Annotated in this window: 42 protein-coding genes and 1 pseudogene (1 of these 43 only partly in view); 28 read left to right on the forward strand and 15 right to left on the reverse strand. The window is 69.0% G+C overall.

What is annotated here, in order from left to right; all coding sequences use genetic code 11:
- Positions 1 to 469, forward strand: partial view of an exonuclease domain-containing protein gene (locus DL990_RS04140; RefSeq protein WP_125797902.1) — the 3' end only. 1,097 nt of this gene lie to the left of the window's left edge; 469 of the gene's 1,566 nt are visible here — the last part of the coding sequence; its start codon lies off the left edge, out of view; the stop codon is at positions 467 to 469.
- 5 nt (positions 470 to 474) lie between these two features.
- Here DL990_RS04140 and DL990_RS04145 read toward each other — a convergent pair whose 3' ends face one another.
- The 3 genes from DL990_RS04145 to DL990_RS04155 form a co-directional block, all read right to left on the reverse strand.
- A complete protein-coding gene (locus tag DL990_RS04145) occupies positions 475 to 1,602 on the reverse strand; it encodes a hypothetical protein (protein WP_125797903.1) in 1,128 nt (375 codons plus the stop codon).
- Between the two features lie 9 nt (positions 1,603 to 1,611).
- Entirely contained in the window at positions 1,612 to 4,134 is a 2,523-nt protein-coding gene (locus tag DL990_RS04150; protein WP_125797904.1) for a M14 family zinc carboxypeptidase, read from the reverse strand.
- Between the two features lie 68 nt (positions 4,135 to 4,202).
- Positions 4,203 to 4,520 carry a nucleotide pyrophosphohydrolase gene (locus DL990_RS04155; protein WP_125797905.1) on the reverse strand — a complete coding sequence of 106 codons (318 nt, stop codon included), beginning with the start codon at positions 4,518 to 4,520 and terminating at the stop codon, positions 4,203 to 4,205.
- A gap of 151 nt (positions 4,521 to 4,671) precedes the next feature.
- Between DL990_RS04155 and DL990_RS04160 the strand changes: the two genes are divergently transcribed.
- The 5 genes from DL990_RS04160 to DL990_RS04180 all read left to right on the forward strand — a co-directional run bounded on the left by DL990_RS04160 (position 4,672) and on the right by DL990_RS04180 (position 9,393).
- Entirely contained in the window at positions 4,672 to 5,565 is an 894-nt protein-coding gene (locus DL990_RS04160; protein WP_125797906.1) for a nitrate- and nitrite sensing domain-containing protein, read from the forward strand.
- Positions 5,562 to 6,875 (forward strand): hypothetical protein, encoded by a 1,314-nt coding sequence (locus tag DL990_RS04165; protein ID WP_125797907.1) that lies wholly within the window; start codon positions 5,562 to 5,564, stop codon positions 6,873 to 6,875. The genes DL990_RS04160 and DL990_RS04165 overlap by 4 nt, the downstream gene beginning before the upstream one ends.
- A gap of 189 nt (positions 6,876 to 7,064) precedes the next feature.
- Positions 7,065 to 8,621, forward strand: a complete 1,557-nt coding sequence (locus DL990_RS04170; protein WP_125797908.1) for a DUF1841 family protein — start codon at positions 7,065 to 7,067, stop codon at positions 8,619 to 8,621.
- A 59-nt stretch (positions 8,622 to 8,680) separates the two neighbouring features.
- On the forward strand, positions 8,681 to 8,980 hold the full coding sequence (locus DL990_RS04175; RefSeq protein ID WP_233598645.1) for a type II toxin-antitoxin system Phd/YefM family antitoxin: 300 nt from the start codon (positions 8,681 to 8,683) through the stop codon (positions 8,978 to 8,980).
- Complete coding sequence (locus DL990_RS04180) at positions 8,977 to 9,393, forward strand: type II toxin-antitoxin system VapC family toxin (RefSeq protein ID WP_125797909.1); 417 nt, start codon at positions 8,977 to 8,979, stop codon at positions 9,391 to 9,393. The genes DL990_RS04175 and DL990_RS04180 overlap by 4 nt, the downstream gene beginning before the upstream one ends.
- Positions 9,394 to 9,411: 18 nt before the next feature.
- Here DL990_RS04180 and DL990_RS41425 read toward each other — a convergent pair whose 3' ends face one another.
- The 3 genes from DL990_RS41425 to DL990_RS04190 all read right to left on the reverse strand — a co-directional run bounded on the left by DL990_RS41425 (position 9,412) and on the right by DL990_RS04190 (position 12,020).
- Complete coding sequence (locus tag DL990_RS41425; RefSeq protein WP_199746198.1) at positions 9,412 to 9,582, reverse strand: hypothetical protein; 171 nt, start codon at positions 9,580 to 9,582, stop codon at positions 9,412 to 9,414.
- Positions 9,583 to 10,288: 706 nt separating this feature from the next.
- Positions 10,289 to 11,221 (reverse strand): type I pantothenate kinase, encoded by a 933-nt coding sequence (gene coaA / locus DL990_RS04185; RefSeq protein ID WP_125780494.1) that lies wholly within the window; start codon positions 11,219 to 11,221, stop codon positions 10,289 to 10,291.
- A 157-nt stretch (positions 11,222 to 11,378) separates the two neighbouring features.
- Positions 11,379 to 12,020 carry a macro domain-containing protein gene (locus DL990_RS04190; protein ID WP_125797910.1) on the reverse strand — a complete coding sequence of 214 codons (642 nt, stop codon included), beginning with the start codon at positions 12,018 to 12,020 and terminating at the stop codon, positions 11,379 to 11,381.
- 97 nt (positions 12,021 to 12,117) lie between these two features.
- Here DL990_RS04190 and pheA point away from each other — a divergent pair, with 97 nt between their 5' ends.
- The 3 genes from pheA (at position 12,118) to DL990_RS04205 (ending at position 14,448) form a co-directional block, all read left to right on the forward strand.
- Positions 12,118 to 13,026, forward strand: a complete 909-nt coding sequence (pheA, locus tag DL990_RS04195) for a prephenate dehydratase (RefSeq protein ID WP_125780498.1) — start codon at positions 12,118 to 12,120, stop codon at positions 13,024 to 13,026.
- Entirely contained in the window at positions 13,023 to 13,643 is a 621-nt protein-coding gene (locus DL990_RS04200) for a histidine phosphatase family protein (RefSeq protein ID WP_125780500.1), read from the forward strand. Before pheA ends, DL990_RS04200 begins: the two co-directional genes overlap by 4 nt.
- 154 nt (positions 13,644 to 13,797) lie before the next feature.
- The gene (locus DL990_RS04205) at positions 13,798 to 14,448 is read left to right on the forward strand and encodes a DUF4232 domain-containing protein (RefSeq protein ID WP_125797911.1); all 651 of its coding nucleotides are present in this window, start codon (positions 13,798 to 13,800) and stop codon (positions 14,446 to 14,448) included.
- Between the two features lie 96 nt (positions 14,449 to 14,544).
- Here the strand turns inward: DL990_RS04205 and DL990_RS04210 are convergent, their stop codons facing one another.
- From DL990_RS04210 to DL990_RS04225, 4 genes are all read right to left on the reverse strand, one after another.
- The gene (locus DL990_RS04210) at positions 14,545 to 14,982 is read right to left on the reverse strand and encodes a hypothetical protein (protein WP_125780504.1); all 438 of its coding nucleotides are present in this window, start codon (positions 14,980 to 14,982) and stop codon (positions 14,545 to 14,547) included.
- A gap of 60 nt (positions 14,983 to 15,042) precedes the next feature.
- On the reverse strand, positions 15,043 to 16,302 hold the full coding sequence (locus DL990_RS04215) for an MFS transporter (RefSeq protein ID WP_125797912.1): 1,260 nt from the start codon (positions 16,300 to 16,302) through the stop codon (positions 15,043 to 15,045).
- A gap of 214 nt (positions 16,303 to 16,516) precedes the next feature.
- Positions 16,517 to 16,867: a metallopeptidase family protein gene (locus DL990_RS04220; protein ID WP_007030570.1), complete on the reverse strand. Its 351-nt coding sequence runs from the start codon at positions 16,865 to 16,867 to the stop codon at positions 16,517 to 16,519.
- A gap of 4 nt (positions 16,868 to 16,871) precedes the next feature.
- Entirely contained in the window at positions 16,872 to 17,876 is a 1,005-nt protein-coding gene (locus tag DL990_RS04225) for a septum formation family protein (protein WP_125780508.1), read from the reverse strand.
- A gap of 94 nt (positions 17,877 to 17,970) precedes the next feature.
- Between DL990_RS04225 and DL990_RS04230 the strand changes: the two genes are divergently transcribed.
- The 4 genes from DL990_RS04230 to DL990_RS04245 are packed head-to-tail and all read left to right on the forward strand — an operon-like array spanning position 17,971 to position 21,208.
- Complete coding sequence (locus DL990_RS04230; protein ID WP_233620382.1) at positions 17,971 to 18,579, forward strand: hypothetical protein; 609 nt, start codon at positions 17,971 to 17,973, stop codon at positions 18,577 to 18,579.
- Positions 18,580 to 19,746 carry a glutathionylspermidine synthase family protein gene (locus tag DL990_RS04235; RefSeq protein WP_125780510.1) on the forward strand — a complete coding sequence of 389 codons (1,167 nt, stop codon included), beginning with the start codon at positions 18,580 to 18,582 and terminating at the stop codon, positions 19,744 to 19,746. It begins immediately after the preceding gene.
- A 48-nt stretch (positions 19,747 to 19,794) separates the two neighbouring features.
- Positions 19,795 to 20,247, forward strand: coding sequence for a DUF350 domain-containing protein (locus tag DL990_RS04240; RefSeq protein ID WP_101611747.1), 453 nt, complete (start codon positions 19,795 to 19,797; stop codon positions 20,245 to 20,247).
- 55 nt (positions 20,248 to 20,302) lie between these two features.
- Positions 20,303 to 21,208 carry a haloalkane dehalogenase gene (locus tag DL990_RS04245; RefSeq protein WP_125780512.1) on the forward strand — a complete coding sequence of 302 codons (906 nt, stop codon included), beginning with the start codon at positions 20,303 to 20,305 and terminating at the stop codon, positions 21,206 to 21,208.
- Between the two features lie 124 nt (positions 21,209 to 21,332).
- On the opposite strand, the gene DL990_RS04250 is transcribed toward DL990_RS04245, so the two are convergent.
- Entirely contained in the window at positions 21,333 to 22,616 is a 1,284-nt protein-coding gene (locus DL990_RS04250; protein WP_125780514.1) for an aspartate aminotransferase family protein, read from the reverse strand.
- A 133-nt stretch (positions 22,617 to 22,749) separates the two neighbouring features.
- Between DL990_RS04250 and serS the strand changes: the two genes are divergently transcribed.
- From serS to DL990_RS04265, 3 genes are read left to right on the forward strand one after another with little or no spacing between them, the layout of a single operon-like run.
- A complete protein-coding gene (gene serS, locus DL990_RS04255; RefSeq protein ID WP_125780516.1) occupies positions 22,750 to 24,018 on the forward strand; it encodes a serine--tRNA ligase in 1,269 nt (422 codons plus the stop codon).
- 2 nt (positions 24,019 to 24,020) lie between these two features.
- Positions 24,021 to 25,031: a DUF3558 family protein gene (locus DL990_RS04260; RefSeq protein WP_125797913.1), complete on the forward strand. Its 1,011-nt coding sequence runs from the start codon at positions 24,021 to 24,023 to the stop codon at positions 25,029 to 25,031.
- 47 nt (positions 25,032 to 25,078) lie between these two features.
- Entirely contained in the window at positions 25,079 to 26,083 is a 1,005-nt protein-coding gene (locus tag DL990_RS04265; protein WP_125780520.1) for a DUF3558 family protein, read from the forward strand.
- Between the two features lie 204 nt (positions 26,084 to 26,287).
- On the opposite strand, the gene lhgO is transcribed toward DL990_RS04265, so the two are convergent.
- Positions 26,288 to 27,472 carry an L-2-hydroxyglutarate oxidase gene (gene lhgO / locus DL990_RS04270; RefSeq protein WP_125797914.1) on the reverse strand — a complete coding sequence of 395 codons (1,185 nt, stop codon included), beginning with the start codon at positions 27,470 to 27,472 and terminating at the stop codon, positions 26,288 to 26,290.
- An 80-nt stretch (positions 27,473 to 27,552) separates the two neighbouring features.
- Between lhgO and DL990_RS04275 the strand changes: the two genes are divergently transcribed.
- Both DL990_RS04275 and DL990_RS04280 read left to right on the forward strand, forming a co-directional pair.
- A complete protein-coding gene (locus tag DL990_RS04275) occupies positions 27,553 to 28,149 on the forward strand; it encodes a TetR/AcrR family transcriptional regulator (RefSeq protein WP_125797915.1) in 597 nt (198 codons plus the stop codon).
- Positions 28,146 to 28,634 (forward strand): nuclear transport factor 2 family protein, encoded by a 489-nt coding sequence (locus DL990_RS04280; protein WP_125797916.1) that lies wholly within the window; start codon positions 28,146 to 28,148, stop codon positions 28,632 to 28,634. Before DL990_RS04275 ends, DL990_RS04280 begins: the two co-directional genes overlap by 4 nt.
- 61 nt (positions 28,635 to 28,695) lie before the next feature.
- On the opposite strand, the gene DL990_RS04285 is transcribed toward DL990_RS04280, so the two are convergent.
- Together DL990_RS04285 and DL990_RS04290 are read right to left on the reverse strand one after the other, a co-directional pair.
- On the reverse strand, positions 28,696 to 30,243 hold the full coding sequence (locus DL990_RS04285; protein ID WP_125780528.1) for an MFS transporter: 1,548 nt from the start codon (positions 30,241 to 30,243) through the stop codon (positions 28,696 to 28,698).
- Positions 30,244 to 30,251: 8 nt separating this feature from the next.
- A complete protein-coding gene (locus tag DL990_RS04290) occupies positions 30,252 to 31,349 on the reverse strand; it encodes a C45 family peptidase (protein WP_125780530.1) in 1,098 nt (365 codons plus the stop codon).
- A 164-nt stretch (positions 31,350 to 31,513) separates the two neighbouring features.
- On the opposite strand from DL990_RS04290, the gene DL990_RS04295 reads away from it, so the two are divergent.
- Positions 31,514 to 31,732: a hypothetical protein gene (locus DL990_RS04295; RefSeq protein ID WP_125780532.1), complete on the forward strand. Its 219-nt coding sequence runs from the start codon at positions 31,514 to 31,516 to the stop codon at positions 31,730 to 31,732.
- Positions 31,729 to 32,397, forward strand: a complete 669-nt coding sequence (locus DL990_RS04300) for a hypothetical protein (protein WP_125797917.1) — start codon at positions 31,729 to 31,731, stop codon at positions 32,395 to 32,397. The genes DL990_RS04295 and DL990_RS04300 overlap by 4 nt, the downstream gene beginning before the upstream one ends.
- Here the strand turns inward: DL990_RS04300 and DL990_RS04305 are convergent.
- Positions 32,394 to 35,516, reverse strand: a complete 3,123-nt coding sequence (locus DL990_RS04305) for a BTAD domain-containing putative transcriptional regulator (protein WP_125797918.1) — start codon at positions 35,514 to 35,516, stop codon at positions 32,394 to 32,396. The two genes, DL990_RS04300 and DL990_RS04305, sit on opposite strands and share 4 nt — an antisense overlap.
- A 104-nt stretch (positions 35,517 to 35,620) precedes the next feature.
- On the opposite strand from DL990_RS04305, the gene DL990_RS04310 reads away from it, so the two are divergent.
- The 8 genes and pseudogenes from DL990_RS04310 to DL990_RS04345 all read left to right on the forward strand — a co-directional run.
- A complete protein-coding gene (locus DL990_RS04310) occupies positions 35,621 to 36,751 on the forward strand; it encodes a DegT/DnrJ/EryC1/StrS aminotransferase family protein (RefSeq protein WP_125797919.1) in 1,131 nt (376 codons plus the stop codon).
- A 7-nt stretch (positions 36,752 to 36,758) separates the two neighbouring features.
- Entirely contained in the window at positions 36,759 to 37,691 is a 933-nt protein-coding gene (locus DL990_RS04315; RefSeq protein WP_125797920.1) for an NAD-dependent epimerase/dehydratase family protein, read from the forward strand.
- Positions 37,692 to 37,725: 34 nt separating this feature from the next.
- Complete coding sequence (locus DL990_RS04320; protein ID WP_233620383.1) at positions 37,726 to 38,952, forward strand: glycosyltransferase family 4 protein; 1,227 nt, start codon at positions 37,726 to 37,728, stop codon at positions 38,950 to 38,952.
- Positions 38,939 to 39,565, forward strand: coding sequence for a DapH/DapD/GlmU-related protein (locus DL990_RS04325; RefSeq protein ID WP_076164038.1), 627 nt, complete (start codon positions 38,939 to 38,941; stop codon positions 39,563 to 39,565). The genes DL990_RS04320 and DL990_RS04325 overlap by 14 nt, the downstream gene beginning before the upstream one ends.
- Positions 39,566 to 39,655: 90 nt before the next feature.
- A complete protein-coding gene (locus DL990_RS04330) occupies positions 39,656 to 39,976 on the forward strand; it encodes a Uma2 family endonuclease (RefSeq protein WP_233598647.1) in 321 nt (106 codons plus the stop codon).
- A 129-nt stretch (positions 39,977 to 40,105) separates the two neighbouring features.
- Complete coding sequence (locus DL990_RS04335; RefSeq protein ID WP_125797921.1) at positions 40,106 to 40,669, forward strand: copper resistance CopC family protein; 564 nt, start codon at positions 40,106 to 40,108, stop codon at positions 40,667 to 40,669.
- A gap of 71 nt (positions 40,670 to 40,740) precedes the next feature.
- A complete protein-coding gene (locus DL990_RS04340) occupies positions 40,741 to 41,250 on the forward strand; it encodes a SigE family RNA polymerase sigma factor (RefSeq protein ID WP_125780546.1) in 510 nt (169 codons plus the stop codon).
- Positions 41,247 to 41,622 (forward strand): annotated as a pseudogene (locus DL990_RS04345) (hypothetical protein); the annotation flags it as partial. The gene DL990_RS04340 and the pseudogene DL990_RS04345, both read left to right, overlap by 4 nt.

Consider the following 41,622-nt stretch of genomic DNA (forward strand, 5'->3'; position numbering starts at 1 on the left):
CCTCGTTCATGACGCGACGATTCCGCCTGACGAGCCTCGGCTGAAGCGCGCGACCGAGCTGGGTGCGGAGGTACTCGATCTCGTGGCCGGTTCGGTCGTGCTTGGCTTCGCGGAAGCCGTGGAAACACCTCCGCCTGCAATCGCGGTCATGCCATCAGCAGCTTCACCGAGCGGAAAGAGCCGGCCGGCTGTGATGCCCTCGCAGCCGGGTCCCATGCTCTCGCCTCGTTCGGGTCGGCAGGCGCCGCTACGAGGGCAATCGACAGGTGTTCTCGTGTTGGGCCGTCTCATGATGGCCTTGGGTCTGCTCGTGATGTTCATCGTCGTGGTGGCCATGTTCGGCGGCTCGCCGTTGGGGGCGGGAATTCTCGGTGCGTCGATCGGCCTCGCCTTTTTGCTCGGCGGCTGGTTGGTCGCGGAGGAGGGGCAAGATCCTCGCGTTCGAAAGCCCGTCGCCAACAGCTCCTAGCCACGTTACTTCGTCACGTCGGCGACCATCGCTTCCACCAGCGTGGACGGCAGACCGGCCCGCTCGCCCAGCCAGCGCGCCCACGTCGGCAGCAGCGCTTGCGCGGCGGGGCGGACCGGGTCGTCCGACCAGTCGCTGATCAGTGCGCGGATGTGGCCGAGCCGGTCCGGCGACACGGCGAACCACGTGGCGGGAACGATCCCCTCCATCCATTCGGCGGCCAGCTCTTCCACCACCAGGTCGTCGGGCTCGTTGCCGAAGGTCTCGAGGTGCCAGGCGTTGAAGGGGACGGTCATCACCGTCGGGTCGACGCCGGAGTAGTAGGACCGGATCGGCGGCAAGCGCATACCGCGGTTCTTCCACGCGGTGTCGAGGGCCAGGAACCGGCGCTCGGCGCGGTACCAATTGTCGAGGACCGAGCGGGACTCGTCACCCATGATGTCCAGCGAGCGGCTGGCGAGACCTTCCAGACGGCCCGGATCCGTGATCGGCTCGGGCACCGCCGCCCCGCCGACACGGTTCCGCCATGCTTCGGTCGCCTGGTCGAGGGAGTCGTGGACGCCACCACCACTGAGGCGGGGGATCCACGACGTGTCGACTTCGAACACGTAGACCGTTGGGGTCGCGTCACCTGGGTAGGAGAAGGTCGCGAACACGCCGAGGCGCGTTCCGTAGACATCCTGGAGTTCCCAGACGTCGCCGGTCGCCTTGATCTTCGCGGCCAGCCGAGGCCATTCGGGCAGGACTTCCGACCGCAACGCCTTCCGCAGCCTGCTCACGCTCGCGCGCACGAACGACTCGAAGCCCGGCGGGGAGATCGCGCTCATCCCCTGCAGCAGCAGCCAAAGCTCCTGGCGCGGCTCCGCGTTCGCCGCCGCGAGCACGACGGCTTCGAAGAACAGATCGAAGTCCAGGCCGTGGTTCTCGCCCCGCAGCGCCCGGTCCAGCTCGGCTCCGAGCAGCGAGGCCGTCGCCTCCTCGAGTTCGCGCGGGTTTTGCGCCTTCAGGAGACCGCCCGCCTCGTCGAGGACGGTCTCGATCGACTCGTCCATCCAACGTGGCAGGGCCGCCGGCTCCACGACCTGCGGCTTCTTGTAGTTCTTCTTCGGCTTCCGGCCACGGGATACGGGCATACCCGCACGTTACTTCGCGGCGGCCCAGTAAATCGCCTTGGCCACCTGCGAGTACAAGCCCTTCGGGTGATCGCGGAACAGCGGCTCGGTGCCGAACAGCACCGCCCGCCCGCCGAGCCCCGAGGTCCCGGACACGACCGCGGCCTGTCCCGCCGCATGCAGCGGCCCGCCCGTCCCGTCGTCCTTCGTCCGCCAATGCCCCGCGACCAGCGGATTCCCGCTCGCGTAGCGCTGCTCGACACTGACCGAGGAGCCGAGATCGGTGAACCAGAACGGCCCGTAGACGAACGAGTCCGGCAGTGCGCCGCCGCCGACCGGGCCGGTCCCGTTGACGACCGAGACGACGCCGTTCCCGTCTTCCCAGCCCTCCACCGGACGCGCTTCGAGAAGTCCCACGTCGGTGTTGAAACGGGCGCCCGTGGCGCCGCGGGTGACCACGCCGCCGCGGGAGAGGAAGGCGCGTAAGGCGTCTTTCGCGGCCGGGTCGAGGTCGGTGTACCGCAGTCCCGAAGAGACGAACAGCAGGTCCACCTTGGACCAGTCGAAGCCGGCGTTGAGCACCGACGCCGACACCGGCCGCACGTCGAAGCCCATGTCACGCAGTGCTTTCAACTCGTCCGCTCCGACGGCGGCGGCGATCGTCTTGCGGGTCAACGGCGTCGCCGTCCCGCGTGCCTCGGTGAACCGGACGCCGTAGCGGTCCGCCACCTCGGCGGCGGCCGGGCGCGCCGACGCGGGGACGACGATCGTGCCGTCGTCGGTGCGGCCGAGGGCGAGGCCTCGGTTCAGCAGGTCGTTGACGGCGCTGACGTCCTTGCCGTCGACGAGCTTCAGCGCGAGGTCACGGCCGGGTGCGGCGTCGATGCCGCCGGTCGGCGACGCCGCGACGACGTCGTGCGCCCGGACGTCGAGCCTGCCCTGCTTCACGATGTCGACCGACGCGCCCCACAGCAGGCGATGGCTCCAGCCGGAGATGTCGTACATGACCGGCACCTTCGCCGAGATGTCGCTGCCCTGCTCCAGCATCACGTTCGCCAGGCCGCGTTTCGGCTGGTGCATGTCGACCAGGTACGAACCGGCCGGATACCGGCGCCCGGCCAGCGAGAACGGGCGATCCGCCTGCCGCACGCGGATGTCGTTGGCCACCAGATGGTCGACGAGACGGGAAGCGGCGACGCCCGAACGCTGGTCCGCGCCGGTGGGGATGACGTACGCGCGCGGGAACTCCGTGCGGTAGCGGTCTTCCTGCCCGAAACCAGGCACGAACCCGTCGGGGATCTCACGCTGCGCTTCGCCGGCCTCGCCGCGGCGGAACATCTCGATCTGGTTCGCGATCAGCTCACCGCGATTGCGGTCGACGTAGTCCAGTGTGCTGCCGATCGTGGCCTCGACGACCTCGGTGTTGATCACCGCGCGCCGCTGGAGTTCCGCCACCGGCTGCGCTTCGTAGTCCGCGTTGTTGACCCGCATCGGGATCTCGATCGTGAAGGACACCGCGCCGTGGTACATCGCGTACTGGGCCGTGTAGATCGGCGCCCAGCCGTCCCAGCTGCCGGGTTCGTAATCACGGAACGGGATCTCGGGCTTCGCCGTCTCCGGCCGTCCGAGTGCCTTGACCGCCTTCTCCATGCCGAGGCCGTTGGCGTAGCCGTGCTTGATGTAGAGGTCGAAGTCGTAGTTCTGGCCGTGCGGCGGGGTGGTCGGCTCGATGAGCGTGTTCTCGACGTAGCCGTGTTCGTCCAGCATCATCAGCGGCTGCTTGCCGATGGCGATCCCGCGCATGGCCCGCACCTCGGGCTGCGACGCGGTGACGAAGTCGCGGTTGGGGTCGAAGCCCTGCGACGTCTGCCGTGTGCCGGCGACGCGGCCGTCCGGATTGGCCGTGACGTTGAAGTAGAAGCGGTTCCGCTTCAGCAGTTCGGCGGTCTTGGGATCGTTCGACGTCGCCAGCTTCTCGATGACGCGGAGCGCGCCGTCGGTGCCTTCCCATTCGTTGCCGTGGATGTTGTTGTTGATCCACACCGGCGCCTTGTAGCCGTGGCGCAGGAACGGGTCGCGCGCGGCGCGGGCCGGGTCGTTCTCGATCAGCGAGCGCCACGCGTCCTGCCGCCGCGTCTCACCCGGATGCTCCGGCGCGGTGAGCGTCACCAGGTAGAGGTCGCGGCCGAGACCGGACTGCCCGGCGATCTCGACCGAGATCCGATCGCTGCGCGCCTGCAACGCGTTCAGCTTCGGCGCGATCGCGTGATACGGCGCGAGCCCGAGCTTGATCGACTTGTCGGCCGTGTTCTCCGGGTACACGCGCAGCTTGGTCTTGCGCGGATAACCGGAACGGTCGCCCGCGACGTTCTCGCCCGCCGCGGCCCGCGCGGCACTCATCGGCGGGTCGGTCGCGGCGACGTCGTTGCGTTCCGGCCCGTTGCCGGGATCCCGGTGCGGCGACGTCGGCGGTGGCGCCGCGTACGACGGCGCGGCGACCGCGCTCAGGGACAGCATCAGGGCCAGGACCACGGTGCGAGCCGAACGCGACAAGGGCCACCTCCAGGGACGTCGGCTCAGTCTTTCCGCGGATCGAACGCCCCACAAGCTCCGAAAGGCGTCTAATCGGGCGCCGGGAAGCGGATTTCGTTCCGGTCGATCTTGGCGTTGGCCGCTTCGATCAGGTCCACCCCGAGGCTGTTCGCCAGCTGGAGGAGGTACAGCGTGACGTCGGCGATCTCGTCGACGACGTTGTGTGCCAGTTCAGGGTCGGCGCGCCACTCCGCGGATTCCTCCGGGGTGAGCCACTGGAACAGCGATGTCAGCTCGCCGACTTCGCCGGACAGGGCCATGACCAGGTTCTTCGGCGTGTGGAAAGGTTCCCAGGCGCGTGCCGCGGCGAAGTCGCGGAGGCGCTGGTCGAGGTCGTCGAGAGTCACATGCCGTGCCTACCAGATCGTCACGGTGCGCTAACGGCCGTATGGCGGACGAGCGTTGACGTGCAAAGTGCAAATTGCATAACGTCGCTCGGCGTCGGGAGACCGATCCGGAAGGAAAGTCTTGACGTATCAGCGAAGCCTTCGGTCTCGCATGCTCTCCATCGCCTTCGTGCCGAGCGCGGCCTTGGTGCTCGTCGCGTTGTTCATCGGCGGATTCCTTGTTCAGCAAGCAATTCAGGACCGCGACGACGCCGAAACCGGAGCGGTCACCATGGCCGAGGCGAGCCGGGGGATCGCCTCGCTGCAGCGGGAGCGGTCGGTCGCGTTGCAGGTGCCGGGCACCCGTTCCGCCACCTACACCGCGTACGCCGATCGCATCGACACCTCGCTTTCCTCCCTGCGCGAGATCGCACGGGCCGCTCCCGACGCCGAGGTCGGCTATCAGCAGACGATCGCCGTCGAACTGCTCACCGCCGTCGAAGGACTGGACCGCAGCGATTCCCTCGCGGTCGCCGGAATCGACGACGAAGGGAGGCACGACTACGCCGCGGCCGTCGGTGCCTACCGGTCAAGGCTCGACGCGGTCGCCGGAAAGATGACGGAAAGTAGCCGCCGGACTTACCGTGATCTCGTCGCGAGCGAGGACTGGGGCCGGTTCGGCGCGGTCGAGACCGCGTTGAGCGCGGCCACGCCGCCGCCCGTCGGCCAGGATGCCTGGCGCGCCTCGGCCGGCGTCGTCGGCCGGACCCTCGGCGACCTCACCGCGCGGCAGATCGAGCATTCGGCGCAGCTCGCGATCGACGGCGGACGCCGCGTGCTGGGTGGCGCCCTCGCCGCCGCCTCGGCGATTTCGCTGCTCGCGGGGGTGGTGATGGCGATCGCCATGCAGCTCGCCTGCCGTCTCCCGATCCCGATCATCCGCTGCCCTTCGCGGCTCGAAGCGACGCCACCGGCCTGGTCACACCTGGTGAGCGATTACGCCGAAAAGAGCACGCTGTTGGCCCACACGAGTCGGCGAACCGGTCGGGCAGACTTGTCCGGGTGAGTTCCCCGACGGATCTGCGCCCCTACCTGCGTACTTTGGACGCGGAAACGCTGGCGGAGCTGCTCCACGCCCATGCTGAGCGTGACCCTGTGTTACGACAGGCCCTGGAGAACCGCTTCGCCACCCAGGGGAGTGATCTCGCCGAGGCGCACCGTCTACTCGACACCGCGGTGATGGCGGGCAACGTCGAGTACGCCGCGAAGGTCGGCTCCGTCCTCGACACGCTGCAGCGACTTCTCGATGCCGGCAGCCGCGCCGACCTCGCCCCGCTCGCTCGCCGGACCGTGGACGACATCAGCGAGATGCTGGAGCAGATCGACGACACTTCGGGCGAGGTCGCGGACAGGCTGGACAGGGCCGTCGAGCTGTACGCGCGGGCCTGCGTCGCGCGCCCGCCGGATCCGGAGAGCCTGGCCGCCTGGATCCTCGAAGTCGAGTTCGACGGTCCCGGCTGGCCCGCCATCGAGCTGGCCGACTTCGCCTCCGCCTTGGGAGACAAGGGGCTCGCGCGAATTCGATCCACTGTGGACAGCGTGCTGGCCGAGCAGCCGTCCGGTGCGAAACGCGAGACGGCCGAACGGTTGCGCGAGGAGCTTGCGGAGGTGTCCGGCGACGTCGACGCGCTCGTCGCGATCCTCGCCGCCAAGCCGCCGCGGGTCGACGTCAGCCTCAAGATCGTGCGCGTGTTGCGCGCGGCGGGCCGGCACAGCGAGGCCATCGCGCACGCGGCGCGGGCACTCACGCACGACAAGAAGGAGGAGGCTCCGCCGCTCGAAGAGGAGCCGGTTCCTTTGTCGCGCAAGGAATTCGACGAGAATCCCGTGGCCGTGACCTACCTCGCCCTGCGCGAGGAGTCGCTGGAAACGGGGCGCTGGGTCGCGCAACGGAAGACCGCGCTGGCCCGGTTGCGCGAGCTCGCCGCCGAAAGCACGGAGGCCGCCGACGAACTCGTCCGCGCGCTCCTAGGCGAGGATCGCGCCGACGAGGCATGGCGGGCGGCGGTGCGTTTCGAGGCCTCTTTGCCGGTGCGCGTCGAACTCGCGGATTCGCGTTCCGTCGCCCATCCCGCCGAAACCATTCCCGTGTATCGGGACCATGTCGAAGAATTGATCACCCGGAAAGATTCGAACTCCTACCGTGCGGCGGCCCGGCAACTCCGCAAACTGCGCACGGTGCACAAAAAGGCCGGTATGGCTGAAGAATTCAGCTCGTACCTGAACGCATTGGTGGAAATACACAAACGCAAGACGCGGCTGATCGCCGAGGTCAAGGCGGCGAGGATCGCGATTCCGAAACCGGTCAGGGCGTAACCGCGCCCGCCGCCCTTCGTTATTCGAAGTGAACCGAGGAAACCCGGCGAAGCAGGTCGAGCCACTCTGGCGGGCCGTTGTCGTCGCGGTGGTCCGGAAAACCGGTGTCCGCCCGCGTCCGGGACACCGTGTTTCGCGCCCAGGACCACCGCGACGAGCCCGGCCGGACCCGCGTGAAAACATGTCGCCATGAGTCCGGTCAGCCGTGCCCGCAAGAAGGCAGCCCAGCCCTCCACTCCGAGTGTGACGGGCCTCTTCAAGGACGTCCTCCGCGATTTCTCGACCCTGGGTGCCGAACCCGAGGTGCTCGACGTCGAACTGCTGACCTCCGAGGTGCTCGGCCAGTGGTGGGAGATCGAGGTCGAGGAGGGCGAACAGCCGCTCGGCATGGACCTCATCGCGTTCGCCGAGCGGAAGATCACGCCCGCCGCGGCCGCGTTGCTGGCCGGGTTGCGGGTCTTCGCCGAGACCGAGGAGGAGCGTGAGGCGGCAGGCGCGGCGCTGAACACGGTGCTGGCGCGGGGGATCCCGGAGCCGGAATGGGCGGGCGACCTGGCCGCGGTGACCGTCGGGGACTGCTGGCGGACCGGTGACGTCTTCGGTGACGAGTCCTCTCTTCTCTGTGTTTTCTCGCGCGGCGGTGTCGAGCACGGGCTGCTCGCGCTGGTCGACTTCACCGAGGGCGGCCGGATCCGCGACGTCGTCGTGGTCGACAAGCCGCAGGAGGTGCTGGCCGAAATGCGTCAGCAGGCCGCCGACGACCCGGAGCTGGTCACGTTGGAGCGGGTGCTGCCCGAGCGTGCCCACCAGCTGCTCGCGGACGGGCTGGCCGCGACTGACGTCGTCGAAGAGCCCGACGTCAGCGAGGACTACGCGCGGTTCCACGCGCTCGCGCTGGCCTGGATCCAGGCGCTTCCCGCTCCCGAACCTTCGCCCGAGGTCACCGAATGGCCCGAGCAGGTCCGCGAAGAGGTCGTCGCCGACTTCATCGGATCCGGGCTCGTGGACGACACCGAAGCGACGCGGTTCTACGCGCGCCTGCTCGTCGATCACGGCTGTGCGACCGAGCCGGGCAGCCCCCTGCGCGTCGGGCCCGAGAAGCTTGCCCGGTTCCTCGAGTCGCTGCTGGACGGCGAGGTGGAGATCGACGAGGCGTACGAAGACGCGCTGGAGCCCGCCGTGCTCGGGTGGGTCACCTGGGCCGCCGACCGCGCGGGCCTCCCCGAGGCCGCACGCGTGGCGCTGCTCGAGGGCGCGACCGAGTTCCTGGAGGAGTTCGCGCAGGACGAGGACTCCACGCTCGACGTCTACTTCGACGGCTCCGAGGGCATCGAGGACCCGGCCGACCTCGCGGAAGCCCTCGCCCGCCGGATGTTCGCCGTCCCGACGGTCTACACGGAGATCGGCGACGAGGAACTGGAACTCGAGCCCGCCGATCCCGAACAGCGTCGCCTGCTGGTGATCGGCGAACACCCCGAGTACCACGAGGCGCTGGCCGAGGAGACCTTCGACGGCGAGCCGAGGATGCGGCTGACGCTCAAGACCACGATCGTCGACCAGCTCTGGGCCGACGAGCCCGCCGAGGTCTGGCAGGCCGTGCGGCGGCTGAGCGAGACCGGGCAGGAACGCGACGAGATCTTCGACCGCCTCATCGACGCGCTGTCCGCCCAGCTGACCGAAACCGGCGAGCACGAGATGGACTACGACGTCGACGACTACCGGAAGGCGCTCGGCGAACTCGCCTGACCAGCCGTTTCCCCGGCCACGTCCTTGCCAGCCCTCCTCGTTCCGTCTAGTCTGTCTAGATGGAAGCAGCAACCTGGCAAGTGCAGGACGCCAAGCAGCGGCTGAGTGAGCTGCTGCGCCGGGCCGCGGCGGAGGGGCCGCAGTTCGTCACCAAACATGGGGAAGAGGTGGCCGTGGTGCTGGACATCATGGATTACCGCAGGCTGGCCGGAGGCGGTGAAGCCGTCGATTTCAAGCTCGTGCTCTCCGGTGAGCAGCACCATCCCGAGTACGGGGAGGCGCTGGCCGACGTGCTGGAGGAGATCGCCGCCGAACGCGCCGAGGACCTGCCGAGAGATGTCGCGGAGGTCAGCGGGTGAGCTTTCTGCTGGACACGAACATCGTGTCCGAAGCTCGGCGCCGCAGCCAGAACCCCGGTTTCGCCCGGTGGTGGGGCGGGGTTTCGTCGAGCAGGCTCTATTTGAGCGTTTTGACCGTGGGGGAGATCGAGAGGGGAATCAGCAAACTCAGGCATCGAGGGGATCAGGACAGGGAACGGGCGGACGCGCTGGCCGACTGGCTTGCCGGGCTCACCACGCAGTTCTCGGAACGGATCCTTCCGGTGACCGCCGAAATCGCGGCCGAATGGGGCAGGCAGTACGCGCCGCGGAAAGTGCCGTCCATCGACGGGCTGATCGCCGCGACCGCCAGGGTCCACGAGCTGACCCTGGTCACCCGCAACCTCGCCGACATGGCCGGGCTCGGTGCGCAGCTGCACAATCCGTTCGACTGAGCCGTCTTCGCCCGGTGTTCAGCCCAGAGGTGCGGCCGGGGTGCCTTTGCTCTCCGTGACTTCAGGCTTCTTCCAACGGCGGTCCCCGCGGGCGTCGTCGAAGTCGACAAAGAAGGCGCCGACGGCCATGGCCACCAAGAGAGCGAGGCCGAGAATCGAGCCGATCCAGGTCAGGATGATCGAGAACATCGTGACCCTCCTCCCTGCTCAAGGTCCTTTTCGAGACCTCGTGAACCCCTGACACAAGGGTCGCGTCGGGGGGCTGTAGCCGGTATCGGCCAACCGGTTACACGTACTGAGCGTGGATCGGCCGATCGGCCGAGGGGCGCCGCCCGCCCGTGGCGGTGCGCGACCGGCTCGTACGATCGGCTCGCCAGTGGTGCGAAGGCTGGTCCTTGTGAGGGAACAGCCGGAATTCGCCCTGGTGATCGGGTTCCGGCTCCGTGATCTTGGAAGTCGTCGTGAACGCTCGCCGTGAGTAGAGAATCCGAGGGTGCCCGGTCACGCAGGGTCGTGAGTCAAGCCTTGCGGACGCGTCCCGGCGCGAGTCGTCCATCACCTGAGCACGGCAAGTACGTAGCTGAGACACGGTCGGCCCCAGGGACCCGAAACACTCACGACAACCGCGGCCTGCGTCCATTGCCCGCGCAGCAGTACATGAGGGACCCCTTCTGCACCTATGCGCAAGGGTCCCGGCAAAGTTGCCTAACCGCTGGTCAAGTGGGGCTGGAGTGGCGGAGGCGGTCGTGAGTGGTAAGTGTCGTTCTAACGACCCAAAACACTCACGACACCCCCCACGTCAAGAGCGACACCGACCAGCGGCCATGCGACTTTGCCGGGCCCCTGGCGCCTAGGTACAGGAAGGGGTCCTTCAGGTACTGGGAACCGCGACCCGTCAGAGCTTGCGCAGGCGGACCCGGTTGATCGCGTGGTCGGCGTCCTTGCGGAGGACGAGGGTCGCCCTGGGCCGTGTCGGCTTGATGTTCTCCATCAGGTTGGGCTCGTTGATCGTGCGCCACAGGTGGCGCGCCTCGGCACGGGCTTCGTCGTCCGGGAGGCCGGCGAAGTGGTGGAAGTGTGACGCCGGGTCCGCGAAGGCGGTGTGCCGCAGCTTGAGGAAGCGTTCGATGTACCAGCGTTCGATGTCGGTCGTCGGCGCGTCCACGTAGATCGAGAAGTCGAACAGATCGGAGACGGTGAGCCGGGGGCCGGGCTGGAGGACGTTCAGTCCTTCGAGGATCAGGATGTCGGGTCGCTGAACGACCTGCTCCTCGTCGGGGAGGATGTCGTAGGCGAGGTGCGAGTACACCGGCGCGCTGACCCGTTCCGCGCCGGACTTCACGTCGGTGACGAACCGCAGCAGCGCCCGCCGGTCGTAGCTTTCCGGGAAACCCTTGCGGTGCATGATCCCGCGCCGGACCAGTTCCGCACGCGGGTGGAGGAATCCGTCGGTGGTGACCAGGTCGACCCTGGGGTGATCCGGCCAGCGGGCGAGCAGGGTGCGCAGGATGCGCGCGGTGGTCGATTTGCCGACGGCGACGCTGCCGGCGATGCCGATGATGTACGGCACCTTGGTGCCCCGGCTGTCTTCGCCGAGAAAGGTGGTGGTGGCTTCGTACAACCGTTGCCGGGCCGCGACCTGGAGATTGATCAGCCGGGAGAGCGGCAGGTAGACCTCGGCGACCTCGGCGAGGTCGACCTGTTCGCCGAGACCGCGCAGCCGCAGCAGTTCCGCGGCGGTCAGCGGCAGGGGAGTCGACCTGCGCAACTCGCGCCACTGCTCACGGTGCAGCTCGACGTAGGGACTGAGCTCACGGACCCGCGGCATCGCACACTCCTCGCCCGTCGCCAGCGCTGGCGTCGTACAAAACCGTGTTGACGAGTTCTCGGCGGGTGAACGTGCCTCGAACCGGATGAAGCCGCTTTAACGGTAGGGCTTACGGCTCGTGAACGCGCTGCGATGTGATGTAGCCCGCTTCGGGGCGTTACCCTCCGTGACGAGGACGGCCGGGGGTGAAGACTTCGTTCCATGCCGCGGCGACCTGCCGGGCGCAGGAGGCGGGTGCGACCCCGCCGATGCCGGTACCGAGCCCCGGCATCGCGATCGTGTGCACGAGGTCACGGACCCGGCCCTGGTCGAGCCTGCCGTCGCGCCACTGCTGGAACACCGCCCTGGCGGCGAGGTACGGGTGCACGGTGTCGCGCGGGAGGCGTTCGCCGGGTTCCCGCATCGTCGGCGCGCTGATCAGCCAGGCGGGCTCCGCCTCGCCAGTGGGCACGATCACCGCTTGGCCGATCGGGAGCTCCCCGCCGTGGTAGGCGAGGACGGCGCTGCGCACGTTCTGCTCGACCTCGGGATAGGCGCGGGCGTAAACCGCGTCGATGCCGCCGCGCATCCAGCCGTAGGAGTTCGCGGGGCTGACGACGGCCTGCGCGACGACGTCGAGCACCGACCCGCGGTGCACGAAGACCCGGCCGTCCACGGTGTCGGCGACGGTGGTCCAGGCTTGCGCGAGCAGGTCATCGACGGCGCACAGCACCAGCTCCGGAGTGGGACGGTCGGGCAGGGGAGGAAACGAAGAGCCGACGTCGTCATGGCCGGTGTGCGTGCCCGGTTCGGCGGTCACGCCCTAAGCATGGCAAAAAAAGGCACCCGGCGTAACCGGTGCGCGTACCGGCTGTCCGAGTGAAAGTCGCCACTCGTGTCGTGCGTAATCTGGCGGGGTGTCACGGATCGCGTACTTCGGCCCCCAGGGAACCTTCACCGAACAGGCCGCGCGCCGGCTCGCCCCCGGTGAGGAGCTGATCCCCGCGGAGACCATCCCGGCGGCACTCGCCGCGGTGCGCTCGGGTGCGGCCGACGCGGCTTGCGTCCCGATCGAGAACTCCGTGGAGGGCGCGGTCACGGCCACCCTCGACAGCCTGAGCGAGGCCGAGCCGCTCGTCGCGGTGGCGGAGGTGCTGCTGCCGGTCCACTTCAGCGTGCTGACCCGGCCGGGGACGACCGAGATCCGCACCGTGGCGAGCCATCCGCACGCGCTCGCGCAGGTCCGGCACTGGGTCGAAGCGAACTTCCCCGGCGCGCATCCGGTCGCGACGTCGTCCACCGCCGCGGCCGCGGTCGCGGTCGACGCCGGCGAGTTCGACGCCGCCGTCACCGCGCCGGTCGCCGTCGAGCACTATCCGCTGGACGTGCTGGCCACGGAGGTCGCCGACGTCCGCGACGCCAAGACGCGGTTCCTGCTGGTCCGCGCGCCCGGCGTGCTGCCGGAGCCGACCGGGGCCGATCGCACGTCGATCGTCGCCGCCGCGACGAACCGGACGGGCGCGCTGGCTGAACTGCTCACCGAACTGGCGGTCCGCGGCATCAACCTGACGAAGCTGGACGCCCGCCCGACCAGGAACAACTTCGGCGAGTATCGCTTCTTCATCGACTTCGAGGGGCATGTGGCCGAGCCCCGGATCGGCGACGCGCTGGCCGCGTTGCGCCGCCGGTGCAGCAACGTGCGGTTCCTCGGCTCCCATCCGCGCGCGGATGGGAGCACGACCGAGATCGAGCAGGGTGCCGCCAACGACGATTTCACCGGCGCGATCGACTGGGTCGAGTCGGTACGGAAGGGAGTACAGGCGTGAAACTTCTCCTTGTCCGCCACGGCCAGACCGAGGGCAACGTGCGAGGAGCGCTCGACACCGCGTTGCCCGGTCCGCCGCTCACCGAGCTGGGTCGCGAGCAGGCCCGGGATCTCGTGACGCGGCTGGACGGCGAGCCGATCGTCGCGGTGTACGCCTCGCAGGCGGTCCGCGCCCAGCAGACCGCCGCGCCGCTGGCCGCGGAGCTCGGCTTCGAGGTCCAGGTGCTCGACGGTGTGCACGAGGTCGCCGCGGGTGACCTCGAAGGCAAGACGGACAAGGACTCGGTCACGACGTACATGAGCGTCGTGCGCCGGTGGACCCTCGGCGAACTCGACCCGCCGATCCCCGGCGGTGAGACCGGCGCGCAGGTCCGCACCCGGATGCTCGACGCGGTCGCCCGGCTGCGCGCCAAGCACGAGCAGGCCGACCCCGACGGCACGGTGGTGCTGGTGAGCCACGGTGGCGCGATCCGGCTTGGCGGCGAGTGGCTCGCCGGGAACGTGACCGCCGAGATCGCCAACCAGGGCCTCATCCCGAACACCGGCGTCGTCGAACTCGTCGCGAACCCCACCGGCTGGACCTGCCTCACCTGGGCGGGCGCCCCCGTCGAGGCCTGACCAGGAACGTTTGCCTCCACGCCCGCCGGGGAACACACCCCACAAGATCGATTAACACCTTGTGGGGAATTAACCGGAGGAGCGCAACCCGCACGGCGGACAACACGTCTACTGATTGGTGGGTCACCCGGCAACGTCCGGCAGAGAGAGGCGAATGACCATGGTTCGTTCGAAGATGATCTCCATCGGCGGTCTCGTCGCGGGTACCGCCGGACTCCTGCTGTTCAGCGCCTGCGGCTCGCAGACCGCGCCCGTCGCGCAGAACACATCCGCGTCACCGTCCACTTCGGCGCCGGACACCTCGGTCGCGCCCAGCGCGAGTTCGTCGAGCCCGGCGCCGTCCCCGCAACCGGTCCAGCCGCCCGCGCAGGCACCGAAGAACGACGGGCTCTGCAAGGCGGGCGACGTCAAACTGTCGGTCAAGGACAGTGACGCCGCCGCGGGCACGGTGTACCGGAAGCTCGTCATCACCAACGCGAGCGGGCACTCGTGCACCATCCAGGGCTTCCCCGGCGTCTCGTACGTGACCGGAGCGGACGGCCACCAGGTCGGCGATGCCGCGTTCCGCGACGGCGAGAAGGGCGCGCCGGTCCAGCTCGGCAACGGCGAGAGCGCGGTCGCGGACGTCGGCTTCGTGAACGTCCGCAACTACGACGAGGCAGTCTGCAAGCCCACCGAGACCCGAGGGCTGCGGGTGTACCTGCCGCAGGAGACGGCGTCGAACTTCGTGCCGGTGCAGGGCCTCGGCTGCGCGGGGAAGATCCCCGGCAACCAGCTGACCGTCAGGACCGTCCACAAGGGCTAGGCCGTGTCCTGCAAGTCGTGTTCGCGGTCTCCGCGCCCGCACCGTCAGGAACCACCTGGATCACGAAGCCCATCGAACAGACTCACAGGACACGGGCTAGAGCTGGGTGCAGAGCTGTTCGGCCTGCGCCAGATGCCGATGACCGGCGATCTGGTTGAAGTGCAGGCTGAACACCATCCGGCTGGCGCCGTCGATGTGGTCGGCCAGCGGCCGGTAGGCGTCGTGTGCGGCGGCCGCCGCGGCGGAGAGTTCGCGGGCGGCCGTCATCCGGTGCAGGACTTCGGGGGCCAGTACGGCGACGGTCCGTTCGCCGGGCGCGGAGTCGGTGGTGTCCGGGATCGTGCCGACCCTGGCCAGTGCCCGGCACGCGTCCTGCGCGTCTTCGAGGGCTCCCGCGTTGACGCCCGAGAGCGCCCACAGCATGCCGATCACGCCGCCACCGATCACGAAACCGGCGACCGCGGTGAGCACTTGCGGGCGTCTGGAAGGTTCTGTCGTCCCCACGCCGGCCTCCGGCACCAGTGTCTGCTGCATCGCGGACCTCCCGTCACCAGTGGCGGTGATGGGCTATTTCAGCACCAAAGTCCTTTGTTTTCACCGGTCTTGGTGGAGAACCCGCACCTCCGTGGCCGATTCGTCACCGAAGGCTCCTCGGCGTAACGAGACGACTGCGAAACCGGCCACACCGAACAGCAGCAGCCCGGACGTGAGGAAGGTCCGGGCAGAGGAACCGAGGACGTGCGTCAGGACGCCGCCGAGCAGGGCGCCGATCGGGATCGCACCCCAGACGACGGTGCGCCACACGCCGAGGACCCGGCCGAGCAGTTCGCCGGGGACGAGCGTGTGCCGCGCCGTCCCGAGCACGATGTTCACCGCGACGACGGCCGCCGCGAACAGGCCGAACAGCGCCGCGCCCGCCACCGGCGAGGTCGTCAGGCCCATGCCGGTGAACGCCGCGCCGCAGCAGGCCGTGCCCCCGAGGAGCACCGCGCGGCGACCGGTCGCCTTCACCAGCCGCGGGGCGACGGCCGCGCCGAGCAGACCGCCGATGCCGCCGACGAGCGCGAAGAGCCCGAAGGCCGCTTCGCTGAGACGCAGGTACTCGATCGCGTACAGCACCAGCTGTGCCTGCGCGAGTTCGCTGACCAGGCTGATCAGTCCCGCGATGACGACCAGGCGCAGGACCAGCCGGTTGCCCTTCAACCAGCGGAAACCTTCCGCCAGTTCGGCGCGAAGGTCGGTGGTGCCGCCTTCCGCGGCCTTCGGGCGGTAGCTTCCGGCGAGGCCGATCAGCACGGCCGCCGCGATCGCGAAACCCACCGAGTTGAGCAAGAACGGGAACGTCGCGAAGAGCGCGAAGGTGGCGCTGCCGACCGGCCCGCCGAGGAAGGTCTGGCCGACGATCTCGCAGGCCTGGAGCTTGCTGTTCGCGCTGTCGAGGGATTCCTTGCCGACGACCGCCGGGATGAGCACGTTCGCGGCGCTGTCGGCGACCACCTCCGCGACGCCGATGAGCAGGGCGGCGGCATAGACCGCCCAGATCGTCACCCCGCCCATCGCGACCAGGACGGCCGTCCCGCCGACGACCACCGCGCGGGCACCGTTCGCGAGGATCATCGCGCGCCGGCGGTCGATCCGGTCGAGGAGCGCGCCCGCCGGGAGCGCGAACAGCAGCCACGGCAGGAATTGGGTCGCGGAGAGACCGGCGATGAGCAGCGGATCGCGGGTCAGGGTGACCGCGAGCAGCGGGAACGCGACCTTGCCGATCCCGTCGCCGAGGTTCGACGCCGCGCTGGAGGCGAGCAGCCAGCGCAACCGGCGGTCACCCCTCCCGCGCACCGTCGACTCGGCCATGCACCGCCTCCCCAGGCATCCGCCGGCGCCGGCCGACGACAACGTGTCGAAAAGTTTAGCGGGGCTGTCGCCCAAAGTGGCGGGGTTGTTACACCGAGTTAGAAATCCGAAGAACTCTTGGTGCCCGACGCACAAAGATCACCGACCATGCCGCCTCCGGCGCGGAATCCGCCGCGGAGGAGCAAGGGACCTTTGCTATCGCCCGTCCACCGGCTCAGCCCCAGCCGAGTTCGTGCAGCCGCGCGTCGTCGATGCCGAAATGGTGGCCGACCTCGTGGACCACTGTGATCAGCACCTCCTCGACAACGTCCTCCTCGGTGTCGCACATCTGCAGCAGCGGACGCCGGTAGATCGAGATCCGGTCCGGCAGCACCCCGCCGTATTCGTGGGTCCGCTCCGTCAGGGCGACCCCGTGGTAGAGCCCGAGGATCGTGGGCGACTCCTCGTTGAACTCCTCCACGAGTACCACGACGTTGTCCATGGCGTCCGCGAATTCGGGCGGGAGCTCGTCCAGTGCCTCCGAAACCAGCTCTTCGAAGCGTTGCTGGGTCATCTCGACGGGCACGGGCTCACCCTCCGGTCTTCGGGGCCGAAGAGGACGCCGGCGGGCTCGTCTGGCCGCTCTCCGACGGCGGGGCGTCGCCCTTGCCGACCTTCACGCTCCCGGTGACCGGTGCGAGCCCCTTGTCGTCCGGCAGGACCGCCGCCACCTTGCAGTTCACCAGCGTCGACCCGGCGTCCCAGCTCTCCTGCTCGCGGACGTCCCAGCTGAGGATGAGCTTCTTCGCCGCCAGATCCGCGTTGCCGGTGTAGTCCTGCGCGGCCGTCGAGCATTCGGTGTCCAGCCAGGTGTTCTGCTGCTCCTGCGACGGGTAGCCGTCCTTGAACTTCGTCTTGAGGTCGATCGTCGCGATCATCTCGTACGAATGCGGCTGGGCGCAGTCGATGGGGTCGCCGAAGCTGTTGTTGAGCAGCGCGAGGCATGTGCCCGGCTCCCACACCGCCGACTGGTTCTGCTCCTTCGCCGGCCCCTTGGTCGGCTGGAGCTTGCCGCCCTGACCCGCCCATTGCAGACCGCAGCGCAACTGCCGGTCACCGTCCGCCCACTGTGCGGGCGTCGGCCGGAGCAGGTTCATGGTCAGCTTGCCGTACGGATCCAGGTTGCGGCCGAGATACGGCTTGACGTCGATGGTGCAACGGGAGCGGGAGATCTCCTGCCACTGCTCCAGGTTCGGGCTCGGTACCCCCGGCGGGTACTGCGTGCCGATGTCGACGATGCTGGTGACCTCGAACAGGTGCGCCTCCCCGCACGGCACGCGCCGCGCGTCGGTGGCGTCCGGGTTGTTCCAGGTCAGGCAGGTGCCCGGGGGAGATTGGAACGCTTCGACCGCGGCGGGGGACAGTTTGGGAGGGCCGCCGCCCGCACCGCCTTCCGGGCCTACATTCCACGAGAACGCCACACTCAGCGAAAGCGCGATGATCGCGCCCACGAACACACCGGCCATGACGAGCCGGGTGCGCAGGGTGCTCAGCGCGTTTCGCGGGTCACGGAACCGCTCGGCCTGTTGAGACATCCACTCCATGATGCCCGCGCCGCACGTAAGGTGCGCGTACCGGGTGGTTAGTGTTGGACACGGGTTCGTGGCGAGGGCGATTTACGGAGCTTCGATGACGCAGGATGACAACCAGGGGGCACAGCCGCCCCAGGAGCCGCCGAGGCGCGGCTCGATGCGCTTCCAGGACGACAGCACGCAGGCGCGCCAGCCTTCGCTGGCCGAGCAGCGGGCACGGCAGCAGGCAATGGCGGAGCAGGAGCGCCAGGAGGTGCTCCAAGCCGAAGCCGCTCGTGCCGCCGAGAAGAAGTCTTCGACCAAGAAGAAGATCCTGATCGGAACCGGTGTGACCGTCGGCCTGGTCGGCTTGGTCGCGACGTTCTACACGGTCGCGAAGCCGGACGAGGTCACGGCGGTCTGTGCCTCCAAGGACACGGAGATCGTCCAGGACGACCGGAACTGCGACGAGAACTACGTCCGGTCGCAGGGCGGTTACGTCAGCGGCGGGTTCTTCTTCCTCCCCATCGGCGGTTTCGGTGGGCCGATGCAGAGCTACCGCTACAACTACGGCGGCTCCGGCCAGATCGGGCAGCGGGTGTCCGGCGGTTCGTACACCGCACCGCCGGGGGCCAACGTCAGCACCAAATCGGGCAAGTCCGTCCAGCGCGGCGGGTTCGGCATCAGCGGCAAGAGCGGCAGCAGCGGTAAGAGCGGGGGCTCGTAGGTGTACCGGGATTCCAAGCCGCCCCGGCGGGACTGGCAGAACATCGTCGAAGAACAGGGCCTGGTCTTCGGCACCCCCGCCCGCGACGGCTCCGGCAAGTCCCGGCCGTACTGGGACGAGTCGGTCCACTACGTCTTCGACATGGACGAGATCCTGTCCGTCGAGGCGGACGTGGAACTGCTGCACTCGATGTGCCTCGAAGCCGTCGACAACGTGGTGACCACCGAGCAGTACCACCGCTTCGGTATCCCCGAGTGGGTCTGGCCGCATATCGCGGAGTCGTGGAAGCGGCAGGATCCGCACGTCTACGGCCGCTTCGACCTGCGCTACGACGGCAAGAGCCCGGCGAAGCTGCTCGAGTACAACGCCGACACCCCGACCTCGCTGCTCGAGGCCGCCGTACTGCAGTGGCACTGGAAGACCACGGTCTTCCCCGAGGACGACCAGTGGAACTCGATCCACGAAAAGCTGGTCGAGCGCTGGGCCGAACTCGCCGAGAAGCTGCCCTCGAACGAACTGCACTTCACCTGGTCGTCCGCCGATCCGTCCGGTGAGGACCACGTGACGACGGCGTACCTGCAGGAGACCGCGGCCGAAGCCGGGCTCGACACCGTCGGCCTGTCGATCGAGGAGATCGGCTGGGACCCGGTGCTCAAGCGGTTCGTCGACCTCGAAGAAGCGCAGATGGCGACCGTGGTGAAGCTCTACCCGTGGGAATGGGTGGTCGACGAGGAGTTCGGCCGCTTCGCCGTCGAGACCATGCCGCGCACGCTGTGGGTCGAGCCGCTGTGGAAGATGATCCTCTCCAACAAGACGCTGCTCGCGCTCCTGTGGGAGAACTATCCGGGGCACCCGAACCTGCTGCCCGCCTTCGCCGACGACCCCGGTCTGCTGACCGAGTACGTCCGCAAGCCGAAACTCGGCCGCGAGGGCGCGAACGTGCAGATCGTCGCCACCGGGTACGAGACGCAGACCGACGGCGTCTACGGGGCGGAAGGGTTCGTCTACCAGGCGTTCGACCCGCTCCCGGAGTTCCAGGGTTACCGGCCCGCGCTCGGCGCGTGGATCGTCGGGGACCAGGCCGCCGGTCTCGGCATCCGTGAGACGGCAGGACTCGTCACAGACGACGGTGCGGCGTTCGTCCCGCATCGCATCGTCGAGTCGTGATAGAAGCAACCGCACAAACCTGACATTCCTGACTTCTGGAGAACCCCTGTGACCACCACCCTTGCGCTGTCCGACACGTTCGGCTCCGACCTCGTGCGAGGGATCGGCGCGATCCTGCTGTACGGCGTCGTCGGCCTGCTGCTGATGTTCGCCGGGTTCTGGGCGATCGACTGGACCACGCCCGGCAAGCTGGCCCAGCTGGTCAGCCGCGGCCTGCCGAACGCGGTCATCGTCACCGCGTCGGGCCTGCTGTCGATGGCGTTCATCGTCGTCGTGGCGATCGCGAACTCCGCCAGCGACCTGACCGAAGGCCTCATCACCTCGCTGGTCTACGGCCTGCTCGGCATCGTGGTGCAGGTGCTGGCCGTCCGGCTGCTGGAGTGGGCGACCCGCATCGACGTCCGCTCGACCATCGAGAGCGAGAAGTTCGCCCCGGTCAGCGTCGTGGTCGCGGCCGCGCACCTGGCCCTCGGCCTGGTCGTGGCCGTCGGCATCTCGTGACTTCTTGACCACCTGAAAACGGCATAGGCGCACGATTCCCACTAACGTGGGAGTCGTGCGCCTTTTAAGGACACCGGACGACCGGTTCTCGGACCTGCCCGATTTCGACTTCGAGCCGCGCTACGCGGAACTCGTCGACCTTCACGGCGGCGTGATCAGAGTGGGTTACGTGGAGGCCGGACCCGAGGACGGGCCACCCGTCCTCCTGCTGCACGGCGAGCCGACCTGGTCCTATCTCTATCGCAAGGTCATCCCGGTGCTCGCCGACGCCGGGCTGCGCGCCATCGCGCCCGACCTGGTCGGCTTCGGCCGGTCCGACAAACCCGGCGACATGGTCGACCACACCTACCAGCGGCACGTCGAATGGATGCGCGCGTTCGCCTTCGACGTGCTCGACCTGACCGACGTCACCCTGGTCGGCCAGGACTGGGGCGGCCTGATCGGCCTGCGCCTGGTCGCCGAGAACCCCGACCGGTTCGCCAGGGTCGTCGCGGCCAACACCGGCCTCCCCACCGGCGACACGGACATGCCGGAGCTCTGGCACAGGTTCCGCGACACCGTCGAGAACGCCCAGGTCCTCGACGTCGGGCGGTTCGTCCAGTCGGGTTGCCAGACCAAGCTCCCGGAAGACGTCCGCGCCGCCTACGACGCGCCCTTCCCGAACGAGATGTACAAGGCCGCGCCGCGGGCGATGCCGTCGCTGGTGCCGATCACCCCGGACGACCCGGCCTCGGCGGCCAACCGCGCCGCGACGAAGGTGCTCTCCGAACTGAACAAGCCGTTCCTCGTGTCGTTCTCCGACGGCGACCCGATCACCGCGCCGTGGGGCCTCGAACTGCGGGGCTCGATGCGCGGCGCCCGGGAGCTCGAGCATCCGACGATCACCGGCGCCGGCCACTTCCTCCAGGAGGACGCCGGTGGTCGGCTGGGCGAGGTCATCGCCCGCTTCGTCCACTCCTGAACGCTAGGAAAGGACCGTTCCTTGCGAAATTTGCCAGGAACGGTCCTTTCCTAGCATCGGGCGCGTGAGATGAAAGGCCCCTTCATCGCAAAATTTGCAATGAAGGGGCCTTTCATCTCACTTGTCAGGAGATGGCGGCCAGCGCGTCGGTGATGATCCCGAGGCCCTCCGCCGCCTCTTCCGCGGTGAGCGTCATCGGCGGCGCGATCCGCAGCACGTTGCCGTGCAGCCCGCCCTTGCCGATCAGCAGTCCGCGCGCCTTGGTCTCCTCCATCATCCGCGCGGCGGCTCCCGGGTTCGGCTTCATGCCGCCCGGCTCGACCAGTTCGACGCCGATCATCAGCCCCTTGCCGCGCACGTCCCCGATCAGCGGGTTCCCCGCCGCGCGCAGGCCGTCGAGCAGTTCGTTGCCGCGGGCGAGCGCGTTGGCCTGGAGGTCGCCCTCGGCGATGTGGTCGAGCACGGCGGCCGCGCCTGCCATCGCGACCGGGTTGCCGCCGAAGGTCGAGATCGAGTTCGCGGTGAGGCAGTCGACGAGGTCGCCGCGTGCCACGAGACCGCCGATCGCGAGCCCGTTGCCGAGGCCCTTGGCGAAGGTCATCGCGTCGGGGACGACGTCGTGCGCCTGGATCCCCCAGTAGTGTTCCCCGGTCCGTCCCCAGCCGGTCTGGACCTCGTCGGAGATGAACAGGATCCCGTACTGGTCGAGGACCTCCTTCATCGCCTTGAACAGGCCGTCCGGCGGTGAGCTGAACCCGCCGACGCCCTGGATCGGCTCGGCGATCATGCAGGCGACGTCGCCCGAAGTGCCCGTCTCCAGGACGTCGACCAGGTCCGCGACGCACGCGTCGATGTACTCCGTGTCCGACAGCGCCCGGAACGGGCTGCGGTACTGGTAGCCGCCGTGCACGTAGCTCACCTTCACCGGGCTGAGCGACGAAGCCGACCAGCCGCGGTTGCCGGTGATGCCGACCGTCGCGAACGACCGGCCGTGGTACGAGTTCCGCATCGCCAGCACCTGGTTGCTACGCCGGTACTGGGTGGCGAGCATCAGCGCGGTGTCGTTGGCTTCGGTCCCGGAGTTGGTGAAGAACACCTTCGCGTCGGGAATGCCGGAGAGCTTCGCGATGCGTTCGGCCAGCTCGACCTGCGAGCGGATCAGGTACAGCGTCGACGTGTGCAGGATGCCGGTGTCGAGTTGCTTGCGCACGGCGTCGCTGATCGCCGAGACGTCGTAGCCCATCGAGTTCGTCAGGATGCCCGCGAAGAAGTCGAGGTAGGTGCGCCCGGACGAGTCGATGACCCGGCGGTCCTGCGCGTGCACGATCTCGATCGGCTCGTCGTAGTAGAGCGCCAGCCAGGACGGCAGTACCGCCTTGTGCCGCGCCAGCAGGTCCGCATCGGTCATCGGGTTTCTCCGTCCGCAGCAGGGAGATCTCAGTATGGGGACGGCCCGAAACGGGCGGCAACGATCAGACTGTCGGGTTATCCGCGCGGACCCGCACATTTTGTGCGGCTCGCACGGACTACTCTCAGCACTCGTGATTGACCCCAGGACTCTGCGCGATGACCCGGACGTCGTGCGCGCTTCGCAGCGCGCCCGTGGCGAGGACGAAGGAGTGGTCGACAAGCTGCTCTCCCTCGACTCCCGCCGCCGGTCGTCCATCGCCGCCGCCGACAAGCTGCGTGCCGAGCAGAAGTCGCTGGGCAAGCTCATTCCCAAGGCGCAGGGCGACGAGCGGGCCGAACTGCTCGCCAAGGCGAAGGACCTCGCCGCCCAGGTCAAGACGGCCGAGGTCGAGCAGACCGAGGCTTCGGAGGAGTTCGAGCAGCTGCACCGGCTGGTGCCGAACCTGGTCCACCCCGACGCGCCCGAAGGCGGCGAGGACGACTACGTCGTGCTCAAGCACGTCGGCGAGCCGAAGAAGTTCGACTTCAAGCCGAAGGACCACCTCGAACTCTGCGAGGGCCTCGGCGCACTCGACATGGAGCGCGGCGCGAAGGTCTCGGGCTCGCGGTTCTACTTCCTCACCGGCATCGGCGCCCAGCTCCAGCTCGGCCTGCTGAACATGGCCGTCGCGCAGGCGACCGCGAACGGGTTCACCCCGATGATCACGCCGACCCTGGTGCGGCCGGAGATCATGGCCGGCACCGGTTTCCTCGGTGCGCACTCGTCGGAGGTCTACCGGCTGCGCGACGACGACCTGTACCTCGTCGGCACCTCCGAGGTCCCGCTCGCCGGCTACCACGCCGACGAGATCCTCGACCTGGCGAAGGGCCCGAAGCGCTATGCGGGCTGGTCGTCCTGCTACCGCCGCGAGGCCGGTTCGTACGGCAAGGACACCCGCGGCATCATCCGCGTCCACCAGTTCGACAAGGTCGAGATGTTCGTCTACACGCGTCCCGAGGACGCCGAGGCCGAGCACGCGCGCCTGCTGGACTGGGAAGAGCAGATGCTCGCCAAGATCGAGGTCCCGTACCGGGTGATCGACACCGCCACCGGCGACCTCGGCACGTCGGCGTACCGGAAGTTCGACTGCGAGGCGTGGGTGCCGTCGCAGGACACCTACCGGGAGCTGACCTCGACGTCGAACTGCACGACGTTCCAGGCCCGCCGTCTCGGCATCCGCTACCGCGACGCCGACGGCCGCCCGCAGACCGTCGCCACGCTGAACGGCACGCTCGCCACCACCAGGTGGATCGTCGCGATCCTGGAGAACCACCAGCTCGAAGACGGCTCGGTCCGGGTGCCGGAAGCGCTTCGTCCCTTCCTCGGCGGAACCGAGGTGCTCACGCCGGCATCGAAGTAGGCATGAACCGCCGCAGCAAGCCGCTCACCGCGCTCTTCGCGGCGGTCCTCCTGCTCGGCGGATGTGCCGAGACGATCTCGGGTACGGCGTCGCCGGTGCCCGGCCACCGGCCGGTGCCCGCCAAGGCGGCGCCGTGCTCGTTGCTCAGCACGGAACACGCCGACGCGCTGGCCCTCAATCTGCCCGGCGTCGAGACCAAGGGCAACAAGGCCCAGCTGGTCCCGCCGATGTGCCTGTTGTCCGAACGCGACGATTCGCCGCGCGGGGTGTCCCTTTCGATCACGCACAGCGTCGACATCCCGCTGAACGACTTCTACGCCGGCGCCCGGCCGGGGGAGAAGTTCGGCATCGGCGGTTTCACCTGGACGCGCTACGCGTCCCCGCTCGGCCCGACCGCGTGCTCCCTCAGCACCGAACTCGGACCGTCGTCGTTCGTCGAGCTCGGCAGCGAGACCCAGACGGGCGCGCCCGAAGCGACGGCCTGCGATCTCGCGCTCGCCGCGGCCCCCGCGATCGCGTCGAGGCTGCCCGGTGGCGAGCCGGATCCGAAGATCGTCGCGCCACCGGGGCAGAAAAAGCCCGAACCCTCCGGGCCGTTGCTGCAGGTCGATCCCTGTGCGCTGCTGAAGCCGGACGAGGCAGCGAAGCTGGCCATCGCCCCGGGAACCCCCATCGCCCCGGCCGAGCTCGCGAATCCCGAGGACAAGGGCTGCTCGTGGAAGGACTCCGACGGCGACAAGGGGCAGCGACCGCTCAACGTGACGCTCTTCCTCGCGACGGCCGTCGCCGACGTGGCCGGTCTCGAAGGCACCCCCGAGGAGATCGACCTCGGCGGTCGCAAGTGGACGGTCCGGTTCGAAGCCACCGCGAGGTACTGCACGGCCGCCCTGCCGATCAGCGGGACGTCCACGGTGAAGGTCTCCAGTGGCCACTGGGACGACGAGAAGAAGGCCTGTGACCTGCTGCGGGCCGCGCTGCCGACGGTGAGCGCGGCGTTGCCCGCCGGTTCGTGAACGGCGGCCGCGCACAAGTAGTGTGCGAGCCGATGAGGAGGGGACGCATGCGGTTTCGGAATTCGCTCGCGATCGGGCTGGCGGTGCTGGCGGTCGGCGGCTGCACGTCGACGATCGGCGGTACGGCCTCGCCGGTGCCCGGACAGGGACCGGTGAACACGAAGGCCGAGCCGTGCGAGCTGCTGACGCAGGAGCACGCGAACGCGCTGGGTGTCACGTACCCCGGTGAGGAACGCGCCGCGAAGCCCGAGCAGAAGACGCCCGCGGTCTGCCGGTTCCGGAAACTGGAGGACGTGCGCAAGGCGTCGAACCTCGAGGTGTCGTTGAGCAAGGACCTGTCCTTGAACGACTACATGAGCGGCGCGCAGGCCGGGGAGAAGTTCGGGATCGGCGGGTTCACCTGGACGCGGTACGCCACCATCCTCGGCCCGAAGTACTGCTCGCTGAGCACCGAAATCACCCCGGACTCCTTCGTGGAGATCGCCAGCGAGAGCCCCGACCACACCGAGGGCAACTCCTGCGACCTCGCCAAGGCGGCGGCCCCTGCCGTGGCGTCGAAGCTCCCGGGCGGGCAGCAGGACCCGCAGATCACCGCCCCGCCGGGGCAGAAGCCCGCCGAGCCGGGCGGACCGCTCCTGAGCACCGACCCGTGCGCCATGCTCAAGCCCGAACAGACCGCCCAGTTGCGGCTCGGACCCACGGGTGAGCCGCTGAAGTCCAGCGCCGACCCGAACCAGTTCGGCTGCGAGTGGGCCGACACGGACGGCGACAAGGGCGAGAAGGCGCTCGACCTGTGGTTCTACACGACGAAGCCGATGGACGAGACTCCGACGCTGATCACGCAGGGTGACCCCCAGGACTTCGACTCGGGCGACCGCAAGTGGAAGCTCTACACCCAGGCGGGCAGCAAGCTGTGCGCCGCGGGTCTCGCGATCACCCCGACGTCGACGGTGGCGATCATCGCGGGCAACCTCGACGATCCCGCGAAGGCGTGCGACGTGATCAAGGCCGCCGTTCCGATGCTGAACGGGAACCTGCCGCCCTCGTCCTGACTCACGCGAGTTCGCCGTCTAGTGCGGGTAAGGCAAAGGCGGCAGGTTGCGAAAGCCACTTTGGCAACCTTCAACGTTGCGAAAGTGGCTTTCGCAACGTCGGGGCAGGGGTGCGGTAGTGAAGAGGGGTTTTCGCGAGACCTGGGTGCCCCACGGCCGCGAGCGAATCCCGGCACCCTCATCGCCCTCCCGATCACGCGAAAGCTAGTCCGTCACCTCGTCGGCGACGTGCTTCGCGATCTCCAGCGCGCTGGTCGCCGCCGGTGAGGGCGCGTTGAGGACGTGCACCTGGTTCCGCGCGGTCTCGATCAGGAAGTCGTCGACGAGCGCGCCGTCCGGGCGCAGTGCCTGCGCGCGGACGCCGGAGCCGTGCCGCACGATGTCGTCCTCGGTGACGGCGGGCACGAGCCGCGCGAGGCTTTCGGCGAAGCGGCGGCGGGAGAACGACCGGCGGACCTCGTCGAGCCCGGTCGGGTACGCGTACTTGCGCGCGAGCCGCCAGACGCCGGGGAAGCGGGCGACCTCGGCGAGGTCCTTCGCGGAGAAGTCGCGCCAGGTGTAGCCCTCGCGGCGCAGCGCGAGCACGGCGTTGGGGCCGGCGTGCACACTGCCGTCGAGCATGCGGGTCAGATGCACGCCGAGGAACGGCAGCGACGCGTCCGGGACCGGGTAGATCAGGCCGCGCACCAGATGGCGGCGTTCGGGTTTCAGTTCGTAGTACTCGCCGCGGAACGGCACGATCCGCGCGCTCGGGGTGAGCCCGGCGAGTCGCGCGACGCGGTCCGCGTGCAGGCCTGCGCAGTTGACGAGGCCGTCGGCGTGGATCACGTCGTCGCCGGTCGCCACCTCGACGCCGCCGGTGCGGCCAGGGCGGATCCCCAGCGCGGGCGTGCCGAGACGCAGGTCGGCGTCGGATTCGTCGAGCAGCCGAACGAGTGCCGTGCAGACGGCGGGGAAGTCGATGATGCCGGTGGATTCCACGCGCAGCGCGGCGACGCAGGAGACCTCGGGTTCGTACTCGCGGGCCTCGCTCGGGGTGATCAGCTTGGCCGGGACACCGTTGGCCTCGGCCCGTTCGGCGAGCACCTTCAGCGCCGGAAGCTCCGCTTCGGAGGTGGCGACGACGAGTTTGCCGCATACCTCGACCGGCACCCCGTACTGCCGCGCGAAGTCCACAATGGACCGATTGCCCGCGGTGGACATCCTGGCCTTGAAGGAACCCGGCTTGTAGTAGAGCCCCGCGTGCACGACGTTCGAGTTGTGCCCGGTCTGGTGGGCCGCCCAGTGGTCCTCCTTTTCGAGCACCGTGACGTCCAGACCGCGTTTGGTCAGCTCCCAGGCGGTGGCGAGCCCGACGATCCCGCCCCCGATTACCACGACAGTACGCACGATCGACCAGGTTACCCGGGCCGCTACCTGACAATCGTTAGGTTACCTGGTAGCGTACCTGACCGATGTCAGGTAAGCGGTTGAGCAGGGACGAACGCCGGGAACGCATCCTGGCCGCGGCGGCGCGGGTGTTCGCCGCGTCCGGGTACGACCTGGCGGGGATGCGCGAGGTCGCGACGGCCGCCGGGATCAGTACGCCCGTGCTCTACGACCATTTCCCGTCCAAGGCGGCGCTGTACGCCGGACTCCTGGAGTCCGAAGTGGACAGTCTGCTGGCCGGCTGGGCCGAGTTGCCGCTCGCGGGCACCGCCGAGGAGTCGCTGCGCGGCCGGGTGGCGGCGATCTTCGCCTGGATGGAGACGAACGAACGCGGCTGGCGGATGATCTTCGCCGAGACGCCGTCCGACGAAGGCGTCGCCGAGGTGCACCGGCGCGGGCAGGCCAGGGCCACCGGGCGGCTGACCGAGGTGTTCGCGCGCGTGCCCGGCCTGGCGCTGACCGCGGACCTGCCGCGCGACCGCGCGAACGAAGCGCTCGCCGAAGCGGCGAAGAGCGCGCTGAACGCCATCGCCACCTGGTGGTGGAGCAACCGCGACATCCCGCGGGAGCAAGTCGTCGCGCTCACGACGGATCTGTTGTGGCGCGGACTGGGGAACCTGATCCAGGAGGACAGATGAGCACCGACACCACCGAGCGGTACCGCCGGGCACTCGAGACCCGGGACGTCGAACTCGGGCTGAGCGCCTTCGCGCCGGACGCCGTGGTGCGTTCGCCGCTGACCGACCGGGTCCGGTTCACCGGGCACGCGGAACTCAGGCCGCTGCTGGAAGTCGCCTACTCGCATTTGCGCGACGTCCGGTTCCACACCGACACCGGTGACGGCAAGACGCGGGTCGTCGTCTACACCGCGCGAATCGGCGGCGAGGACGTCGAAGAGGCAGCGGTGCTGAAACTCGACGAAGACGGGCTCATCGCCGAAGTGACGCTGTTCGTGCGGCCGCTGCCCGGGCTCGTCGCGCTGATGGACGCCTTCGGCCCGGACATCGCGCGCCGCAACGGCCGCACCTTCGCGGCCCGGATCCTGGCGGTGGCCGCGAAACCCCTGCTGGCCATGGTGCGGTCCGGCGACAAGCGGGCGGTTCCGTTGGCCGGACCTCGCTGACGAGTGTCACGAACGACCCTTTCCCGACGAAAAACGTCAGGAAAGGGTCGTTCATGACACTTCACACCGCCGCGGAAACAGGCGTAGCGGCCGAAGCCTCCTCAGGGTCTTCGAGGACCTTCGGCACCCCGCGCAGGCTGAACAACGCGCTCACCGCCAGCAACGCCATCAGCCCCGCCGAGCACAGCATCGTCACCTGCAACCCGTCGACGAACGCCAGTTTCGCGGTGGCGAGGATCAACGCTCCTTGCTCGGGCGGCAGCTGTGCCGCGACCTGGACGGCACCGCCGAGGGTGTCCGAGATCGCCGCCGAAGCCTCCGGTGGCACACCCGCCGGGATGACGAGTTCGCTCCGGTACAGCGCGCCGAGCACACTGCCGAGGACGGCGATCCCGAGCGCGCCGCCGAGTTCGGTCGCCGTCTCGGAAATCGCCGACGCCGCGCCCGCCCTGGCCTTCGGCACGACGCCGAGCACCGTGTCCGTCGCGACGGTGAGGATCAGCGCCAGCCCCACGCCGAAGACGATCATCGCGGCGAGCAGGTCCGTGTAGACGATCGTCACGCCGATGTTCGAGTACAACGCGAAACCGACGGCCGACAGGGCACAGCCGAGCGCGATCGTCGCGGCGCGGCCGAAGGCCTTGATCGCCAGCGGCGCGAGCACCCCGCCGACGATCGCGCCGCCCATCCCTGGCAGCCCGGCGAGCCCGGCCTTCAGCGGCGACCAGCCCGCCACCAGCTGCAGGTACTGCGCGAACATCAGCGAGACCGCGAGCTGCGCGAACATCGCCAGGATCGTGGTGCCGACGGTCGCCGAGAACGCCCGCTGCGCGAACAGCCGCAGGTCCATCAGCGGTTCGGCCAGCCGCGGCTGACGCAGGACGAATGCCAGCAGGCAGCCGAGGCCGAGCACGGCGGCGACCGCGACGTCCCAGTGTCCCCAGCCCTTGTACGCGACTTCCTTGATCGTGTAGACGATCCCGACCATGCCGACGAGGGAGAGCAGCACGCTGGGCACGTCGATCCGATGGGACACCGGATTCTTCGATTCGGGCAGGATCAGCGCGCCGGCGATCACCATGACCACCACCACCGGCACGTTGACCAGGAACACCGAACCCCACCAGAAGTGCTCGAGCAGCACCCCGCCGACGAGCGGCCCCATGCCGAAACCGAGGATCGTCAGCCCGCTCGAAACGCCGATCACGGCCGCGCGTTCCTTGCCGGTGAACACGTTCCGCACGATCGACAGCGTCGACGGCATCAGTGTCGCGGCGGCGATCCCGAGCAGCGCGCGGGCGGCGATCAGGAGTTCCGTCGTCGGCGCGTACGCCGTGATCACCGAAGCGACACCGAACAGCGACGCCCCGATGAGCAGCAGCTTCTTCCGGCCGACGCGGTCACCGATGTTGCCCATCGTGATCAGCAGCCCGGCGAGCGCGAAACCGTACGCGTCCGCGATCCACAGCAGCTCCGTGGTCGACGGGTGCATCTGCTCCGAAAGCGACGGCAGCACCAGGTGCAGCACGGTCAGGTCGATCGCGATCAGCAGCTGCGCCAGCACACAGACCACGACGGTGCCGATCTTGCGGCCCTTCCCGATGGTCACCGCGTCGTTCACCTCGACACGCCGAAGGTGAGTTCCGGCGAGTGCCGTGCGGTGCGGTTGTCGCCGTCGCCCAGATAGAACCGGGTGCTCATGGTGCGGGCCGCCGGGTCGAGGACGCTGCGCCACAACGTCCGCCACGGCGCGCCGGGCTCGATCGCGAACGAAACCGCGTCGAGCGCCTCGCGGGGCCCGGCGTCCGCTTCCTTGGTGATGGTGCGAAGCCGCTGGTAGGTGAGCATGGTGTCCGGTGTGTCCTCGGGCAGCGCGTCGAGGTCCGGATGACGGTGCAGCAGGTGGTTCGTGACGCACAGCGGTCCGTCGGCGACCTCGACGAAGTACTCGATGTCGTGCTGCCCGCGCTCGTGGACGAAGCCGCGGCCGGAAGCGTCGGCGACGATGTAATGGCAAGGCGCGCCGTGCGTGTACTGCTTGGCGAGCATCAGCGCTTCCTTGGCCTCGTCGACGGTTTCGCAGGTGTCCAGCAGATACCGGCACACCTGCAAGACCGACAGGCCCGCCTGCGGGCCGGGATCGTCCGCCAGCGGCGCGGCCGTTTCGACGTCGGCCATCAGCAGCGCGACGACCAGCCCCGCCTCGTTGACCCCTTCCGTCGCGCCGTCCATTGTGGACATCGAAAGGGACGTGGATGCGATGCCGTCGTCGGGGATCGTCGTCAGCACGTAGGGCCGTGACGCCATCGGCACCGTCCCGTCGTCGACGGGCTCCTCACCCGCCATCACCGCACCCAGCTGGGTCCAGCTCATGGTGAAGAAGTCGTAGTTCCGGCCGAGCGTGCTCCCCGTCCACAGCGCCGAACAGCCCGACCCGGCGGGCAGGGCACTCGCGTTGTCGAAGGAGACCGCCGCGTCGGCAGGGAGCCCGTAGGCCTCGGCGAACCCGGCCGTCCGTTCGGCGTACTGCGGCCAGTTCCGCGCGAACCAGGTGCGCCGCGCCCTGGCCACGATCGGATCGATCGGCGGTGGCGACCAGTCCGAGCGCGCCTTCGCTTCGGCGCCGAGCGCCTGGCCGATTTCGGCCTGGGTGCCGCGCAACGTCAGATGCCGCACGGCGAGGAAGTCTTCGGGAGATCCCGCTGAGTAAGTCATGGACGGGAGGATCTCCGCGACCGCTGACCGTCCACGCACCGAACGCTGTCGGTGCTTGTCAGCGTCTGCCTGTGCCTGCCTGTGCCTGCCTGTGCCTGTCATCGGAATGTCATGTGCCCCGCGCGAAAGTGGTTTCACCAAGGCAACGACATGCGAGGGAAGCCATGCTCAGCAACAAGGTGTACATCATCGCCGGGGGCGTCATCAGCGTCCTGTTCGTCGCGCTCGCGATGGTCGAGTTCTCCACCGGTTACCCGGACGACGGCCTGCAGGACCTCCTCTACGCCGCGGTGAGCGCCGGCGCCGGCACACTGCTGTACGTCCTCGACCGCCGTCAGCGTGAGCGCCGCGCGGCCGCCGAAGCGGGGCGTGACGCCCGATGAGGAACATCGACGGCGGCTTCCTCGCCGCGCCCGACCAGGCCTCGCTCGACCGCCGCGAACGGGACGTGCGCAAGGGAAAGCTCGCGCTGATGCTGACCGTCGTAGGCGGCTTCGTCGCGCTGGTCGCCGGTTACAACGTCCTCGTCGACTTCTCCCCGGCTTCGCTGGTGGTGACGATGTTCGGGCTCGCCGCCGCGATCGGTGGCGGCGTGCTCACCAAACACCTGATGCGCGCCGTGCGGTTCCGCGTGCACAAGCCGAACGCGGGACTGGTCGGCGCCGCGAAGCTGTCCGGAATGGTCGTGATCGTCCTCGGCTTCATCGCACTGGTCGGCTCGCTGGACGGGCCCGGCGTGCTGCGGATCATCGCGATCGCCGTCGGTTGCGCGGCCATCGGCTACGTGAAGTCGCTGCACGACCAGCAGTGGGTGCTCTTCGAACTGGACGCGGTGGGTGTCCGGATCGAGCGGACCGTCGTGCCGTGGCGTGACGTCACCCGGCTCACCATCGACCCGGTCGGCCCCGGGATGACCCGGCTCGGCGCGGTCCCGCTCAACGCGGCGCCGCTGTACGTCGCCGTCCAGGACACCGAACTCGACCAGCGTCTCCTCGCCGAAGGCGTCGGCCGCTTCGCACCGCAGGGCACGCAGCTGACCCGTGCCTAGGCCAGCTGAGCGGCGCCGCGCAGGCCCAGCCCCCGGCGGTAGGCCCGGTCGAAGTCGTCGCCGAGCCGCTCCCGCACGGTCGTCCGGAGCAGGGCGGCGTCCAGATCGACCGCGAACGGGGTGCCCCGGATGGTCACCGCGGCGCCGATCAGGACCGCCGCCCGCTCGGCGTCGCCCCGCAGCAGCGCGACCCCGGCGAGGCCTTCGACGGCGAGGGCCACCGTGGTGCTGTCGTGCCAGCCGTCCGCCGACACCAGCGCCAGCCGGTGCAGTTCCTCGGCCCCGTCGGCGTCGCCCTCCGCGGCCAGGACCCAGCCGAGCGAGATCCTCGCGCCGGCACGGACACCTTCCGCGGCGAACGAACCACCGGAACACTCCGCGAGCGCGCGTTCGCTCAACGCCCTGGCCGCTGCCAGATCGCCCTCGTGCCGGGCGAGGAACGCCAGCCCGATGTACCCGGCCGCCCGGCTTTCCGGCATCCCGGCGCGGCGCGCGATCTCGACGGCGAGCTCGAAATCCGCCCGCGCGCCCGCCGCGTCGCCGTGCAGCAGCTTGCTGCCGCCGCGACGGCACAGCAGGTCGGCGTTGTCGTCGGACGCGCCGAGTTCCCGGATCAGCCGCAGAGCCTCGTTCATCGTTTCGAGGGCCTCGGCCTGCCGGTTCGTCCAGATCAGGATCTGTGACAGGTGGTCGAGGGCCATCGAGAGGCCCCAGCGTTCCCCGATCCGGCGGAACTCCTCCGCCCCTTCGCGCAAGAACTGTTCCGCCGTTTCGAGGTCGCCCTGCAGCATCGCGCGGAGGCCGTAGCCCGTCGGCGCGAGCGCGAGACTCCAGGCATCGCTGTGCGCCAGCAACGCCTGGCTGCGTTTGATCAGCGCGTCGTCGTCACCGGGCGGCCCGCTCACGACGCCCAACAACAGCAGGAGCGCCGGGTTTCGTGGTGCCTTGGCCAGGGACAGCATGAGACCGTCCACCAGCGGCAGGTGCCTGTCGAGTGCTTCGTGGCCCCGCAGTCCGGCGGCGGCGGTGAGCACGCAGAGCTGGTACTCCTCTTCGAGGCCGTCCGGCGGTCGCTGTCCGAGCCGCTTGACCACTTCAAGGCTCAGCGTCGAACCTTCGAACCGGCGGCCGCGCATCCACCAGTACGTCACCAGCGAAGACGAAAGCCGGAGCGCGATCCGCACGTCGGATTCGGCGGACCAGCGCAACGCGGCCAGGAGGTCGTCGTAAGCGGCGTCGAGACGGTCGAGCCAGACCAGTTGCTCGCCCGTCCGCACGAGCGGGTCCGCCTGCTCGGCGAGGGCAAGGAAGTGCTCGGCGTGCGCGCGCCGCAGCTGCTCGGTTTCGCCCGCTTCGGCGAGTTTCCCGGCGAAGAAGGCCCGGATCGTTTCGAGCATCCGATACCGGTCCCCGGTCCGCTCCACCAGCGATCTGTCCACAAGGGACGGAAGCAGCTCCGCGATGTCCGGCACGGCACAGACCGATTCGGCGTCGGCGAGGGTCGTGCCGCCCGCGAAGACGGTCAGCCGCCTGCCCAGCAGGCGTTCGTCCTCTTCCAGGAGATCCCAGCTCCATTCGACGACGGCGCGCAGGGTGCGATGGCGGCTCTCGGCGACCCGGCTGCCCCGCGAGAGCAACCCGAACCGGTCGTCCAGCCGGGAGGCGATCTCGCCGACGGTCAGGGTCCGCACGCGGGCGGCGGCGAGTTCGATGGCCAGCGGCAGCCCGTCGAGCGCGGCGCAGACCCGCTGGACATCGCCCGCGGTGGCGTCGTCGACGGCGAAGCCCGGATCGCCCGCCCGCGCGCGGTCGGCGAACAGCCGGACGGCGGCGAACTCCAGCGATCGGGCGGGTGGCGTACCCGGCGGCGGCACGGCGAGCCGCGGCACGGGGGAGACGACCTCGCCGGTGATGCCCAGCGGTTCACGGCTGGTGGCGAGCACCCGCAGCGCGGGGGCCGCGCCGAGCAGCCGGGCGGCCAGTTTCGCGGCGGCCTCGATCAGATGCTCGCAGTTGTCGAGCACCAGGAGGACCGCCCGGTCGGTCAGCGCGTCGATCAGCCGCTCCAGCGGCGCGTTCTCCACCGGGGCGGCGACCGTCCCGAGCGGGACCGTTCGCAGGCCGAGCGCGGTCAGCACGGCGTGCGCGACGTCGGCGTCTTCCGTGTACGGCGCGAGTTCGACGAAGACCGCCGGGAGGTCCATCGCGGCCGCGGTCTCGATGGCCAGCCGGGTCTTGCCCGCCCCGCCGGGACCGGTCAGCGTCACCAGCCGCGAGCGGTCCAGCTGGCCGAGCACGTGCCGAAGGTCGCCTGCGCGGCCGATGAAGCTGGTCAGCTGGGCGGGGAGCGGCGTGGTCTCGATGGGCGCCGTCTTGACCGGCGGCGTCTCCCCGCGCAGCACGGCCAGATGCGCGGCGGCGAGATCCGGTCCGGGATCGGCGCCGAGTTCGTCGGCGAGGACACGGCGGGCGTCCTCGAAAGCGGTGAGCGCGTCGGCGTGGCGTCCCGCGGCGTGCAGCGCGCGGATCAGCAGCGCTCGCGGCCGTTCCCGCAGCGGTTGAGCGTCGATGACTTCGCGAAGATCGGCGAGGACGTCTTCGTGCCTTCCCAGCTTGAGCCCGGCTTCGACGCGGTCCTCGATCGCCGACGTCTTCAGCTCGTTCAGCCTGGTGACCTGCGGATCGCGGAACGGCGCGTCGGTGATGTCCGCGAACGCCGGGCCGCGCCAGAGACGGAGAGCGTCGTGAAGCAGTTCGGCCGCCTTCGTGGTGTCTCCAGCGGCGAGACTGCGTCGCCCCTCGGCGGCGAGGCGCTCGAATCGGTGCACATCGACGTCGTCGGGGTCCACGGCCAGCCGGTAACCCGCCGGGCTGAATTCGACGGGCGCGAGCTCCTTCAGCGCGCCGCGCAGCCGCGAGACCTGCGATTGCAGCGCGTTCGCCACGCCTTCGGGTGGCCGCTCGCCGTAGAGACCGTCGATGAGCCGCTCCGCCGGGACCACCCGGCCCGCCTCCAGCGCGAGCAACGCGAACAACGTCCGGACCCTGGGCCCGCCGACCGGCACGGCGGTGCCGTCCTCGCGGCGCACCTCCGTCGCCCCCAGAACGCCGAATCGCATGGGTTAGAGACTAGGGCGTCGTTGACCTGGGCGGATCCAGCCCGCCCGAACTACGCCGATCGGCGTCTATACACTTCGCCGGGTCCCCACGCAATGGGAGAGGTATGTCTGCAACGGAACCCGTGGTCCTCGGTCAGCCGACCGTCGGCGACGAAGAACTCGCCGCCGTGGCGGAGGTCTTCCGGTCCGGCTGGCTGGCCGGTGCCGGCCCCGCTTGCCGCCGCTTCGAAGAACGCTTCGCGAAGACCGTCGGCACCGCGCACGCCCTGACCACCAGCAACTGTGGCTCGGCACTCTTCCTCGGGCTGCGTGTGCTCGGCGTGAAGCCGGGCGACGAGGTCATCGTCGGCGACTACACCTTCCCCGCCACCGGCCACGCCGTGCTCCAGGCGGGCGCGACGCCGGTGTTCGCGGACATCCGCCCCGACGTGTGGAGCGCCGACCCGGCGTCGATCGAAGCGCTGATCACCCCGCGCACGGTCGGCATCCTCGCCGTCGACGTCGCCGGTCAGCCCGGAGACTTCGACGAATACCGCGCGATCGCCGACAAGCACGGCCTGTGGCTCTTCGAGGACGCCGCCTGCGCCGCGGGCGCGACCTACAAGACACGTCCGGCGGGCAGCCTCGCCGACCTGGCCGCGTTTTCCTTCCACGGCCGCAAGGGCATCACGGCGGGCGAGGGTGGCGCGCTGGTCTCGGACCGCGAAGACCTCATCGCACACGCGCGCAAGCTGCACACCTACGGCATCGAGCCCGCCATCACCCGCGAGGGTTCCGGTGCCTTGCCGATCCCGGAGTTCCACGAGCTGGGCTACAACTTCCGGCTCTCGGACGTGCAGGCCGCGATCATGAACGTCCAGCTGGACCGCCTCCCGGACCTGCTCTCGGCCCGCCGTTCGGTGGCCAAGCGCTACCACGAGGCGTTCGAGAACCTGCCCGGTCTCAACGTGCCGGTGGAACTGCCGGACCGCGAGCACCCGTGGCAGGCCTACATCCTCACGGTGGACCCGGAGATCGACCGCGACGCGCTCGCGCTGCGGATCCGCGAGCAGGGCGTGCAGTGCAACTTCGGCACCTACGCCTCGCACCTCCAGCCCATCTACGGCAAGACGCAGACCTTGCCGGTATCGGCGGACCTCTTCGGCCGTCATCTCGCCATCCCGATGCACGCCAACCTCACCGATGCCCAGGTCGACCGGGTCATCGGGACCGTCAGCGCCGCACTGCCGAGCTAGGAGAGAAATGCCCGACAAGAAGGTCCTCTTCACCGGGGGCGGCGGTTTCATCGCCGCACACGTCATCCCGATGCTGATCGACGGCGGCTACACCGTCCGCGTCTTCGACAACATGACCCGCGGCGACCGCGCCCGGATCAACGAGTTCGTCGCCACCGGCAAGGTCGAACTGGTCGAGAAGGACGTGCGCTACGGCGGCGCCGTGCGCGAGGCCATGCGCGGCTGCACGCACGTGATCCACTTCGCCACCGTGTCGATCAACAAGTCGGTCGCGGACCCGCACGAGTCCATCGACATCAACATGGTCGGCAACCACAACGTCTTCGCCGCCGCGGCGGACGAGGGTGTCGAGCGGGTCGTGTTCGCCTCGACCGCGTCCGTCTACGGCGACCCGAAGCGGCTGCCGATGCACGAGGACGACGAGCTCAAGCCGCTCACGCCGTACTGCATCTCGAAGCGCGCGGGCGAGGACATGCTCGGCTTCTACGAGCGCACCAAGGGCCTGTCCTGGAACGCGCTGCGGTTCTTCAACGTGTACGGCCCCGGCCAGAAGATCGAGGCCTACTACACGTCGGTGATCAACCACTTCATCCAGCGCCTGCGCGCCGGCCAGCCGCCGATCATCGACGGCCGCGGCGACCAGTCGATGGACTTCGTGCACGTCACGGACCTCGCCCGCGCCGTCGTCGCGGCGCTGGAGTCGGATCAAGCGAACGTGCCGATCAACATCGGCACCGGCATCGACACCTCGATCGCGACGCTGGCGAAGATCCTCATCGACGCCGTCGGCGTCAACGTCGAGCCGCTGTTCAACGAGCGCGACGTGCTGGTTTCGCGGCGTGCCGCCGACATCACCCGTGCCCGCGAGGTCCTCGGCTGGGAGCCGAAGATCTCCGTGGAAGAGGGCATGTACGAACTGGTGAAGGCCTCGGAGGGATGACCCCCGTCGACGCACTCTTCTCCGCGGAGACGGCATGGTGATGGCGCCGGGGGAGAGCCGCGCCCTTCGTATCGCCGTGGTGAACAACTTCTTCCCGCCGAGGGTGGGCGGAAGCGCGCACATGGCGGCGTCCCTGGCCGAGCAGTACGCGGCGCGCGGGCACGAGGTGCTCGCGATCACCGCGGCCTACGCCGACGCCCCGGCCGACGAGACGAAGGACGGCTACCGCGTCGTCCGCCTGCCCGCGGTGAAGATGCCGCAGCTGGGCCTGTCGATCGACTTCGACATGAGCTTCGCCTCGCTGCGGCCGGGAAACTGGCGGCGGCTGCGGAAGCTGCTGGACGAGTTCAAGCCGGACGCGATCCACCTGCACGGGCAGTTCTTCGACCTGTCGTGGCTGGCAGGCCGATACGCGCGGCGGCACAAGCTGCCGATGCTGCTGACCATCCACACCCTGCTGATCAGCGACAACAAGCTGTACGGCGGCGTGTTCCGGTTCCTGGACACCGTGCTGGTGAACCCGATCCTGCGCTACCTCAAGCCGCGTTACGTCATCCTCGACAAGCTCGGGGTCGACTACTGCGTCGAGCGCTACGGCACCAGCGACGCGAACTCGGACTACTTCCCGATCGCCGTCGACACCGGGAACTTCGAGAAGCCCTTGACTCTCGATGTGCGCGCCGAGCACGACCTGGGTGACGGCCCGCTGATCGTCTCGCTCGGGCACGTGATCCCGCTGCGCAACCGGCTCCCGCTCGTCGAGGCACTTCCGTCCATTTTGGACAAGCACCCCGGCGTGAAGGTGGTCGTCGTCGGGCGCGTCTATCACGACGTTTTCCTGAAGCGGGCGGAAGAACTCGGCGTCGCGGACGCCATCATCGTCACCGGCGCCGTGCCGAAGGCCGATGTCCCCGCGTACTTCGCCGCCGCCGACATCGTGACGCACGACCTCAACGGCGGCTGCGGCACCGCGTCGCTGGAGGCGATGCTCTCGGGCACCGCGACCATCGCGTCGGTCACCGAGGACAACTACCCCGGCATCGAACTGCGCAACGGTGAGAACATCCTGCTGGTGCGGCCGGATGACAGCGAGGCGGTGGCGGAAACCGTCATCGAACTGCTCGACGACCCCCAGAAGCGGGCTTTGGTGGCACAGCGGGAAAGCGCGATGGTGCGGGCCAACTTCGGCCTCGACGTCGTCGCCGAAGAACACCTGCGTACCTTCGAGAAACTGGTGACCGAGGCCGATGTTCTTCGATGACGAGCGCAGCAACCGGCTGCGCCCGCAGATCCTGACCGAACTCGTCTCGCAGTACATGAACGACGCCGAGCGCGCTCGTTTCTACGGTCTGCCGGAGTCGACGAGGGTCCGCGAACGGGTCAAGATCATCAGCCCGGAGAACCTGAAGATCGGCGAACACTGCTGGATCGGCGAAGGCGCCGCGCTCGACGCGAGCGGCGGGCTGGAGATCGGCGAACACACCAGCATCGGCCTGAACACGCTGATCTTCACGCATTCCAGCTGGCTCGCGAACATGACGTTGCAGAACCACTCCGGCAGCGACCTCATCGAACGCAAACCCGTGAAAATCGGCAAAGGCTGCTTCATCGGCGGCCTCGTCGTGATCATGGCAGGCGTCACGATCGGCGATTTCGCCACCGTGCAGCCGAATTCCGTGGTCGCCAAGGACGTCCCGCCGCGCACCCTGGTGGCGGGTAACCCTGCCCGCGTGTTCCAGAAGTACGACGACGAGTACATCCAGTCCGAAGTGGAGCGTGTGCGCGGCGAGAACGCGCGGCGGCGCGCGCTGGCCGAGGAACGGGGGGACACCCCTGGCTCTTGGGGTGCCCCGGCGGGCGATTTCACGGAGTAGCTAGAGCCGGTCGGCCATCAGCTTCGCCACCGACGAGTAGACGTCGGTTCTGGTCTCGTACAGGTACAGCGTCGCGACCCGTGTTTCGCCGTGGCTACGCTTCCCCACGGTCACCAGAATGTCGAGGTCCGGCCCGTCGTTGGGAATCTTGCACCACAAGGCCTGCTCGCCGACGCCGGGAAGCTGAGTGACCTGGGGGTCACCAAGTTCTCCGAATACGCCGAAGTCGGCATCGAGCACTACTGGATCGTCGACCTCGAAGACCCGGCGAGCATGACCACCTACCGCCCGATCGACGGCGAGTACGAGAACTTCGGCGAGCACACCGGCAAAGCGAGCCTCGATTTCGACGGCACCCCGCTCACCTTCGATCTCGACGCGCTGACCACTCGCCACGCGCAGCGCCCCTGACTGGTTGGCGACCCGTGCCCCCAATGTGGCATTGGGGTCGCTCAACGTCCCCAATGCCACATTGGGGGCGTCTTCCAGAGCCGACTACTAGGCTCGACGGGGAGTTCCCCGGGGTGAGAAGGGTGTCAGATGAGGTTCAAGCGGTTCGGCGCGTCGTTGCTGGTCGCCGGGTTGGCCCTGCTGGGCGCCGCGGCCCCGGCGATGGCCCATTCGGAGTTGAAGAGCAGTGATCCGGCGAGGGGCGCTTCGCTGGCGACGCCGCCGACGCAGGTCAAGCTGACCTTCTCGGGTCCGGTCACCCTCGCCGACAACCCGATCCAGATCACCGGACCGGAGAACGCGTCGTGGACGGTCGGCCGCGCGGAGGTCGCCGGCACCGTTGTCACGGCGCCGGTCCAGGCCGTCGGGCCCGCGGGCGAGTACACCCTCCGCTACAAGGTGACCTTCGACGACTCGCACGCCGCGAGCGGCTCGGTGAAGTTCAACCTCAGTGCCCCGGTAGCCGCCCCGAGCAGCCAGAGCCAGCCGAGCAGCCAAGCCCAAGCCCCCGCGAGCAGTGCCACCCCCGCGCCGCAGGCCGACGAGACCGCTCCCGAAGACCTGGTGCCGTCCTGGGTGTGGATCGTCCTCGCGGTCGCCGTGGTCGTCGCCGGTCTCGTCGTGGCGCTCCGGTTCACTCGTCGGAAGGACTGAGCCTTCACGGAACGGGAGCGGTCGAGGCAACCTTTCAGGTGGTCAACCGTCGAACGGAGATGAGGACCAGGGTGGCTCGCGGCGATGACGAGTTCGTCGAGTTCGTGCGGAACTCGGCGACCCGTCTTCAGCATGCGGCCTTTCTGCTCACCAGCGACCGCCATCAGGCCGAGGACGCCGCCCAGACGGCGCTCGCGAAGACGTACGCGGCCTGGTCGCGCGTGCGCCGTAAAGACGCCTACGCGTACGCGCGGCAGGTCCTCGTCAATCACATCATCGACGGCTGGCGGCGCCCGATCCGCGAGAACGCCACGGAGGACATCCCCGAGCAGCCGAGTGGTCTGGATGTCGCCGGTGCCGTTGTCCAGCGGAAATGGTTGCTTGACGCGTTGCGTACGCTCACAGACCGGGAGAGAGCCGTCGTGGTGCTCAGGCACTTCTTCGACTTGAAGGAATCCGATGTGGCCGGCGAACTGGGTGTCTCGGTCGGCACCGTGAAGAGCACCAATTCCCGCGCCCTGACCAAGCTGCGGATCACCGCGGAGGACGGAACGGAACTGATCGGGGGGCTGGGACGATGACCGACCTCGAGACGCTCCGCTCGGCTCTGCGGGAACCGCCCGCCGAGGAGTTCGCCGAACCCGATCTCGGCGCGATCATGACCAAGGGCAGGCGGATCCGGCGTCGCCGCCGTCTCGCGACCGGTGCGGGCGGGGTCGCCGCCACGCTGGTGACGGTGCTGGTCATCGTCGGCGCGGTCGCGCTCAAGGGCTCCTCGTCCGACCAGCAGCCGCTTCCGCCAGCCGCGAGCGCGCCCGCGCCGCCGTCGTCGGCACCGATACCGGCACCGGAGAGCCCGACGATCACCGAAGCCCCGTCCGAGCAGCCTTTCGGCGAGGCGATCTCGCTTGGGGTCAAGGGAGAAGGCGGCCGTGATCTGGTGCTTTACGCCT

The sequence above is a fragment of the Amycolatopsis sp. WAC 01416 genome (assembly GCF_003947485.1).
Classification (GTDB): domain Bacteria; phylum Actinomycetota; class Actinomycetes; order Mycobacteriales; family Pseudonocardiaceae; genus Amycolatopsis.

What these genes read in the sequence shown, in the direction of transcription:
- DL990_RS04295 (WP_125780532.1), top strand. Translation starts at nt 31,514, where the DNA reads ATGCTCAGCAACAAGGTGTACATCATCGCCGGGGGCGTCATCAGCGTC.
- DL990_RS04230 (WP_233620382.1), top strand. Translation starts at nt 17,971, where the DNA reads ATGACGCAGGATGACAACCAGGGGGCACAGCCGCCCCAGGAGCCGCCG.
- DL990_RS04265 (WP_125780520.1), top strand. Translation starts at nt 25,079, where the DNA reads ATGCGGTTTCGGAATTCGCTCGCGATCGGGCTGGCGGTGCTGGCGGTC.
- DL990_RS04315 (WP_125797920.1), top strand. Translation starts at nt 36,759, where the DNA reads ATGCCCGACAAGAAGGTCCTCTTCACCGGGGGCGGCGGTTTCATCGCC.
- DL990_RS04250 (WP_125780514.1), bottom strand. Translation starts at nt 22,616, where the DNA reads ATGACCGATGCGGACCTGCTGGCGCGGCACAAGGCGGTACTGCCGTCC.
- DL990_RS04290 (WP_125780530.1), bottom strand. Translation starts at nt 31,349, where the DNA reads ATGACTTACTCAGCGGGATCTCCCGAAGACTTCCTCGCCGTGCGGCAT.
- DL990_RS04335 (WP_125797921.1), top strand. Translation starts at nt 40,106, where the DNA reads ATGAGGTTCAAGCGGTTCGGCGCGTCGTTGCTGGTCGCCGGGTTGGCC.
- DL990_RS04305 (WP_125797918.1), bottom strand. Translation starts at nt 35,516, where the DNA reads ATGCGATTCGGCGTTCTGGGGGCGACGGAGGTGCGCCGCGAGGACGGC.
- DL990_RS41425 (WP_199746198.1), bottom strand. Translation starts at nt 9,582, where the DNA reads ATGTTCTCGATCATCCTGACCTGGATCGGCTCGATTCTCGGCCTCGCT.
- DL990_RS04170 (WP_125797908.1), top strand. Translation starts at nt 7,065, where the DNA reads ATGAGTCCGGTCAGCCGTGCCCGCAAGAAGGCAGCCCAGCCCTCCACT.
- DL990_RS04300 (WP_125797917.1), top strand. Translation starts at nt 31,729, where the DNA reads ATGAGGAACATCGACGGCGGCTTCCTCGCCGCGCCCGACCAGGCCTCG.
- DL990_RS04160 (WP_125797906.1), top strand. Translation starts at nt 4,672, where the DNA reads ATGCTCTCCATCGCCTTCGTGCCGAGCGCGGCCTTGGTGCTCGTCGCG.
- DL990_RS04280 (WP_125797916.1), top strand. Translation starts at nt 28,146, where the DNA reads ATGAGCACCGACACCACCGAGCGGTACCGCCGGGCACTCGAGACCCGG.
- DL990_RS04225 (WP_125780508.1), bottom strand. Translation starts at nt 17,876, where the DNA reads ATGTCTCAACAGGCCGAGCGGTTCCGTGACCCGCGAAACGCGCTGAGC.
- DL990_RS04205 (WP_125797911.1), top strand. Translation starts at nt 13,798, where the DNA reads ATGACCATGGTTCGTTCGAAGATGATCTCCATCGGCGGTCTCGTCGCG.
- DL990_RS04320 (WP_233620383.1), top strand. Translation starts at nt 37,726, where the DNA reads ATGGTGATGGCGCCGGGGGAGAGCCGCGCCCTTCGTATCGCCGTGGTG.
- DL990_RS04145 (WP_125797903.1), bottom strand. Translation starts at nt 1,602, where the DNA reads ATGCCCGTATCCCGTGGCCGGAAGCCGAAGAAGAACTACAAGAAGCCG.
- coaA (WP_125780494.1), bottom strand. Translation starts at nt 11,221, where the DNA reads ATGCCGCGGGTCCGTGAGCTCAGTCCCTACGTCGAGCTGCACCGTGAG.
- DL990_RS04260 (WP_125797913.1), top strand. Translation starts at nt 24,021, where the DNA reads ATGAACCGCCGCAGCAAGCCGCTCACCGCGCTCTTCGCGGCGGTCCTC.
- DL990_RS04325 (WP_076164038.1), top strand. Translation starts at nt 38,939, where the DNA reads ATGTTCTTCGATGACGAGCGCAGCAACCGGCTGCGCCCGCAGATCCTG.
- DL990_RS04210 (WP_125780504.1), bottom strand. Translation starts at nt 14,982, where the DNA reads ATGCAGCAGACACTGGTGCCGGAGGCCGGCGTGGGGACGACAGAACCT.
- DL990_RS04310 (WP_125797919.1), top strand. Translation starts at nt 35,621, where the DNA reads ATGTCTGCAACGGAACCCGTGGTCCTCGGTCAGCCGACCGTCGGCGAC.
- DL990_RS04175 (WP_233598645.1), top strand. Translation starts at nt 8,681, where the DNA reads ATGGAAGCAGCAACCTGGCAAGTGCAGGACGCCAAGCAGCGGCTGAGT.
- DL990_RS04215 (WP_125797912.1), bottom strand. Translation starts at nt 16,302, where the DNA reads ATGGCCGAGTCGACGGTGCGCGGGAGGGGTGACCGCCGGTTGCGCTGG.